The sequence below is a fragment of the Acidiphilium sp. PA genome, from assembly GCF_026191915.1.
Lineage (GTDB): Bacteria > Pseudomonadota > Alphaproteobacteria > Acetobacterales > Acetobacteraceae > Acidiphilium.
Genome location: NZ_JAIMBY010000018.1, coordinates 1 through 57,671, shown reverse-complemented (window position 1 = coordinate 57,671; position 57,671 = coordinate 1). Strand labels below are relative to the sequence as shown.

Annotated in this window: 53 protein-coding genes (1 of these 53 running past the window's edge); 11 read left to right on the top strand and 42 right to left on the bottom strand. The window is 60.8% G+C overall.

What is annotated here, in order from left to right; translation table 11 throughout:
- From AruPA_RS16965 to AruPA_RS16905, 13 genes are all read right to left on the bottom strand, one after another.
- A protein-coding gene (locus AruPA_RS16965; RefSeq protein WP_265637947.1) for an SCO family protein crosses the window boundary here: on the bottom strand, positions 1–396 show its 5' portion. Its footprint begins 96 nt before the window's first position; the window shows 396 of its 492 coding nt (coding positions 1–396); it begins with the start codon at positions 394–396; the stop codon falls past the left edge of the window.
- A gap of 136 nt (positions 397–532) precedes the next feature.
- A complete protein-coding gene (locus tag AruPA_RS16960; RefSeq protein ID WP_029313962.1) occupies positions 533–2,224 on the bottom strand; it encodes a cbb3-type cytochrome c oxidase subunit I in 1,692 nt (563 codons plus the stop codon).
- A complete protein-coding gene (locus AruPA_RS16955) occupies positions 2,221–2,748 on the bottom strand; it encodes a cytochrome c oxidase subunit II (protein WP_029313961.1) in 528 nt (175 codons plus the stop codon). The genes AruPA_RS16960 and AruPA_RS16955 overlap by 4 nt, the downstream gene beginning before the upstream one ends.
- 9 nt (positions 2,749–2,757) lie before the next feature.
- A complete protein-coding gene (locus AruPA_RS16950; protein ID WP_156038188.1) occupies positions 2,758–2,934 on the bottom strand; it encodes a hypothetical protein in 177 nt (58 codons plus the stop codon).
- A 46-nt stretch (positions 2,935–2,980) separates the two neighbouring features.
- Complete coding sequence (locus tag AruPA_RS16945; RefSeq protein WP_051657638.1) at positions 2,981–3,943, bottom strand: c-type cytochrome; 963 nt, start codon at positions 3,941–3,943, stop codon at positions 2,981–2,983.
- On the bottom strand, positions 3,940–4,647 hold the full coding sequence (locus AruPA_RS16940) for a c-type cytochrome (RefSeq protein WP_035231532.1): 708 nt from the start codon (positions 4,645–4,647) through the stop codon (positions 3,940–3,942). The genes AruPA_RS16945 and AruPA_RS16940 overlap by 4 nt, the downstream gene beginning before the upstream one ends.
- A gap of 34 nt (positions 4,648–4,681) precedes the next feature.
- Positions 4,682–5,284 carry a hypothetical protein gene (locus AruPA_RS16935; RefSeq protein WP_029313956.1) on the bottom strand — a complete coding sequence of 201 codons (603 nt, stop codon included), beginning with the start codon at positions 5,282–5,284 and terminating at the stop codon, positions 4,682–4,684.
- Between the two features lie 148 nt (positions 5,285–5,432).
- A complete protein-coding gene (locus tag AruPA_RS16930) occupies positions 5,433–5,894 on the bottom strand; it encodes a phosphate-starvation-inducible PsiE family protein (protein ID WP_051657636.1) in 462 nt (153 codons plus the stop codon).
- Positions 5,891–7,081 (bottom strand): TDT family transporter, encoded by a 1,191-nt coding sequence (locus AruPA_RS16925; protein WP_051657635.1) that lies wholly within the window; start codon positions 7,079–7,081, stop codon positions 5,891–5,893. Before AruPA_RS16925 ends, AruPA_RS16930 begins: the two co-directional genes overlap by 4 nt.
- A gap of 108 nt (positions 7,082–7,189) precedes the next feature.
- Positions 7,190–8,224: a substrate-binding domain-containing protein gene (locus AruPA_RS16920; RefSeq protein WP_029313950.1), complete on the bottom strand. Its 1,035-nt coding sequence runs from the start codon at positions 8,222–8,224 to the stop codon at positions 7,190–7,192.
- Between the two features lie 73 nt (positions 8,225–8,297).
- Positions 8,298–9,152, bottom strand: coding sequence for a hypothetical protein (locus AruPA_RS16915; protein WP_051657634.1), 855 nt, complete (start codon positions 9,150–9,152; stop codon positions 8,298–8,300).
- A 139-nt stretch (positions 9,153–9,291) separates the two neighbouring features.
- Positions 9,292–9,537, bottom strand: a complete 246-nt coding sequence (locus AruPA_RS16910) for a hypothetical protein (protein ID WP_029313947.1) — start codon at positions 9,535–9,537, stop codon at positions 9,292–9,294.
- Between the two features lie 95 nt (positions 9,538–9,632).
- Positions 9,633–9,971: a hypothetical protein gene (locus AruPA_RS16905; RefSeq protein ID WP_139334170.1), complete on the bottom strand. Its 339-nt coding sequence runs from the start codon at positions 9,969–9,971 to the stop codon at positions 9,633–9,635.
- Positions 9,972–10,179: 208 nt separating this feature from the next.
- Here AruPA_RS16905 and AruPA_RS16900 point away from each other — a divergent pair, with 208 nt between their 5' ends.
- Positions 10,180–11,121 carry a LysR family transcriptional regulator gene (locus AruPA_RS16900; protein WP_051657589.1) on the top strand — a complete coding sequence of 314 codons (942 nt, stop codon included), beginning with the start codon at positions 10,180–10,182 and terminating at the stop codon, positions 11,119–11,121.
- A 203-nt stretch (positions 11,122–11,324) separates the two neighbouring features.
- Here AruPA_RS16900 and AruPA_RS21840 read toward each other — a convergent pair whose 3' ends face one another.
- Positions 11,325–11,879: a transposase gene (locus AruPA_RS21840; protein ID WP_029313426.1), complete on the bottom strand. Its 555-nt coding sequence runs from the start codon at positions 11,877–11,879 to the stop codon at positions 11,325–11,327.
- Between the two features lie 162 nt (positions 11,880–12,041).
- On the opposite strand from AruPA_RS21840, the gene AruPA_RS16890 reads away from it, so the two are divergent.
- Positions 12,042–13,055 carry a LysR family transcriptional regulator gene (locus tag AruPA_RS16890; RefSeq protein ID WP_081849198.1) on the top strand — a complete coding sequence of 338 codons (1,014 nt, stop codon included), beginning with the start codon at positions 12,042–12,044 and terminating at the stop codon, positions 13,053–13,055.
- Here AruPA_RS16890 and AruPA_RS16885 read toward each other — a convergent pair.
- From AruPA_RS16885 to trbL, 5 genes are read right to left on the bottom strand one after another with little or no spacing between them, the layout of a single operon-like run.
- On the bottom strand, positions 12,991–13,266 hold the full coding sequence (locus AruPA_RS16885; RefSeq protein WP_076454733.1) for a DUF2274 domain-containing protein: 276 nt from the start codon (positions 13,264–13,266) through the stop codon (positions 12,991–12,993). The genes AruPA_RS16890 and AruPA_RS16885 overlap by 65 nt on opposite strands.
- Before the next feature lie 22 nt (positions 13,267–13,288).
- Entirely contained in the window at positions 13,289–14,593 is a 1,305-nt protein-coding gene (locus AruPA_RS16880) for a TrbI/VirB10 family protein (protein WP_081849197.1), read from the bottom strand.
- Positions 14,590–15,684, bottom strand: coding sequence for a P-type conjugative transfer protein TrbG (gene trbG / locus AruPA_RS16875; protein ID WP_081849196.1), 1,095 nt, complete (start codon positions 15,682–15,684; stop codon positions 14,590–14,592). The genes AruPA_RS16880 and trbG overlap by 4 nt, the downstream gene beginning before the upstream one ends.
- Complete coding sequence (trbF, locus tag AruPA_RS16870) at positions 15,681–16,364, bottom strand: conjugal transfer protein TrbF (RefSeq protein WP_029313418.1); 684 nt, start codon at positions 16,362–16,364, stop codon at positions 15,681–15,683. The genes trbG and trbF overlap by 4 nt, the downstream gene beginning before the upstream one ends.
- Before the next feature lie 4 nt (positions 16,365–16,368).
- Positions 16,369–17,673 (bottom strand): P-type conjugative transfer protein TrbL, encoded by a 1,305-nt coding sequence (trbL, locus tag AruPA_RS16865; RefSeq protein WP_029313417.1) that lies wholly within the window; start codon positions 17,671–17,673, stop codon positions 16,369–16,371.
- Between the two features lie 423 nt (positions 17,674–18,096).
- On the opposite strand from trbL, the gene AruPA_RS16860 reads away from it, so the two are divergent.
- From AruPA_RS16860 to AruPA_RS21835, 3 genes are read left to right on the top strand one after another with little or no spacing between them, the layout of a single operon-like run.
- The gene (locus AruPA_RS16860; protein ID WP_051657587.1) at positions 18,097–19,752 is read left to right on the top strand and encodes a Mu transposase C-terminal domain-containing protein; all 1,656 of its coding nucleotides are present in this window, start codon (positions 18,097–18,099) and stop codon (positions 19,750–19,752) included.
- The gene (locus AruPA_RS16855; protein WP_211252809.1) at positions 19,749–20,651 is read left to right on the top strand and encodes a TniB family NTP-binding protein; all 903 of its coding nucleotides are present in this window, start codon (positions 19,749–19,751) and stop codon (positions 20,649–20,651) included. The genes AruPA_RS16860 and AruPA_RS16855 overlap by 4 nt, the downstream gene beginning before the upstream one ends.
- Positions 20,648–21,547 (top strand): TniQ family protein, encoded by a 900-nt coding sequence (locus tag AruPA_RS21835; protein ID WP_408858885.1) that lies wholly within the window; start codon positions 20,648–20,650, stop codon positions 21,545–21,547. Before AruPA_RS16855 ends, AruPA_RS21835 begins: the two co-directional genes overlap by 4 nt.
- Here the strand turns inward: AruPA_RS21835 and istB are convergent.
- From istB to AruPA_RS16800, 11 genes are all read right to left on the bottom strand, one after another.
- The gene (gene istB / locus AruPA_RS16850) at positions 21,542–22,303 is read right to left on the bottom strand and encodes an IS21-like element helper ATPase IstB (RefSeq protein ID WP_265637946.1); all 762 of its coding nucleotides are present in this window, start codon (positions 22,301–22,303) and stop codon (positions 21,542–21,544) included. The genes AruPA_RS21835 and istB overlap by 6 nt on opposite strands.
- Positions 22,303–23,844: an IS21 family transposase gene (gene istA / locus AruPA_RS16845; RefSeq protein WP_265637945.1), complete on the bottom strand. Its 1,542-nt coding sequence runs from the start codon at positions 23,842–23,844 to the stop codon at positions 22,303–22,305. The genes istB and istA overlap by 1 nt, the downstream gene beginning before the upstream one ends.
- Positions 23,845–24,347: 503 nt before the next feature.
- On the bottom strand, positions 24,348–25,559 hold the full coding sequence (locus AruPA_RS16840) for a hypothetical protein (protein WP_265637944.1): 1,212 nt from the start codon (positions 25,557–25,559) through the stop codon (positions 24,348–24,350).
- A gap of 4 nt (positions 25,560–25,563) precedes the next feature.
- The gene (gene brxC, locus AruPA_RS16835; RefSeq protein ID WP_265637943.1) at positions 25,564–29,229 is read right to left on the bottom strand and encodes a BREX system P-loop protein BrxC; all 3,666 of its coding nucleotides are present in this window, start codon (positions 29,227–29,229) and stop codon (positions 25,564–25,566) included.
- Between the two features lie 22 nt (positions 29,230–29,251).
- A complete protein-coding gene (locus tag AruPA_RS16830; RefSeq protein ID WP_265637942.1) occupies positions 29,252–29,473 on the bottom strand; it encodes a BREX protein BrxB domain-containing protein in 222 nt (73 codons plus the stop codon).
- A gap of 169 nt (positions 29,474–29,642) precedes the next feature.
- Positions 29,643–30,989 (bottom strand): IS1380 family transposase, encoded by a 1,347-nt coding sequence (locus tag AruPA_RS16825; protein WP_076454865.1) that lies wholly within the window; start codon positions 30,987–30,989, stop codon positions 29,643–29,645.
- A 64-nt stretch (positions 30,990–31,053) separates the two neighbouring features.
- Positions 31,054–31,449, bottom strand: a complete 396-nt coding sequence (locus tag AruPA_RS16820) for a hypothetical protein (protein WP_265637941.1) — start codon at positions 31,447–31,449, stop codon at positions 31,054–31,056.
- Entirely contained in the window at positions 31,430–32,218 is a 789-nt protein-coding gene (locus tag AruPA_RS16815) for a BrxA family protein (protein WP_265637940.1), read from the bottom strand. The genes AruPA_RS16820 and AruPA_RS16815 overlap by 20 nt, the downstream gene beginning before the upstream one ends.
- Positions 32,215–32,706, bottom strand: a complete 492-nt coding sequence (locus AruPA_RS16810; RefSeq protein ID WP_265637939.1) for a BrxE family protein — start codon at positions 32,704–32,706, stop codon at positions 32,215–32,217. Before AruPA_RS16810 ends, AruPA_RS16815 begins: the two co-directional genes overlap by 4 nt.
- Before the next feature lie 73 nt (positions 32,707–32,779).
- Positions 32,780–32,974, bottom strand: coding sequence for a methylation-associated defense system helix-turn-helix domain-containing protein MAD1 (gene mads1 / locus AruPA_RS16805; protein ID WP_265637938.1), 195 nt, complete (start codon positions 32,972–32,974; stop codon positions 32,780–32,782).
- A 534-nt stretch (positions 32,975–33,508) separates the two neighbouring features.
- Complete coding sequence (locus AruPA_RS16800; RefSeq protein ID WP_265637937.1) at positions 33,509–33,712, bottom strand: hypothetical protein; 204 nt, start codon at positions 33,710–33,712, stop codon at positions 33,509–33,511.
- A 264-nt stretch (positions 33,713–33,976) separates the two neighbouring features.
- Here AruPA_RS16800 and AruPA_RS16795 point away from each other — a divergent pair, with 264 nt between their 5' ends.
- Together AruPA_RS16795 and AruPA_RS16790 are read left to right on the top strand one after the other, a co-directional pair.
- Entirely contained in the window at positions 33,977–34,594 is a 618-nt protein-coding gene (locus AruPA_RS16795) for a TetR/AcrR family transcriptional regulator (RefSeq protein WP_265637936.1), read from the top strand.
- A complete protein-coding gene (locus AruPA_RS16790) occupies positions 34,591–35,016 on the top strand; it encodes a PaaI family thioesterase (RefSeq protein WP_265637935.1) in 426 nt (141 codons plus the stop codon). The genes AruPA_RS16795 and AruPA_RS16790 overlap by 4 nt, the downstream gene beginning before the upstream one ends.
- A gap of 208 nt (positions 35,017–35,224) precedes the next feature.
- Here AruPA_RS16790 and AruPA_RS16785 read toward each other — a convergent pair whose 3' ends face one another.
- The 4 genes from AruPA_RS16785 to AruPA_RS16770 all read right to left on the bottom strand — a co-directional run bounded on the left by AruPA_RS16785 (position 35,225) and on the right by AruPA_RS16770 (position 43,522).
- Entirely contained in the window at positions 35,225–36,214 is a 990-nt protein-coding gene (locus AruPA_RS16785; RefSeq protein ID WP_265637934.1) for a hypothetical protein, read from the bottom strand.
- A gap of 162 nt (positions 36,215–36,376) precedes the next feature.
- Positions 36,377–38,473 carry an ATP-binding protein gene (locus AruPA_RS16780; protein WP_265637933.1) on the bottom strand — a complete coding sequence of 699 codons (2,097 nt, stop codon included), beginning with the start codon at positions 38,471–38,473 and terminating at the stop codon, positions 36,377–36,379.
- A gap of 438 nt (positions 38,474–38,911) precedes the next feature.
- Complete coding sequence (locus AruPA_RS16775; RefSeq protein ID WP_265637932.1) at positions 38,912–42,268, bottom strand: DEAD/DEAH box helicase; 3,357 nt, start codon at positions 42,266–42,268, stop codon at positions 38,912–38,914.
- Positions 42,269–43,252: 984 nt separating this feature from the next.
- Positions 43,253–43,522, bottom strand: a complete 270-nt coding sequence (locus AruPA_RS16770; RefSeq protein ID WP_265637931.1) for an HU family DNA-binding protein — start codon at positions 43,520–43,522, stop codon at positions 43,253–43,255.
- Between the two features lie 484 nt (positions 43,523–44,006).
- Here AruPA_RS16770 and AruPA_RS16765 point away from each other — a divergent pair, with 484 nt between their 5' ends.
- From AruPA_RS16765 to AruPA_RS16750, 4 genes are all read left to right on the top strand, one after another.
- Complete coding sequence (locus AruPA_RS16765) at positions 44,007–45,173, top strand: sugar-transfer associated ATP-grasp domain-containing protein (protein ID WP_265637930.1); 1,167 nt, start codon at positions 44,007–44,009, stop codon at positions 45,171–45,173.
- A 9-nt stretch (positions 45,174–45,182) separates the two neighbouring features.
- Positions 45,183–46,553 (top strand): hypothetical protein, encoded by a 1,371-nt coding sequence (locus AruPA_RS16760; protein ID WP_265637929.1) that lies wholly within the window; start codon positions 45,183–45,185, stop codon positions 46,551–46,553.
- Positions 46,554–47,092: 539 nt separating this feature from the next.
- A complete protein-coding gene (locus AruPA_RS16755) occupies positions 47,093–47,944 on the top strand; it encodes a hypothetical protein (RefSeq protein WP_265637928.1) in 852 nt (283 codons plus the stop codon).
- 271 nt (positions 47,945–48,215) lie between these two features.
- On the top strand, positions 48,216–48,776 hold the full coding sequence (locus AruPA_RS16750; protein ID WP_265637927.1) for a hypothetical protein: 561 nt from the start codon (positions 48,216–48,218) through the stop codon (positions 48,774–48,776).
- Between the two features lie 24 nt (positions 48,777–48,800).
- Here AruPA_RS16750 and AruPA_RS16745 read toward each other — a convergent pair whose 3' ends face one another.
- The 8 genes from AruPA_RS16745 to AruPA_RS16710 all read right to left on the bottom strand — a co-directional run bounded on the left by AruPA_RS16745 (position 48,801) and on the right by AruPA_RS16710 (position 57,452).
- Complete coding sequence (locus AruPA_RS16745; RefSeq protein WP_265637926.1) at positions 48,801–49,475, bottom strand: DNA methyltransferase; 675 nt, start codon at positions 49,473–49,475, stop codon at positions 48,801–48,803.
- Positions 49,476–49,504: 29 nt separating this feature from the next.
- Complete coding sequence (locus tag AruPA_RS16740) at positions 49,505–49,819, bottom strand: hypothetical protein (protein ID WP_265637925.1); 315 nt, start codon at positions 49,817–49,819, stop codon at positions 49,505–49,507.
- 71 nt (positions 49,820–49,890) lie between these two features.
- Complete coding sequence (locus tag AruPA_RS16735) at positions 49,891–50,436, bottom strand: hypothetical protein (RefSeq protein WP_265637924.1); 546 nt, start codon at positions 50,434–50,436, stop codon at positions 49,891–49,893.
- A 32-nt stretch (positions 50,437–50,468) separates the two neighbouring features.
- Positions 50,469–52,778, bottom strand: coding sequence for a DotA/TraY family protein (locus AruPA_RS16730; protein WP_265637923.1), 2,310 nt, complete (start codon positions 52,776–52,778; stop codon positions 50,469–50,471).
- A 2-nt stretch (positions 52,779–52,780) separates the two neighbouring features.
- The gene (locus tag AruPA_RS16725; RefSeq protein ID WP_265637922.1) at positions 52,781–55,186 is read right to left on the bottom strand and encodes a DUF3991 domain-containing protein; all 2,406 of its coding nucleotides are present in this window, start codon (positions 55,184–55,186) and stop codon (positions 52,781–52,783) included.
- A 12-nt stretch (positions 55,187–55,198) separates the two neighbouring features.
- Entirely contained in the window at positions 55,199–56,359 is a 1,161-nt protein-coding gene (locus AruPA_RS16720; RefSeq protein WP_265637921.1) for a hypothetical protein, read from the bottom strand.
- 8 nt (positions 56,360–56,367) lie between these two features.
- Positions 56,368–56,955: a hypothetical protein gene (locus AruPA_RS16715; RefSeq protein ID WP_265637920.1), complete on the bottom strand. Its 588-nt coding sequence runs from the start codon at positions 56,953–56,955 to the stop codon at positions 56,368–56,370.
- Positions 56,952–57,452, bottom strand: a complete 501-nt coding sequence (locus AruPA_RS16710; RefSeq protein ID WP_265637919.1) for a hypothetical protein — start codon at positions 57,450–57,452, stop codon at positions 56,952–56,954. Before AruPA_RS16710 ends, AruPA_RS16715 begins: the two co-directional genes overlap by 4 nt.
- Positions 57,453–57,671: the final 219 nt, after the last annotated feature.

Here is a 57,671-nt window from a genome sequence, read left to right as displayed (position 1 = left end):
TCCTACCAGGGCGACGACCGATGTATGATCGATGTAATCCGCATGTCCTGGTGCGCGTTTCCATGAGATGTTCCAGCTTTTTGCCGCTTCCGCGATTGCCGCCGGCGGTGCTGTGAGGCCGATGAAATGCGGATCAAACGCCGTCAGATAGTGCCGCAAAACGGGCGGCGTATCATGCGCGGGATCGAGAGTGACGAACACGACATCCACTTTGGAACGAAGTCCGCCCAGACCGCGTAGTGCCGAGGCGAGATCGGCCAGCGTTGTTGGGCAGACGTCTGGGCAGTTGGTGTAACCGAAATAGACCAGAACCGCATGGCCGCGCAGTTGCCCGAGCGAAAACTGTTGTCCCCGATCGGTTATCAGATCCAGCCGCGGCGCCAGCCGATGCGGCACCGGCGATCCAGCATAATCAAAGACGTTACCGAATTTCGAATAGGACCAGAAGCCGAGGGCAAGGGCGCTACAGACGATGACGGCGCGGAAGGGCGACCGCCATCGCGCGCCCTTCCGCACTGGATACACGCCTATTTCACCACACCATCCAACCGGGCGCGAAGGTTTGGTGCTGGAAGAACGGGATCAGCACCGGCAGATAGGCAGCCAAGGTCACCAGGAAGGTCAGCCCGGTGATCGGCCATAGATACTCGAGGATGCCGGCGAGACGCGAACCTTCAGGCCCGGCAAGGAATTCGGTAAAGGGAATATGCACCGGCGTCTCGTTTCGTTTGCCGCCGAACAGCGAGCCGAAGAACACGACATAGAAAGCCGCTGTCGCACCCCAGAGGATGACGCCGCCAACGCCCACCAGGATCAGCGGAAAATGCGCGACGCCATAGACGTGCATGTATTCGCTATGCGGCAGTTCCGACACCCAGGCGCGCCTCGGCACACCGAACAGCCCAGCCCAGTGCATGCCGAGTGAAAAGACGGACATGCCGATGAACCACAGCCAGATCGAGATCAAGGCAAGCTTCCGGCTGAACAAGGCGCGGCCGGTCAGATGCGGGATCATCCAGAAACTGAGTCCCATGAAGGTCATGGTAACGGCGGTTCCGACGGTGATGTGAAAATGCCCAGGTATCCAGGTGGTGTTATGGACGATGTTGTCGAGCTGGAAGCTGCCGTTGACGATGCCGCCGGCACCGCCGAAAATGAAGGTGATCATCGCCAGAACCTGTGCCGCGACGGAAGGGTTCTTCCAGGGCAGCGCGGTGAACCAGCCGATCCAGCCGCGCCCGCCCCGGCGCCGGCCGGCATATTCGAGCGAAAGGCCGAGCGTGAACGCGGTGATCAGGCTCGGCAGCGCCACCGAAAGCGTCAGCCCGGCAATGATCGCCTTGATGACCGGCGCGATTCCGGGATCCTGCAATTGGTGATGCGTCCCGACCGGCATCGAAAAGATCAACAGCAGGGCGAAGGTCAGCCTTGCCATCGGGTCAGACACCAGCTTGCCACCGGCTTCGCGCGGCAGGAAAGCGTACCAGGACACATAGGCGGGCATCAGCCAGAAATAGACGATGGGATGGCCGGTCCACCAGAACAGGGTGCGCCCGATAATTGGATCGACGTGTTTGGTCAGTCCCAGCGACCAGGGATCGAGCTGGACGATCAACTCGGCGGCGGCACCCAGAGCAGCCAACAGCCACATCAGCAGGGTCGCCGCGCTCATATAGGTGACCAGCGGCGTCAGCTTGCCGGGATTGGCGCGTTTCCAGCGCGTGCGCAAATCCATGACGGCCGCCAACGGCACCATGCTGCCGAGCGTGAGAAGCGTCATGCCGAAATAAAAATACGGGCTGCCCTTCAGGGGCGGGTAGAAGGTCCAGAGCACGCTCGATGAATTGTCGAACATCGCGTAGAGCAGCATGACGGCGCCGATCGTCATCAAGCCGAAACTGGTCCACCAGATCGGCATATTCGGCTCAAGCTCAAGCTCGCGCGCCGGCAGATAGACAAGCAACCCGCTGGTCACGAAGAAGGTGAAGACATAAGCGTTCAGCACGCCATGGATTGTCAGGCCTTCGTAATAGGATTGCAGCACCGGCCGCAGGAAAGGATAGGCATTCACATCCGCATAGTTCAGCGCCTGCAAGGGCCCGATTGCCGCGCCGATCATCAGCGCGGAAAATCCGCCGATCAGGAACAGCGACATCAGTCGCTTCTGCGCTGCCCAGGCTATGGCAGGAGCCGAATCGCGCTCCGCTCCGATAACAACGCTCATGTTGGTCTCCGATCCACGATGATCTCGCCGATCATCGATTGATGGGCGATGCCGCAATACTCGTTGCAGACGATGTGATAGATTCTAGCCTTGTCAAAGGTGTAGCTCACGGTTCCGACCACGCCGGGAATCGCCGTCAGGTTGATGGTGGTGCCCTGGACCTCGAAGCCATGGATAACATCGGCGCTGGTGACGTAGAAGGTGACGGTCGCGCCCTGCGGCACATGGATTGGGCTCGGCGTCCAGTACCAAAGCTTGCCGGTCACGTAGGCCGAATAGGCACTCGGACCGGTCTTCACCAACTTGCCGCTTTTGAACAAGGGCGAATCCGCCGGCGTTAGCGGGGATTTGTAGAAACCAGCACCCTTCGCGACCACGCCGAAATCAACGGCGACGAAGGCCAGCGTGCCGGCGAAAAGCAATGCCAGCAGGGCGATGGTGAAAAAAATCCAGACCCGTTCGTGCCGGTCCGCCGCTTTGTGAAAAGCATGATCGAATCGGGTTTCCGGCGTGATGTCGCTCATGACGCCGCCTCAGCTTCTATAGGCGAAAATATAGGACACCAGGCCCCACATCGTCAGGATCGAGAACAACAGAAACCCGCCGATCACCCAGGCGCCAACGGGGCGGACGACAAGATCATAATCCTCAAGATGTGGCGTCGTTTCCGGCGCATCCTGTTGCAGGCGAGACGGCTCACTCCCGGACATGGCGGGTTTCCTGACATTGTTAGAGACTTACAGCAGAGCGGTATACTTACTTCGGCAACACGCCGGGCGTCGATTTCGCTTGGTCCGGCTGGCCGAGCAGCACGCCGTTCACTGTCTTGCCGTACATCGAGAATTTGGTGTGGTGGAATTTCTTGCGGGTCGCGGCGACGCTGCCGAGATAGCGCGGATCCTCAGGGCGCACCTGGCTGTCGATATAGGTCGCGACATCCCAGGCCTGCTGCTGGGTCAATGATTTCGGCATGCCCAGCGGCATGTTCTGGTAGGTAAAATCGGCGGCATTCTTGACCGAACCCATGCCGGCGCCCCAGTTGAAGGATTGCGGCCCCCATAGCGCGGGGAACACGACTTTGCCGCCGGAGGATTGGCCCTGGCCGGTAGCGCCATGGCAAGCCGCGCAATGCTGCGCATAGACCACTGCGCCACGGCTATAGCTGACAGGCAAAGCCGGTTTCGGCAGCTTGGGATAACCGCGCCCCGCCAGTTTTTCGCCGAGTGGCGCGCCTTTCGCCAAAAAGTAGGAGTAGCTTTCCAAAGCGATCAGCGTTTTGCTGCCGAGCTTCGGCACTTTGCCGTTCATGCTGAATCGGAAGCATCCTTGCAGGCGTTCCTCGAACGAGTTCACTTTGCCGTTCTTGCTGCGATAGGCGGGATAAGCCGAATAGGCCGCCCACATCGGCGCCGCATCGGCAAGCCGTCCCGCCGAGAGATGGCAGTTACTGCACCGCAGATGATTGCCGACATAGGATTTCGCATAGATATCCGGATGGCGGAAAACGTTCTCACCCAGCTTTATCATATCGCCGAATTTGCCCTTCGGAATCTCGCTATCCGGCGGCGGAGTGAAGACAACCGGTTTCTGCGTCGCGGTCGCGGCATGAGCGCGCGGCATGCCTAGCGAGGGCTGGCTGCCATGCCAGCCGACTGCAGTGGCGGCTGCAGCGAGGCCGATCCCGCCGATGATGACGGCGACTTTCGTACGGTTCGTCATTTTGTCGCTCCCTTCGCTGTTGATGCGCCGGGCAGCGATGCGAAATACGCCGCCACGGCCTTGATGTCGGATGGTGAAAGATGCAGCGCTTCGGCACGCATGAATGCCCCTAGCGGATCCCGGCGGTCATTTGCTTTCCACTCATGGAGTTGATCGGCGATATAGGCCGCCGATTGGCCCGCAATATCTGGAGAGAACGTGCCGACACCCAATCCGGCCTCGCCGTGGCAAGCGGCGCATGCGGGCATGGCACTTTGCGAGAGTCCGTTTTCGGCGAGGCTACTGCCCATCGTGATCTGCTTTCGTAACTGTTGATCCACCGGCGGGTTCGCGCCGGAAGGCCGCGGGACAGGAAGCGACGCATAATATTCGGCGACTGCTTGCATCTGCGTGGTGTTCAGTTTTTTCGCAAAGGGCGTCATCAAGGCATTTTCGCGCGTGCCGTGCCGGAAATGCTCCAGCTGCGCGAGAATATAAGGCGCAGTGAGGCCGGCCAATCGTGGAATCCCTGCCGATAACTGTCCCGCTCCGGTCGCGCCATGGCAGGCGGAACAGGATGGAATTCCTGGCTCTGCGCCTATCAGCGCAATCTTCTTGCCGCCCGGTGAGTCCGGATTGGCAAGTGCTGAATGAAGAGACAGTGAAAGACTAAGCAGACCCGCGCCAATCAAAGTCAATAATCGAATCTTAAGCTGATTTTTCATGTTAGCGCCTCGTTGGGAGCCGAAGTTGGACGTATCATGATACGACGCCTGTGTTCGGGGCGCGTCGCTTCATGAATTGTCTGTATAAAATCGCCAGAAGCACGAAGAACACGGTGTGGGCGAAGGCGAAATATTCTATCCCGGCGAGGCTGAGATTGCGGCTCCCTGCAATCCCTTCGCCGATCCAGGGCAGGACGATGAAGGCGTTCATGATCCAGGCAAACACCGCATAAAGCAGGCCCTTCAGCCAGGCAGGGCCGCGCAGCACGGGTTCAAAGACGAACGCGTACGCAACGGCCATCGCAAGACCCACCGCAACATGGAAACCGATCTTGAAAACCATCGTCTGCGGCGCAGGCAGATCGAGCATTCGCCACACGGACGCGACGCTGGATGTTTGCAGCGGACCCGCGACGAACGGCTTGATCAGTTTCAGCAATCCGCCATGCGCGGTTACCAGCGGAATCCAGTCGGCGGCGAACAGGATGAAGCTGTTGATGGCAATGACAATGGCGCCCGCGGCCAGGCTGGTCCATAGCCGGCGCGCGATGCCGGAATGCAGATTATCCGGAGCCAGACGCCGCCTCGCCGCAATGGCGGTTTTCGAACGCGTCGCAAGGCTGATTTGGGTTTTCATATCCTGTTCAATTGCTACAAGCTCCGGATGATCATTGGCGTCAGGCGCATCATGTGCTTGTCCGGCCAACTCATAAAGTCGATCATCAAGATGGAACCAATCGATTCACAGGATCGGTTGCGGCATGCCGGCGATGGTACAACGTCGATCATGTAATATCTGCGCGCTTCAGCATGGAGGTGGCGCCGACCATGGTTGCGATCAGCAGGCTGAGCACCACGAGCTCGACGGTTGATTCCATGAACATGCCCTGACTGGCCGGTGACCAGCCATGGGTCGTGGAGATTTCCGAGGATTGCAGCGTCACCACCAGCACCCGCCGGATAGCGGCGATCAGGCCGATGATCAGGAATGGCTGGCACCGTATCTCCCGCGACTGGATCGAGATGCGCACGGTGTGCAGCAACTCGATGATCATTAGTACGAGAAGAACCCGGTCAAGTACCGCGATCAACCCGATATTCGTCGTGCCATGATCAACATCGGTGAACATCAGATAGAGTGCCTGGCCAAAAGCGACGAGAGCCGCCAGCATCAGCAAGGCGCCAAGCCCAAGAAAGAACCCGGTTTCGGCCCGCTCGAACAACTGGGCAGGCTTGTACGTGATCATTGAACCTGCAGTTCGCGTGATGCGGTAACCGGCGCCGCATCGAACATCGGCAAGCCGGTTTCGCCGGAGAGGCATTCTCCTGTCAGACAAGGCGCGCTGAACAGCTGCCCGCTCCACATCCCTTGCATCGTCCGCGTCGTCACCACCATCCAGAAGAACGCCAGCAGCACGACCAGCGCGGCGCCGAACAATTCGAAGAAGGCGAATTTGGTCTCAGCGAATATTGCAAAGGTCGAGGCGGTATAGACGCCGAGCGGGAAGGTGAAGCCCCACCAGCCCATGTTGAACGGCAGCCCGTCCTTCACGTAGCGGAGCGTAATCAGCGCCGCCATGCCGAACCACCACAGCCCCAGCCCCCAAAGAAACAAGCCGCCGATCAGGCCGATCCCTTGCGCCATGGCCAGCATGTGGAAGAATTTCTCGCCCGCGAAGGCCCGGACGGAGGAATTGCCCAGCAGGATCAGCGCGGTGCTGCCGGTGCCGATCGGCCCGAGGGCAAGCCAGGTCGATACCGCCATGTCGCGATGCGGCAGCTTGTGCAGCGCCAGGCGCAGGAACAGGATGGCGAGGATGCCGAAGGCCAGCGGCACCGAGATCGCCCACAAGGCGTAGCCAATGATGGTCACCATCTGCGCGGTCTGCACCGGCAAATGTGGCGCGATGGTTCCGGCGCTGACCGCGGCGACCTCAGCCGGCACGATCGGCAGCAGCCAGACGCCGGTCATGTTCTCGAAGGCGTGGGACTGCCGGGTGAACATATAGAACGGCACCAGCCAGCCGATAAATAAAGAGAGCGCGGCATCGGTGAACCACAAAATCAGCGCGGCATGAACGGCGAAGGGCGTGCCGCCATAAAAATTCACCGCGCCATTGATGATGGGTGCCAGGCCCATCGGGATCGCACCGAGGAACATCGACTGCACCGGATGGTCGAGCAGCCTGAGCGCACCCCTGGTGAAGAACACCCAGCGCCCGATGAACATGGCGCAGAACAGCAGATAGAACCCGATATCGGCCCAGAACAGGATGCGCGTCAGCGGCGCCAGCCCGTACACGAAGAACGGAAACTGAGCGAGCATCAGGAACAAGATGCCGGTGCCCATGTTCAGGGTGAACCAGTTCGGCGTGAACTGCCGGATCGCTTCGCGCGGGTGAGAAAGCTTTCGGAGCGGGTGGAGGTCGATCATGGATAGGTCCCCAGTGATGAAGCGCGGTGTTGATGGGCAAGACGATCGGCCAAGGCACCAGGGACGCTGTTTCAGCGATCCTCCCTGGTGCGATCAGACAGGCTGGCTTCAGGATTTGTTATAAGGCTTGAAACCATAATGCTCAAAGATTTTTAGGGCGGTCGGTGACTGAACAAAGGCAAGCCAGGCTTTCGCCGCTGCCGGATGGGCGGCATCCTTGACGAGCGCGCCGCCATAGATCGCGGTGGTGTTGTACTTCGCCGGCAGGTCGATATTGCTGATTGGGTGCCCCGCCTGCTCCTGGAAGATCGCCTCGGACTTCCAGGTGATGCCGGCATCAGCCAGACCCTGCATCAGAAAAAGTGGCGTCTGACGATGGTGGATATGGGTGAGAATGGTTGAGCCGTCCTTCACGCCGGTGTCATAGACTTTCTGCTCCAGCGTGGCTCCGCCGGCCTTTTTCAGCGAGGCCTCGATTTGCCGGGCGATGCCCTCGAAGGCCGGGTTCGGCATGACGAGCTTGATTCCCGGCTTCGCCAGATCCTTGATCCCGGTGATATGGCCAGGATTGTCCTTGGGGATCATGATGGTGAGGTCGTTGGTCGCATAGGCAATGGCCGGGCCGGTCAGCATGCCAGAGGCGATCAGCGATTTTACCTTCTTCAGTCCCGCCAGATAGGCGTCAGGCTTGATCGTGAAGGTCATGTTGCCGGAGGTGAAGGTGCCGCCGGCCTTCATCGCTTTGACTTCCAGGCCAGGCGGAATCGTCACCACGAAAACATGCCCTTTATATTTGGAATGTTCCTGCTCGAAAGCTTTCACCAAGGGCGCGACCGCGAAGAAGTAATTGCCGCCGATATAAAGGATAAGCTTCGGATTATCGAGATTGCCATGGAAGTCGGCCATGTCATCGACTTCCGGCACGGTGAACTTGAAGCCCTTGTCGAGAGCATCGTCATTGGCGCCATGCTGCCAGGGCGGGAATATCTCTTCTTGATAATGCGGCGCCTCGGCCTTGCCGTGCCATCCGGTATCAGCCGTACTGGTGCCGGCGGCCTGAGCCAATGGCAGCGTGCCGATCATGGCGAGTCCGGCAAGCGTGGCCAGAACAGAGCCGCGAGGCTTGGTTTTGAGAGACTTCATTGGAACGTTATCCTTGATGGTGGTGAAGACCCCGGCATCGAGGCGCCGGGGTTCAGTTCTGCCAGCGGGCGTCTTACTTGATGTACTGGTATCCGGCGAGCTGAAACTCCGGAATAGTGCCGACCACGCCCGGCGTCAGCACGGCACCGGGAATTAAATGATTGGTGAACTCGGCAGCGATCTTTCCATGAGACAGCTTGTCAGGATTGATGCCCTTCTTGAGAATGCCCATCGTCAGCTCCCAAACCTCATTGTGGCAGGCGCAGAACGCCACGCCCCGGCGCTGCAGCACGGTGATGCTGTTGTCGTGCGGGGAGAACACGCCTTTTGAATCATTATAATTGGTAGCGCTCGCTTTCGATGCCGCCGGCTGCTTGATCCAGGTGTTCGCGCTATGCTTGCCGCCGCTGAACTTGGCGAGATACTTGTCCCAGATATAGTCGTCGTACAGTGCCATATGCGCGGAGCCATGGGTGGCGGAGGCCATCAGGAAGTCCGGATGCTTCCAGCCCCAGATTTGCGCGTTGATCGAATTACGCATCCCGTTGAGCCAAGGGCTGTCGAGCGCCGTGTTGTCCCAGACCTGCTTCGGCCCGCCCTTGTAGGCAAACAGCAGATGCAGCGCCTCGCTGTCCCAGTCATCCGCGCTGGTCAGGATCATCGGCAAGGTCTTGAAATTGCGCCGGCGCGGCGCCTTTGCCAAGGCTGATGTCAAGGCTTTCAGCTTCGTCGCGTTCGGCGGGATCAGCAAAGCTCCTTCCGGCATCGTTGCATCGGCCGCTTGGGCCGAACGAGTGGACGCAAATGCCGCGCCGATTATTGCGGCGCCGATTCCGGCGGCCGGTATGGCAACGGCGCTGCGGCGAGTGATCCCTAGGGCCGGGGTTATGAGATCGTTTGCCGTGGTGACGTCTGGTGTTTCAGTCATCGATTGGGTTCCTTCCTGGATCTTTGTCGCGTTCGGCTGCGTCGCGCGAGCATGTCGAACGCTCCATGCATATCAATCCGCGCAGCTTTGGATTTTATGGAGTATCCACAAGTTTATTGAACCTCGTAGTGACCGGCGATTAAGACTGCGCCCGTGCACTCATTGGATAAGGCTGATATATGGTCAGGCTTGGCTGGTCTGAGCTGACGGCGAACTGTTCCTGTGCGGGAGCTGCCTTTATGGCTTGCTTTGCCCTTTGTGGCGTGTGCACGATGAGCGGGCCTGGCTGGTACATGGTTAATCCTGGCTGCCCGGCCTGCGCCGCGAAGGGCGCAAGCGCGCCAAGAGCCGCGAGGAATGTCATGGTCTGGATCAGTTTACGCATGGGAACTCTCCTAAAGTTTGTGATGGAATCCGGCTGGCTTTTGTTTTGCCTTGCCGGGCTGCTCCGGGTTCCGGAGCAGCAAGCCTATCCGTGGATTAGCCGCCGTTATGGTTGAAGCCGGTGAGTGCCGCGTATTGTGTAGTGGTGCCGCCATTGACTGTGCCGAGCGCCGCATAGTCGGCCCTGGTGCCGCCATTGGTTGGGTTGGCGAAGGTCGGGTAGTTCTGCCCGCCGTTGCTGGCGATTACCCGCTCGGAGACCACCGGCGTGCCGTTATTGGCGAAGCTGGGATACTGCTCGCCGCCGCCGGCCGTCATGGTTTGAGCAACCACCGGGTTGGCCGGCATTACCACAATGCCCTGATCGGCATGGGCGACCGCACCCAGCCCGAACACACCAACCACAACCGCCGCCATCAGAGTTTTCGTAAACATCGTCATTATCCTTCAAAAAGCCTCGGCCTCGTTGGGGGTCGGGGAGGACTTAGCGTCCTTGTGTGAGACCGATATAGGAGGACGATAAGAATCAATAAAGATGATTGGACTTCTCAAACCATTCGTTATAACAGAACATAAGAAGCCGCTGGGTCCGGCTTGATCCTCTCGTTGGGGATGATTTCAACCACATGTGAAAGCCTACCGAATGACGCTTGATCAGTTGCAAATTTTTACGGCTGTCGCCGAGCGTGAGCATGTCACGCGTGCCGCGGAGGCCATGGACATGACGCAATCCGCGGTTTCCGCTGCGGTCGCATCTCTTGAGCGGGAGTTCGGCACCAAGCTGTTTCACCGGGTCGGGCGGGGCATCGTGCTGACGGAAGGCGGCAAGCTGTTCCTCACCGAGGCGCGTGCCGTGCTGAACCGGGCGGAGGCGGCGGCGCTGGCGATGCGGGAGTTTTCCGGCTTGACGCGCGGGCGGCTCGAAATCAAGGCGAGTCAGACCATTGCCAGCCATTTCCTGCCGGAGCCGCTGGTCGAGTTCCACAAATCCTATCCCGGCCTCGCGCTTGCGGTGTCGGTCGGCAATTCGTTGCAGGTCGCACAGGCCATCATCGATGGTGAGGTCGAACTCGGCTTCACCGAAGGACCCGAAGGCGAGGCAAGCCATCCCCAACTGGTTAGCGAACTGATCGCGCAAGACCAACTCGTCATGGTGGTCAGCACTAAGCATCCATGGGCAAGACAGAAGAAGTTCAGCGTTGAAGACCTGGCGGCGGGTACTTGGGTTCTGCGGGAGGACGGTTCCGGAACGCGCGCGGCTTTCATCCAAAGGCTCAAGACACTGGGCGTGCCTTACGACAAGTTGCGGATTGTGATCGAACTGCCGTCCAACGAGGCCGTTCTCGCCGCAGTTATCGCCGATGCGGGGGCAGCCATATTGTCAAAAAGCGTCTGTGCCAGCGCGCTGCGGACGGGGACGCTGAAAGCGATGCCGGTGTCGCTGGCGCCACGGGCCTTCTGTGCCGTTCAGCATGCCGAGCGCTACCGCTCCCGCGCAGTGGCCGCATTTCTCGGTATTCTGCGCAGCGACGCTACTTCAAGAACTGCGACAAGCCGGCGACACGAAGAGATACGTGATCCGTAATTATTATAACGATTTCGCCTCTTTGGGTTCTTTGTTTTCCGCTGCCAGCACAGCCTTTACCGAATGACAAGACCTGCTGTCAGTTTCCCCACCGTACTCGACTCTGTGTCAGACACCCATTAATTTCAATTGATTAGCTGGCAGTTTTGACGACAGAAGCTGTTGAAGGAAGCTGGTGATTTCGGCGGGATTTGCGGATGCCGCTATTTTATGGAGCGCGCCGAGGCCGAGCGCAAAGAGCGACCAAGCTCTGCGGCCATGTTTCTTGATTGGGATGGAGCCGAGCGGCCGCGACGCCGGTTTTGACGCAGATCGTCACGCTCAGGGCGAAGCTGGCCAAGGTTCCGGCAAGCGCAGCTTGCTGGAAAGCCAGCGGAGGGGAGCACAGCCAGCAAGGTGGAGAGCTTGCCGGGATCGGTGATGTGCGTGTCCTCCAGATTGAAGCCCTTGGTTTTCAGATTTGCGAACATGGTCTCGATGGTCCACCTCTGGCGATAGCCGGCCAGCGCGTGGTGAGGCTTGCTGGAACAAGCCAGTGCCAGAAGCTCGTTTGTTGGCAAGCGCATCACGACGATCCGCAGGCGCGGCGAGCCTTCGCCAGCACCTTGCCCCAGACGGCACCAGCCCTTGAGGATCATTTTCTGACCCTTCCCTAGGCGCTGTGCGATGCCGGCGATCGTCCAGGTCTCAAAGCCCTCGCGCACGACATGCTGGTTCTCGCGAAGCCGCAGGATGAAAGGGATCTTCCGGGCACTCATACCAACCCGCGTTGACATCAACACACTGCCCAGTCGCGTTGGCCTATTGACGTGATGCGGGTGGGGTCTGCGATCAACAGTACCGCCCGCAAGCACGGCGGTCGTGCATATGTTTAACCCACGCCAGATATAACTCTCCAAGAGCGCTAAGTTTCTATTAACATGTTCGGTACAAAAGCTGATGCTTGTAAATATTGCATCGGAGCTTTTTTGCCCAAAACTCCGCCCCAGGCTATTCCTCTTGTATTTTCTGGTGCGGTCAAGCTCGTGTCGATTTCCCAGGCGCTTGTGGTTGCCGAGCAACTTAGCTTCACTCGTGCGGCCAAGGTTCTCGGCATCCGGCAATCGACGGTCAGCCGCCGGGTGCGGGCGTTGGAAGATCAGCTTGGCGTCTCGCTGTTTGAACGCGATGTCATAGGCGTCCGGCTGACCGAAGCTGGCCGGCGGTTTCTGGAAACGGCGCGATCAGGCCTTGCCGAGATTGATCATGCGGTGAAGGGCGCGGCCAGCGCGGGGCGCGGTATTGAAGGCGTAATCCGGATCGGGATCATGTCATCGGTATCGACAGGTTTCGTGCGTGAACTGCTGCGGGCGTTTCATGAATCCCATCCGGCCATTTTGATAGACGTCACTGAAGGTTCAGCAAGCGAGCACATCGCGCGGATCACGGAGCGCCAGGTCGATGTCGCGTTCGTCACCGGAAGGTCTGCGCCGCTGCGCTGCGATACTCTCCTATTGTGGGAGGCGCGGGTCCATGCTGTTCTGCCGGAGAGTCACGTTCTGGCTGGCAGCACATCCGTCGGCTGGAACGCCCTGAAGGACGAGCATTTCATCGTCAGCCGTGATGCACCCGGCCCTGAGATCCATGACTACATCGTGCGGCGCTCGGCGAACCTTGGCCATAGCCCTGCGGTCGAACACCATGACGTATCTCGGGAAACCCTGATGCACCTGGTCGCCCTCGGCTTTGGATTGAGCCTCGTCAGCGAAGGTGCCACCGGAACCCGCTATCCGGACGTGGTGTTCCGGCCACTCACTATGCCGGAAGATGTGCTGCCCTATAGCGCCATTTGGTTGCCGGGGAACGACAATCCAGCATTGCGGCGCTTCCTCAGTCTGGCGCGGTTGATGTCGCAGGGGCTGCGGACGCCGAAGGCGCCGAACCTTGCTTCGTAATCCTCCGTGCTTTGGCAAAGCCGCGGTCGCCGGCGATGAACCGCGCCAGCATCGGCGCGATAAGCTTGACCGGATCATGGACAGGCTGCCCGGTTTCCTGGGCCAGTGCTGCCGCGTAAGCGACAAGGTCTCGGTGCACGGCAGCCGGCAACTCCACGGTGAGCTTGACGGGTTTATCATCGGCAAGCGCACCGAGTCTTAGCTTTGCCATCGATCTTGTCCTTTGCTCTCGCTCATCCTTTGTAAGGCGCCAGCACCAGGTCGCGGTTGACCATGACATCCACCGGAAAGCCTCGCCGGATGGTGAGCGTCGGCTGGATGCGGAGATCGCGCTGGACGATCTGCTGGCCGGTTTGGTTGAAACTGTTTGAGGCGCCGCTGCGGATCGCCTGGATCAGATCGTTCGCGTTGTTGCTGGTGCCGGCCTGGGTGCCGACGCTGAGCAGCGTCGATAGCATCGCCGCCCTGAACAGCCCGCCCCAGTGATTATCGACACCATCCTCCAGCCCCGAATAGCCAGCGGTGTCGATGCCTTGCAGACGGTCCAGCACGATGGACTTGCCGTTCGGCATGAGCAGCCGGGTCCAGACCAGCAGCACGCGGGACTGCCCGAAGGCGATCTGGCTGTCGTATCGGCCAATCAAGCGCGCACCTTGCGGGATGAGCAGGAAGTCCCCGGTCGGGCTGTCATAGACATCCTGCGTCACCTGGGCGGTGATCCGGCCAGGCAGGTCAGAGCGGATGCCGGTGATCAACGCGGCGGGAATGATGGCGCCCGCCTGCACCACGTAGGGCGAGGCAGGTGCCACCAGCCGGTTCAGACTGACGATGCGCTGATCGGCCACACCGCTGATAAAGGCCTGCTTCTGGTCCTGCCCGTCCGGCATGAAGGCTGTGTTGGCCGATGTCGGGGCACTCTCATCTTGCAGTGCCGGCCCATCTTGCAGTGCCGGCCCATCTTGCAGTGCCGGCCCATCTTGCGGTGCCGGCTCGGTGGCAGGCGCGGCGGCCTGTATCTGCATTCCAGAATGCTGCTGAACATCGGTATGGACGAAGAGCCGGCTGGTTAGAGCCGCCTCGCGTTCCTGGGCAAGACGCTGGGCTTCCGGATTGGCCTTGCCCGTGCTTGTAGACCTGGCGGTATGCGCATTGAGCATTAGCGGACCGAGATCGCCAGGCAATGGCGGACCAAGTGGCGGCACCTGCCTCGGCAGACCCGTATAATCCTTCGGGAGATTGGCAAGGCCGCCTGCGGTTGTGCGATGATCCGTGTCGTAGAGTTCCTGCGGCGGCGTCTGGCGGCCATGGTTGCCCTGCAATGCCCATACCACGGCACCAGTGATTGCGATGATGGCGACAGCGGAACCGCCCGTGAGCACCTTGCGCGAAAGCCGCATGACGCGCGGGCGCTCGGCGCGCAAGCGGAAGGGCGCGCCCGGCTCATTGCGGGATTGGGGCGGTTCGCCATCTGATCCGGGATATTGCTCTGGTCCCGGATGTCCTGCCGCCTGTGGCTCGGCATCAGAAGCGCCGCTCATCGCGGCCTTCCATCGGTCCGCACGATCCGCACCTGCTGATGCTTGCCGCCGAGCCGCAGCTCAGCGGCGGCAAACAGCCGGTCGACAATGTAGTAGTTGCCGTGAACACGGTAGTTGACCAGCTGGCCATCACCTTGCGGTCCGATGATGAACAGCGGCGGCATGTCGCCTTGGGCAATGCCGGGCGGCATCTCGATATAAACTTTCGCGCCATCATCAAAGGCGGTGAGCGGCCGCCAGGGTGGGTTATCGCCGGTGATGCGGTAGCGGAAGTGAAGCCGTGTGACGTCGACGCCGGCACTAATGGGTGCCGCCGCATTGGCTGCTGCGTTCTCGCCCCGCAACGCGATCAACGCGTCTTCTGGATACTGCCAGGACACCGAGGCCATGTAGGTGTGCCGGTCGGAATGCAGCTCCAGCAGATAGGTCCGGCGGTCAGTGTTAATCACGAGGTTGGTCGTGAGGCCGGGCCGGGTCGGCTTGACCAGGATATGCACACGCTGTGCAGCGCCGCTGCCGCTCTCGGTGTCGCCGATGATCCAGCGTACCGTGTCACCAGCGGCGACCGGGCCGGAACCGGTCAACCGCTCGCCTGGCTCCAGCTCGATGTCGGTCACCTCGCCCGGCGCGGTATAGACCTGATAGAGCGCGCCAGCGGAATACGGATAGACCTGCACGGCGTTGATATAGCCGTCGCGGGTTGGCTGTACGCGGGCCGCGGCATCGGCAATTGCAACGCGTACCTTTGGATTGCGCGGTTCAGGCGGCGGTGAATGTTCCTTCGGTAATTTCCTGAGCTGGCCAGGCAGTGGCAACGGCGTGGGCATCTCGACGATCCGCACCGGCTTGGGCGGATCAGGCTGCAAGGCAGCTGGACGCAACGTGTTGTCGTAGGTAATCGCCGGCGGCTTTTGTGGCGTGGTGCAGCCGGCAAGTCCGCTTGCGGAAAGCAGCAAAGCCAAAACACCAAAGCTCCGGAATCGCGGATGAGCGGGTTTTACTGGAACCGGCGGAATGACTATAGTGCCCTTCAGAAAAGCCGCATTGTTAGAAACCGGCGGCGCAATTTTGTTGGAATGCGGGGCGCTCATTTGCCGAACTCCTTTGACCAGCTGATCGCATCGACATAGATGCCGAGCGGGTTCTTGCGCAGCTGGCCGGCAGTGTGCGGGGTCTCGATCACGACGGTGAGGATGGCGGTCCAGCGCACCGTCGCGGCAAGCTGGTCATTCTCGTAATGCCGCTCAATCCAGGCAACGCGGAAGGAATTGGGCGAGGCGCGGATGACGGAGGAAACCTCGACCGAGACCTGCGCCTTGCCAAGTTTGGCAAACGGGTCATTGACGCGGGCATAATTGTTCAGTGCCGCCGCGCCGTGGTTGGTGGTAAAGTCATAGGCGCGTAGCCAGTCCCGGCGAAGCACTACAGGATCATCCGGCAGGCCGCGCACGTTTTCGATGAACTGTGCCAGATCATACGCGATCTCAGGATCGGTTGGCTGATAATCGGTGGTGGCGGGTCCCACCGCCTGAGGCTGGCCCAGATGATCAACCTGCACGACCCAGGGCGTAATGGTGCCGCGCGCCGACTGCCATACCAGCCCGCCGGCGAGGCCGCTCGCGAGGATCAGCGAGCCGAAGGCCATCAGGCGCCAGTTCTTCGCCTGGACGCGGGCGGAGCCGATCCGCTCGTCCCAGACCTGCGCCGCCTTCTGGTAGGGCGTCGCTGGCTCGGGTGTGCGTCCGTATCGCACGGAAGGGCGCTTGAACATGCTGCTATTCCCCTTCGGAAAGATCAACGGAATGACCGCCGCCATGAGCATCGCCGGATTTAACGGCATGGGTCGCTGCGGACACGCCCCGGCTCATCACCTGGCCGCGTTGCATGCGTTTCGCCCAAGCGGGCGGGTCATTGACCGATCCGCTCGGCTGGGCCGTACCGCTGGCACCGGCCTCACCCCCGGACGCGGAGCCACTTCCCGTCACGGCCTTGCCACCCGCGTCAAAGCTGCTGGCGAGGCTGGCTGCGCCGCGGCGCAGCGGGCTGGTGACCGCCGAAGCTGTCTTGGCGGCGCCGGTGGTGATGACGCCAGAGGCGCCACCGGCGCCATAGGCAGCCGACGCGCCGCCTGCGAGGGCCGCACCGCCACGGGCAACGCCACCGGCGGCACCGGCAGCGGCGCCAATCCCGCCCGCCGCCATGCCCACGCCCGCCGCCCCTGTGGCGATAATGCCGGCACCGGCGGCGGCTGTGGCCACGGCGGCGCCCGCGCCAAGCTGCGGGCCGCCGGAGACCAGGCCATTGGCGATGCCGGGACAGAAGATACCAAGCCCGAGCAGCGAAAGCGCCGCCAGTACCAGCGACATCGCATCCTCGATCGTCGGCTGCGCGTTGCCGAAGCCGGCAGTGAACTGCGAGAACAGCGTCGAGCCGATGCCGACGACAACGGCGAGCACCAGCACCTTGATGCCGGAGGAGACGACATTGCCGAGCACCCGCTCGGCGGCAAAGGCTGTCTTGCCGAACAGGCCGAACGGGATCAGCACGAAGCCGGCGAGCGTCGTCAGCTTGAACTCGATTAGCGTCACGAAGAGCTGGATCGCCAGGATGAAGAAGGCGAGGATCACCACGATCCAGGCAAACAGCAGCACGATGATCTGAATGAAGTTCTCGAAGAAGCTGACATAGCCCATCAAGCCGGAAATCGAGGCGAGGATCGGCTTGCCGGCATCAAAGCCAACCGCGGCGATGCGGCCAGGCTCCAGGAACGAGGCTTCGGAGAGGCCGGTGCCGGAGGCCAGCAGGCCAAGACCGGCGAAGCTCTGGAAGACGATGCGGGCAAGTGTCGTCCAGTTGCCGATCAGATAGGCGAAGACGCCGACGAACAGAGTTTTCCTGACCAGGCGGCCAATGATGTCCTCGTCACTCCCCCAGGACCAGAACAAAGCCGCGAGCGTCACGTCAATCACGATCAGCGTGGTGGCGAGATAGGCCATCTGGGGCTTGAGCAGCCCAAAGCCGCTATCGATGTACTGGGTAAAGACGTTGAGGAACTGGTCAATGACCCCGGCGCCGCCCATGACGCTATTTTTCTCCTGGCGCGGCGGCGGGATCAGGTCGGCTTATTGCAAATGGTCGTTCTGTTGGCTGAGGCGGGGCCTTCCGCGATGGCGCTGATGACGACCGGACGTTACTTGGCGGGGCCACATCGGCGGCGGCCGCGTGCTGTGCCGAAGATACCGACACTGGGATATGCTGAGGCGGCGGTGAAGCGCGAGGCACAGCAGAACGTCGGGACACAGCGGACGCTGATTCACCGGAGGCAAAGAATTGCCGGCGGTTTTCTGCCCAGACTCGTTCGCAAGTGTCAGTTTCCCTTAAAGAGTAGATTCTGGAAGGGGCATTTCGTTGATTTTGCTGGGTGGCGATACGGCGAAATTTCCCTTGATGTGTAGACTTATCCCGTAGACAGTAGACTCACTTTCGTGGAAGGAGGCGTCTCATTGTCTCGGTTAACGGACCTTCACGACTATGACACCCGCGTTTGGGCGCTTGGGCAGCAGCGTCTCAAGGTCGTGGCGGCTCTAGCCACTGCGGAGCGTACCGACAAGAAGTCGATTGAGGCGGCCGCGTGGGAACTCGGTATCAGCCGAGCCTATTGCTATCGGCTGCTTCGGCGTTACCGTGAGAACCCGACCGTTACGCGGCTAATGCCGCAATCACGTGGCCGCGTGTGTGGGCGCAGGTTCCTTGATCCGGCAGTCGACGCTGTCGTTGAAGCGGCGATAGACGAGTTTTATCTGACACCGGAACGTCCGACGATGGCCGCCCTGGTGCAGGAAGTCGCGCGGCGTTGTGCTCGAAAATCGCTCAAGGCGCCGACATACAAGGCGGTTCTTGCACGGGTGAGGGCTCGCAAAATACGGGACGTGCTTAAAAAGCGAGAGGGCGTGGCGCGCGCTCGTGCCGTGACGGCGAGGGTCGCCGGTCACTTGGTATCCGACGGCCCGTTTGCACTTGTGCAGATTGACCATACCCTGACCGACGTCATTGTGGTGGCCGAGGGGAGCCGGCTGCCCATTGGCCGTCCATGGCTGACGTTGGCGATCGACGTTGCCACGCGGGCGGTTGCCGGGTTTTACCTGAGTCTCGAACGACCCTCGGCGCTCGCGGTTGCGTTGGTATTGAGCCACGTTGTTCTCCCGAAAGACAGATATTTGCGGGGCAGGAGAGTGGACGTTGCGTGGCCAATGTATGGCATTCCGGATCGTATTCATCTCGATAATGCAAAGGAATTTCATTCGCAAGCGCTTTCACGAGGGGTTCAGCAATATGGGATCAAGGTCGATCACCGGCCGCCTGCGCAACCTCACTGGGGCGGGCACATCGAAAGGCTGATCGGAACGATGATGGGGGCTGTGCATCTGCTGCCAGGCTCCACGTCCAGCAACACCATACAGCGCGGGGCTTACGATTCGGAGGCAGCAGCCGTGATGACGATGGGGGAACTCGAAACCTGGCTCGTGCATCAGATCGCTGGTGTCTATCACCACTCAGTGCATCGGGCGCTTGGCAAAGCACCGATTACGGCGTGGACCGAGGCAGTAGCGCAGGCGAGCCGACCGTTGAGAACCGCGCCAAATGCGGACAAGTTTTATCTTGATTTCTTGCCGTTCCGGAAGCGAAGTGTTCAACGCGGCGGCGTCTCGCTGTTCAACGTCACTTACTCTGACGCCGTCATCTCAACTTTCTTGTCCAGGCCACGCCAAAAATTCCTGATTCGATATGACCCGCGCGACATGTCGCAAGTCTATTTGCGTGATAACGATGGTGCGTATTGGCCAATTCCCTATAGCGACCGCCGCTTACCTGCTGTCACGCTATCCGAGATCAACGCAGTGCGCCGACAGCTGCTGGATGCCGGTCACAAACGGCTTACACAAAGCAAGGTTTTCGAGGCGTTGGACCGGCAACGTGAACTGATCGAGCAGGCTACCCTAAAGAGCAAAGGGGCTCGGCGCGATCTCGATCGTGCGCGGCGCGGGCTGCGCGAAGCGGAAGCTTCGGCGGCTGCCCCGGTCGAAAGATCGGCAGACATAGAAGGTGCCGAGGACAACATCAGTCCGATTACCCCGTTTGCCGTGGAGGAGTGGTCGTGACCGACTATCAACATCTTGCAATCGAGCACCGAGCTGTTGCGGACCTGCCTGACGCAGACCGTATCCAGTGGATCCGCGCCGAGCGATGGATCAACCATCCTAACGCCGAGTTGGCCTTGGCATGCATGACCGACCTGCTCACCTATCCGCAGCGCAACCGTATGCCCTGCTTGCTAATTCATGGCCGGACCGGCATGGGAAAGACAATGATCCTGAAGAAATTCCATCGGGACCACCCCAAAATCGCCGACCCAAGGGTCGGTGTCACCCAAACTCCGGTTGTCCTGATGCAGTTGCCGCCTGAACCGACCGAGGTGCCCTTCTATGAGGAACTTCTTGGCGCGATGGGGTTGCCACTAGTGGGAGAAGTCAGCAGGACACGGGCACGTCGCATGGCGCGTGAGGCGCTCAAGATCATCGGCGCCCGAATACTCGTTATCGATGAAATCCACGCTCTCCTGGTCGGCGGTGATCGGCAGCAGCGCATTTTCCTCAATGTGATCCGCTTGTTGGCCAATGATCTGGAAATGCCGCTCGTGTGCGCTGGAACGCCGGAGGCTCGGCGAGCGCTGTTGACGGACAATGGACTGGCAGACCGTTTCGAATCCGTGGAGTTGCCCCGCTGGACCAATGGCCTGGAGTTCCGCCGCCTGCTGGCAAGTTTTGCCGCTATCCTCCCGTTGCGCAATCCATCGGACCTCGATCACGAGAAGATACGTTTGGCCATCCTGAAGCTGTCCGACGGAGTCACCGTCCGGATTGTCCGGCTGCTCGAATGGCTGGCAATTGATGCAATCCAACGGGGAACGGAGTGCATCGAAGTTACCAGCTTCGACGCACTGCCTAAACGTGCGCCACTACTCTCCATGGAACGTCGCCGCCCGGAGTTCGCGTCCTGAGCCAGCGGCGCAAAGTCGCTGTCGAACCGGTAGCGCTTCCGATTGTTCCGCCTTATGAGGAAGATGAACTCATCTCCTCGTGGCTCGCTCGTGTCGCGCGCTTTTATGGACACTCTGTTGCCGGATTGCTCTCCGAGAACGGCCTGGAGCCAAGCAAAATCGATCTCGCAGCGGTTGACATTGGTCTGGCTGGTGCGCCGGTCGCTCAAATGGCGTTCCTACTCAACATCACCGTAAACACACTTACTGCGCGCACGATATTGTCAGCCTATCCTTGGGCTATGAATGGCCTTGCTCGAGAGCGAGGCGTTTTCTCGTTCAGTTTATCGGCCCCCTTGCGACCAGCGGCGTGCTCGTGGTGCTTGGAGGAACAGAAAGCGACACGGGGTTTCTCGTGGATGCGGCGAGAGTGGGTTTTGGCCTGTCGCACCATGTGTTCCCGGCATTCGGTTCGGCTGATCGAGGTCCGCGAGGGAGGCGTTGGTCCTGGATGGGAGGATTTCTTCAAGCGTCACCCTCGCGTGCAGCAAGCCACGTGCGCCGGACCTCACACTTTAGCGGCCTGCCCGTGGCCAGTGTCGCAGCCAGACGCCGGCGCGATCGGTCAGTTGAATGAGCAATTGCTGCAGGTCCAGAACATCCTGGCGGCAGATCCGAATCGCGGTAAGCGAGGCGCATCTGACGACGCAGTCAGGCTGGCGCTTACGATTGAAGACGTTTTATGGGCGTTAACCAGGGCCGATCGAGCCTTTCCGGAACGTCTCGTGGCTGTGACAATCGATTTTGGCCCACTTGTGCTGATGAATTCTGGCCCACCTCCGGGGGTTGGACAGGCAGTGCCGCCCCGCGGGGCGGCACTGCCTGTCAGCGGTTGTTTTTCTCCTTCCTGTTCATGATTTGCTGGCCGTCCGTTGCGCCGTGGTGCGACGGAAGCGGTAGGAGTCCGTGCCGGTTGTGATGATGTGGGCACGGTCGGTCAGGCGGTCGATCAGCGCCTTGCACAGGCGCGGATTGGGAATGACCTGCGACCATTCGGAGAACGGCAGATTGGTGGTGACGATCACCGCCGCCTTCTCCGCCCGGTCGGCGATCACCTGGAACATCAACTCGCACGCGGTCTCCGCCAGCGGCACGTAGCCGAGCTCGTCAATGCAGATCAGGTCGAGCCGTTCCCAGCGGCCGAGTGCGCGGCTGAGCTGGTTGGCGTGCGCCGCCTCAGCCAGTTCGTTGATCATCGCGGTCGCCGTGGTGAACCGCACCCGCCGGCGCTGACGGCAGGCGGCCACGCATAACCCCGTCGCCAGATGCGTCTTCCCTGTGCCCGCTTCGCCGATCAACAGGATCGGCTCCGCCTTGGTCACGTAATCGCCCGCGGCGAGATCACGCAGTTGCGCCGCCGAGACGCCCGAGCGATCGAACTCGAACCCCTCCAACGTCTTCATCCTGGGCAGCCTGGCTTCCTTCAGCAGTCGCGCGATCGCATGACTTTCACGCTCCTCCATCTCGGCCGCGAGCAGGGCTTCGAGATACCCGATGTGCGATTGCTTCTCGCGAACCGCCGCCTCGGCCAGGTGTGCGAACTGGCCGGCGATGGTCGGCATCCGCAGCGCCTTGCACTGCTGGCGGATCGTCTGGTCCTGCAGGTCGCTCATCACGCATGCCCCCGGCAAGGTGCTGTGAGCAGCGTGTCGTAATCGGCGACGCTCGGCATCGGCCGATCGTAACGGGCCAGCTCGCCCACATCGATCGGGGTCGCTCTGGTCTTGTTCAACCGCGCCTCGGTCAGCAGGTAACGCACCGCCCCCACATCGCAGGCCCCGAGCGAGACGGTGGTGGTGATCGCCGTACGCAGCCGATCATGGCCGAATTCCTGGCCGAGCAGCAGCACGGTGATCATCGCGTGCGTGCCCTTCTCCTTGCCGTGGCGTGCCCGCAACCGGGCCCATAATACGTCGTAGCTGTCGGGCCAGCGGCCTGCGGCGCGCCATTGCGCCAAGGGCTTGGAGCCCGCGAACGCGCCTGGCTTGTGGTTCAGCACCTCGAGATAATGCTCGAGGTCGAGCACATGCTGGCACCGCTGATGGCAACGCTCATGGCGGGCAATCTGCTTGCCGGCGTACCAGATCTCGACATGCAGCGGCCGGATCCGCGCCTCCACCCGTGTACCGACCTTCACTGGCACCGAGTAGAAATTTGTCTTCACCAGGACACAGCCGTGCTTGTCGACCAGCGGGAAGGCGATCTCGGCGATGTCGAACCCCTCGGTCGCGCATGGCAGCAGATGGTCGCGCTCCACATTCATCGTGGTGCCCACCGTGTCGATCCGCCCGGCCAGGACGCGCGCTTCATCGGCCCGGCAATCGGCGAGCAGGCTGGCGTTCAGCGCGTCGAGATCGGCCATAGCGGGGACTGGCACCAGATGATTGCGCCGGAAATATCCGCCTTCACCCTCGATGCCGCCCTTCTCATGACCCTGGGCCGGATTGCAGAATTCAGCGCTGAACCGCCAATGCGAGCGGAACGCCACGAACCGCACCGTCTCCTCGCGCCGATGGCCGCGCAGGATCTTGCGCACCGCACTCGCCAGATTGTCATACCGCAGCAGGCGGAAGACCCCACCGAAATACGCGAACGCCATCTCGTGCGCCTCGAGAAACGCCTGCTGGGTCGCGCTGAGATACGCCCGGTGGAACGCCGCCCCGCTCGCCATCGAACGCATCGCGAAGACCTGAACCTTGGTGCGCTCACCCTCGAAATCGACCCAGGCTTCATACCAATCGACCTGCGCCTCATGGCCCAGCTCGTAGCTCTGCGGCACGAAGGTCTCGCGCCGGATCAGCCCGATCTGGTGCTTGCGCTCGCGCACATGGTTGCGCACCGTCGATTCCGCGACCGATACGCCAGGAAACTCGGTCAGGATCCGCCGGTAAATCCGCCGCGCCGTATGCCGCTGCTTGCGCGGCGCCCGCTGGTCCGCCTCCAAAACACTGTCGATGAACGCCACCACAGCATCCAACTTCGGCTTCACCCGCGCCGGATACTGATGCACAGGCGGCACCGCGCCCGCCAGCGCCTGGCGGACCATCCGCCGATGAACACCGAATTTTGCCGCAACACCGGCTACCGTGCCGATCCCAAACTCATGCTCTCGACGTAGCTGCTCGAATAATTCCACTTTGGCTTTCCAGTCCATATTTGGCTCCTCGATCGTGCCGAGGAGACCCTACGTTCGACGATGGAGGTGGGCCAAAATTCGCCATCACTGCTGGGCCAAAATTCAGTAGCAAAGCCAGTCTCGCCTATGAGGCATTCGCTTTTCATGTCTTTGATAGCGAATGGCATTTAGCGCGGCGTCGTTCAGTGGTACCAGCGGATTACACACGTTTCGGCGTTCATGTCCGTCACTCGATGATGGCATCAGCCACGGCCATCGCTAGCGGCGACACCTTGCCGTTCGGATTGTGCTTGCCGCGTGTCTCGTCGGATAACGAACTCGCTTTCCTACTCTTTATTCTCAGCGAATCTGATGCGCAGGAACTGGTTCAGCGCAGCTGTCAGTGGCCGGAACGGTCACGAATTGCATTGCTTGACGGTAAACGCCAACCCAGCAGTTAATAAAGTTCGCACTGATGGTTTCTGCGAAATCAACCATAGAGTCTACAGTTTAAGGGAAATCGGCGCCGCCTTCCGCAGAATCTACTCTTTAAGGGAAACTGACACGTGCCAAGCCCGCTGCGCGCGCAGCCATAGGGCCATTGATGCGATCTGCGCCGCGCGTGGGTCGATGTCGACACCGTAGATATTTTGCTCGACGATCAACCGCGGTACGTCGCGCAGGAATTCCATCTCGTCGGCGTACGTCCGGCAGAGTGGCTTTAGGCCGGGCGTGCCGCCGGTTTCGGTGTCTAGGCAGCCTGGTCCATAGCTCTGCTCCCACGCCCAGGCCTCGCGATAAATCTCCAGAAAGAGATCGAAGGCGTAAAGCCCGAAATGCATCGATCCGCAGGCGGGGTCGAGCAGCCTGATGGTGCGGGGGTCGCGCAGCCGCTGCGTTGCTTGGGGCTGTTCGTCCGGCTTGACCAGCAGATACTGGCAGCGGTCTTGCAATCCGGTCCGCCCGCCTGTCCAATTGAACCACAGTCGACCCAAGGTGTTGTCGACTAGGAACTCAACCACATAACGCGGCGTAAAGAATTGGTTGCGCACCGCCAGTTCACGGCTGTTGCGTGGGCCCTTAGAGCCACCCTGTTTGGGGTCTCGCATACGCTTTCGTTCATCGGCATCGTTGAAATACTGGTAGATCCAGCCAATGGTTTCGTCCTCGCCCCAGAGCGGTGCGATGTCGGTGGCATTGACCAGATCGAGCAGCGGCAGCAGAGCGGCCTCGCGAGGGAATAGCCGGCCGTTAGGATAATGGCGGTCGAACAGAGTGGGCAGGTCTGCGCTGTAGAGATCGCACAGGCTGAGCAGGAACACGCGGTAGGTGTCGCCCGTCTCACCCAAGGCCGACCCGGCCACCCGTTGGTAAAGCTGAAACGCTTTGGACTGATAGCCCTTGGCCACGCACTCCATGACCAGCCCACGAGCCTCCATCATCCTTAGTGCCGCAAGGCGGTTCAGCGTAGTGAAGGCCTGCTCACGCACCATGCGGCCCAAGACGGCTTTCCGTACCTCTCCTGACTGGCCGATGGCGGATGCCAGGTAGTGGTCAAAAATCTGGCGAAGGATACGAGCCGTCTCGAGACGTTGGTCATCAAGCTTCAGGGCATCTAGCGATGCGACATCGCCGGACTCTGGATCGAGGCCATAGTCTTGCTGGAACTGGTTGGTAAACTCAGTCGTTAGAACGGTACGGGCGTCACCAACGAATTTCTGCAGCCGCCCACGGGTGGCGTCATCGAACGCCATCTTCTCATTCCCCCTTCAGGACGAGATCGATATCGGTGTCGGCAAGCACCCTGCGCAGGGCGTGCAGGGTCGCAATCAAATTGTCCAGGTCGGACACGCTGGCGATGGTTGCAGGCAGCGAAATTTGCCGTCGTCCACGCACTTCGGGTCTGTTCGTCAGCGGTGGGCTTTGACCCTCCGCCCACCCGCTTTGCGATGTTTGCTCGGGGGTCACTGGATACACAATGGGAGGCGGAGATCGACGCGCTCGTCCCTCCGTGACGATTTTTGCTTTCGTCTCAGCGATCGTGGACTCGATATCGAATTGCCGTGAGATTAGGCGCTTGAGCCCAGCCATGTCGGCGGGGACGGCAATCGCCAGGCCCTGAATTTTCGACAGCGTGCCAGCTTGCTCCTCGGCGGTGAACTCATCCCATTCCGGAAGCAGCGATAGCTCAGTCTCGGCTGCCAGCAGCCGATCGGCCTGAGCCTTCGCCATATCAGTGGACGCAGACGCGACGCGTCCTTCTATGGACGTCAGACGCGTGTTCAGATCAGGCCGGTGTTTGAAAAAGTCTTCACGTGCCAGAAGATCGGTCACTGCTTCCAGGTCATCTCGCACGTTGTCGCGAAGGTCACGGGGTATGCCGGTGCCTGGGAGATCTGAGATGTCGCGTTCCAATGTACGAAGCGAACTGACGACCTCGCCGATCCCCTGATCGAACGCAATTTTCGCGGCGATCGCCCATCTCAATGCGTCGTAGAGGGGTGACTGTTCGGCGCCAAAGCGTTGCGGAGCGTCGGACGCATCGGACAGCAATAGGTCTGCGATTTGCTGGTTCACAGACTGAACGGCATCCACGCCCGGCAGTTGGATCGAACGCAGTCGCTCTGCCAGCGGGGCAAGCCGGTGTTGGAGCTGGGGGAGCAGCTTCTGCGCGGCCTTGCCGATATCCTCCTCCAGGGGAACGATCTGCTCACCCGAGAGATCGGTCAGCCGCTCGGCAGCCCTGGCGAGCACTTCCATAGAGGGGCGGTCATCGCGCAGCGCCACGCCCACCGACTTGAACGAGTTGTTGGTTTTCAGCGCATCGATGGCCTGCTGGCCGGCGACAGTCACCTCGCGGCCGGAAACCTTGAGCTTGATCTCCCCGGCGATCAGCTGCGCGGCCAGAATGTAACGGACCGTGTCTGGCGACCAACCAAATGGGGGACCGGAGAAGTGGTCAAGAATACGCTTACCCTCGACGGTCCCGTTGCGCTCCAGAAAGTCCTTGATGCTCACCAGTGCTTTATGATCCGTGCGGATTGAAGGCGTCCCGCCGGACACTTGAACGAGGCCGAGTGGGTCGATTTGGGAGGTGACAGCACGCAAGCTGGGGATACGGAGAAGCTTTTCGGCCAGCGCCGTCTCCACGCGCTCCGCAGCTTCCTGATAGCGTTCGAACACCCGTTCGGCTGCTTCTTTGAGGTGCTTGCGGCTGGCATCGGCGAGATTCTGGTCGAGGCTGTCGACTGCAGTGACCCGTCCTCTGAATACGAATGAGCCCTGAGCCAATCCTCGCGTGATCTTTTGTGATAGATCTGCGGCGTAGCGCGCCGAGCGTTCGATCTGGCTTTGGCAATATTCTTTGACCTCTTGGTCGGGGTCATTCCGATGGAGTTCGACGATTCGTTGGCTGCGGCAGATTTCTGCGACCATCTCGTCGCTTTCCGCGGACCGCCTGGCGAGCAAAAAGATCGTGTTTTCGGATGAGCGGTGCCGGGATTCGTCGGTGAGACGGGAACGCATGGCCTCGTAGTCAGCCGCATCCGCAAATGCCACCACCGTCTGGATCGTGTCGCGTTCGCCAGCGAGTGACACTTGTTGGCCAGCGACGAGATGCTTCAGGCCGGAGCTTACCGATAGAGAGCCATGCAGACGAACCGTTGGGAGCGGATCGAACACCTCCTTGAGCGCCTCGTTGAAAACGCGGCGCATGTCCGGCGTGCGCGGGGCGAGCTGCGATCGCTCCAGTTCGACATCGTTCAGCTTCTCGCTGAAAAATCGGAGTGATCCGTCGTTTTCGCCAAGCGGAACGATTGAGTCCTTCAGGAGGCGATCGACCGCTTGCTTGACTGCATTGGCCATGGACGCTGATGCGATCCCGGGGTGCATCAATGCCGAGACATTGGGCTCGCTCACCGGAAGGTTTCCCAGGATTTGGAGAACCGCCGCAGTCTTCGCGACGCCCTGGCACAATTCGTCATCCGGAAACCGGATGAGTGCCTTCTCGACCGCGTGGTATATCGAAGGGAAGGCGCGCCGGATGTCTTTGTCGAGCGCATCATAGAGTGTGACGGTCGTCGCGAGCCATCCCACATCGCGGTCTGCGACTGGCTTCAGGGAACCGACCCCTTCCACCAGGATGTCCTGAATGACCTTGATCGCCGATCGGAGACCGATTCCACCGGTCGACTTGGCCAACGCGCCTAGAAGGTGGAGCAGGATATCGAAGTGGGCCGGCAGGAAGGGATACAGGTTGGTGAAGGTGTCACGGTCGAAGCCGGCATCGTAGAATTTGGCGTCAGTCAGCTTGGTGTGCTGGCGGAGAGCCTGGCCGTTCTGGTCGAACAGCGTGCCCAGGGCGGATGCACCGGCGGAGGATTTCCCCAGCAAACGGCGATAACAGATCTCCCGAATATCGCTGGATTCGAGCGCGACGCTGATCGGAAATCGATCTTTGAGTTTGTACAGCTCGGGGGAGTTCAGGGTCGCCCGCGGGTCATCTTCGGTCAGTGTCTGCTGGGCCGTGCCCATGACCCAGACTTTCCCGCCACCGAGGTCCTTCAGATTTTGCGCCAAGCCCTGGAGATCGAGGATTTTGGGCTGCTGGCTGCCGACATACTGCCCGATCTCGTCGATGACGAAAATAATATGCTCCTTACCCGATACATCTCGAACAACGTCGATCATCTCCTGAACGCGATCATTCATGAGATAAATGACGTCGCTGCTCACCGTGGTGAACGCTTGATCGGTTCGGAACAGGGTCGGATAGAGTTTGTGTGCGATCTGTGGAATCAGGCTATCAACGACCAAATCGTCGTTTTGGAAATCCTTCCAAATTTGGCCGGTTTCGGCGTGAAAAGCCGACTCGAATTCTCCATAGCGGCCCTCCTTGCGGAGGCGACGCTCAAGAGCTGCGACCTTCAAGTTTCGTGAGTAGCCGGCGTATTGAAGGACCTTATAGTAGAGGACAGTTGAGACCTCCGCCATTGTCGCGCCAGCGATTTGCTCGCTGGCGAGGTCGAGCATCACCACGGCGGCCGGAAACCTGGCAGCAAGCTTTGAAAGGAGTGCTCTGGTTTGCGGACGATGCAGCCGGTCTTGAAGGTGACGGAGAAATGGCTTGCCATCGATCATGACCCGCTCGTCAAAGGCCAGACCGAGATATTTCGTGAACGAGCTCTTTCCTGAACCATAAAATCCCGAGACCCAAACGCCAATTTCATGGCCCTCGCCGGTTTCCATGGCCGCCTGCATCTTCTCTAGGAGCTGCTCAAGCTGCTGCTCGATGCCCTCGGTGACGATGTACTCGGATATCTCCGCCTTGAGCCTCTGTTCCTGCGACGCTTGGTAGGTGATGACCTTCTCGATTGACCGATGAATATCGCGGCTGGCATCAAAGAGTGTTCGGATCTGAGTCATGGGATTCTCACGATGTTGGTGCTCAGCCGCCGACATGGACGGAGCGATAATTGCCGTCTTCTGGGTAGAAGCCGAGGAACCGAAGGCGTGTCTTCCCTGTCCGCGTTCCTGGGTACAGGAACACGGTTGGGACGTGGAACTTGCCTTGGAGCTGAGCTTCGATCGCGCCGATCCGAAGATAGGGGTGCAGCGCCTCGAGGTCGGTGACGAGCATGATCGTCGATTTCTGACCCTCTAGCCGCATTTATTCATGAGGGCGTTTCATTCAATTCTTCTACAATTAGCTATGCAACCTGACGTCGTGGGCGCGTGACGACTCACCGGCCGCTCTGGGCTGGTTTTGATGAGCTTGGCGATGTGTCGGCGCTGGAGTTGGATGAGATCGGGACCGGTCGGGGCAACCGCCCCTGGGCTCAGACCAGTAACCTGGGCAGTCTGGCCAGAGCGTAGCGGAGAATGACCTGATCCGGCATCGATCGCGGCAGATGCAGGCGAATTGATTTCTTCAATGTCTCGACCTGGACGGCGAGTTTGATCAGGCGTAGCCGCAAGGTATCGAACTGGATACCACGCCAGCGTGAGCGACGCGGCATCAGGGAGCGAAAACTCCACATCAGACAATATGCACCGATATGCAGGAACAGGCGCATCTGGTTGGCGCTGGCCCGCGAGCACGAGGTGCGGTCGGCCGCGAGATGGGTCTTCCACGCCTTGATGTGATTTTCAGCCTGGCCGCGCGCGCAGTAGATGTTTTGATACAGGGTGCGTGGCGATCCAGCCTTCAGGTTGGTGACGATAAAGCGGGTATCGACCCCCATCGGTCCGGCCTCGACGCGCGCGATGATCCGCTCGACGCGGTCCCAGCTTGCCGCACCATCATGGAACTCCTTGAACCTCCGAACTTTCTCGCCCGGTGTCTGTTCCGCCCGGGCCGCGGTGCTGGCCTCCAGAGCGATGACGTGTTTGCGCAGCGTCGATGTCGGCGCAACACCGAAGATGTAACTCAGGTCGCGCGCGCGACAGAAACGCAGCACTTCCGGCGTGCAGTAGTGGGAATCGCCGCGCAGCATGATCGCGGTGCGCGGCCAGTGGCCACGGATGGCATCGATCAGGCGGCGCAGCCATTTGACGATCTGGCTCCCTTTCGGTCGGCATGCGGGGCGCAGCACGGCGGCGATCATACGGCCGTCACCATCGAACACCACGATCGGCTGGAAACCGTATTCATCGTGGTGCGCGTTGAACAAACAGAGTTGCTGTGCGCCGTGGACGGCATCGAAGGTATCGTCGATGTCGAGCACGATGCTGTTGGGCACTCTACGGAAACTCGAGCAATAATGCTCGACCATCGCCATGCCCATGCGCAGCAGCGCGCGGGGTCCGGGCAGGTTCTCAGTGCGCGAGATCGTTGCCTGTGAGCACAAATCCCCCGCCTCGGGCAGGCGCTCCATCGCGAGCTTGAAGATCGGATCGCGGCGCAACCTGTCCGCGTCGTTGCCATCCTCGTAGCCGGCCGCGATCATCAGCATGCGAAACCGGATGATTTCGTCGAGCCCATGGATCACACGCCCAGGCGCACGAGGATCATCGATGCATGCGGCCAAACGACTTGCGATGCCGAGCCGTTGCTCGATGGCGCGTAACCCCAGCAACCCCCCGTCGGAGGAGAGCAGATCGCCGTCGAACCGGGCCTCGATCGACTTGCCGGCGACAGGTGACAGACCAGGGAGAATTGGAGTATTTGCAACCGAGGCGAGCATGGTGTTCCGTCGTGGTGAAGTTTTGTCTCAACAACAAATACTTACAACGAATCAACGGTTTACGCTATGCTCGCCGACCTTCATGCATAATGCGGGCTAGCGCCGCAAGTTTTTCCTCTAGGCGTCCTTGCAGGCGTCGCTGTACAGTCAGTGCATTTCCGAGCGCTTTGTTCGTCCGCTGCCAAGCGAGAGGTTCCTTCTTGTCTGCTTCCAACCAGATTTTGCGAAGCGGGGCCTTTGCAAGTATGTCGGCAACGTGCTCGGCGATGGAGAACGTTTCCATCCGCCACCCGTTATTTCTGAGCTTGGAGGTCCATGCTGGCATTAGGAGCTTTGCCTCGAGCAGGTCCCGCGGGTGGAAGACCAGATAGAAAATTGGCTCGAAGCTGGCATGGGCGAAGTCCCGGCCGGCTTCAACACGGCGGATCAATTCGTCGAAGTCAGACCTGAGCGATGCCATTGGCGAGGTCCTCCATCGATTTATATTTCCATGTCACGTGGGTCACAGATCCAGCCGACTGAACAATCAGCTCGCCACGAAGGGATAAACGTTTTAGCTCGCCTATCACATCATCGGCCTCAAGGCCGAAGAGAGCCCAGTCCTCGCTTCTCACGACGGCGTTGTCTCCAAGACCTAGGAAATGCAATTCGTGAGCCAAAATCGATGCGACCGGAGGTGTGATCCTAAATGTGCTGATTGGCCGAGCCTCGGCCTTCATTGCACCGAGCAACCCAAAGTCCGCGCACGCTCCCAGCAGGTAGCGGCTCATGCGGATGATGGTTGACTCTGACCAGCGGCTGGTTGTTCGGCCGTTCGAAATCGCCGAAGTGATGAACCCTCGAGCATCCTCTTTCGAGACGGTGCCTGCTCCTGCTTCATAGCGAGCCCAATACACTTGCCGGACAAAATCGCCCAAAATTCGGTTTGCCCGGCATGTGAAGAGGAAGAAGAGCGATCGCAATTCGTCTTTCGGAAGGAGACCGACTAACGACTTCAGCAGATCCGCCGGTTCGGAACCGTTCACGAGGTAGCGCGGACAAAATGCTTCGATGATGATGTTGCGCAGGCGGCGAGCCGACATCGTTGAGAAGGCGCCCGAGGCCAAAGCTACTTTCAGGAGATCCTGCCCTACCATTCCTGGCCGCCAAAGCTCAAGCAGCATGATAGTCTCGCGCACAAGCCCGAGGCCGGCCTGGAGTTGGGTGGTATATTTGGCCGCAGGGCTCATGGTTTCTCGGAGAAATATGGGAAACATTGGACGCCCGCGGCAAAAGCGGCCGCATATAGGCTAGCAGCAATGCTGATCCAATCCGGTTTACCGAGATCGTCTGCTGAACCGATGGAAATAGGACCCTGCTTGGCCTCGATTGATGCAGCGGCTAAAACTGAAAGCTGCTTATTCGCCACTTCCGGCGATAGGGTCCCCGTTGCCACACCGTTTTCGGCGGATGATAGGCCATCGAATAGACGTTGCTCGGTTGCTTCGGGGAGCCTGAACAGATGAAAAACTCGACCGACGCCTATCCTCTCGTCATGCACACGTTTGCCGGCCTCAACGATACCTTGATATCGCGCGTGCATTGTGTTCGCGCCAAAGACCGGCAGTAGGAATGCGCTACTGGTTGGCGACATAAAACTGGACGGCCACCAACCTGCCTGTTCCTTCTCTCCGAGAAGCCCTATCGCAAAACGCATTGTAAGGATTGCCTGAATCAATGGCTTTCCTCCCCGCTGCCGAGTGACCGGAGTAGTGGCCATGGTTGCGACTTAGAGCCTGAAAGCTGCATGATCACCGCGCTGGGTCGTCGAGGCGCGTGGGCTTCTGTTGTTCGATCCAAGCGTCGATGTCCTCCCGCTTGAACCGCCATTGGCCGCGGACCTTGAACGCCGGGATCTCGGCGTTTCGTGCCATTGTGTAGACGGTCTTTCCCCCGACCTTTAGCAAAGTGGCCACGTCCGGTAACGTCAGTATCTCGTCCTGCATGGCTTGCCCCTTTAGGACAATGATGCCAAACAATGCCAGACGTTGCCGAAGTTTACCAGAGTCATTTCGTGTGGAGCGACTAAATCCATGCCTGGCGGCATCCTGGAGTGTTTGGACATAATGAACGGCACAATCTTCGAGTGCCTAGGAGAACACCCAACGTAGATAAATAGCAGCGGATCGCCGGAAGGTGGCCAGATCCAGCGAATCTATAAGAACCCTCCTTAATCAACTTGCCATGCCTATCCGGCTAAGGGGGGGCAACCTCCCGCCTGCCTTGCAAGATATGGAGATTGCGCGTTTGCATCGGCCTTCTCCAACGAGCGAGCGGACCGGTAACCTAGCGCCACAGACCGTTCCGTTTAGTTATACCCCAGTAGCACGATCGGGTGAGACAGATTTTCCGCATCAATAGGGTCGGTTTTGGTATTGCGATACGCTAACGAGCCAGTGTCTAGAACCAAATAGCACATTTTACAGGCATTCATTACTCAATCATATCCGCCAGTGCTAATTAGGATTCTCGTCGTCGAACTAGTCCAAGGCGCAATCATGGGATCCCAGACCAACTCGCGCCTCCTTGAGCGCCCGGTACTCCGCTTCAAGGTCCGCGATGACGGAGCGGTCGTCGGAGGGGCCACCCATGGTCGGCCCCTCGCTGAGTCGCTCGAGCTGGTGACGTATCGCCGCCATCGCATCGTCGATCTGCTGGCGCAGCGGCTTATCTGACTCAGACATGCTACCAACCTAGCGTGTTGTCGCGATCGGGAACAGGGGCGCCGCAAGCTGGGTCTGAATGCCATCAGACGGGCAGCAATGCGCTCATGGCGAACATTCTCGGCGGGTTTGCTGTTACCTGATTGCGGACCCTTGAAGAGGCGTACAAGAGCGGTGGGGTGCAAAGGAGCACCCCGCCCTTGCTAAAACCCGCCATTCATTTTTTGCTTCCCTTTCGGTCGAGGACCAGATAGTAGAACGGTCTGTATAATTTTACCGAAGACGATGAAAGTCACACGGGCTATATCCGACCGATCCTCTCCGCAGCGCGACCGTTTTATTCGCGCTGCTGCCGAACTGTTTCGTGTTCGCGGCTATAACGCGACCGGGATCGCCGATATCGTCAGCCTCGCTGGTGGACCAAAGGGATCGCTCTACCATTTCTTTCCCGGCGGCAAGGAGGAAATTGCTCGAGCGGTGATCTCCTATGCCACGCACGTCGCGTCGCAGTCATTGAGCGCCATTGACGCGCCGACAGCGGCGAACCGGCTCATTGAATACGGCACTTTGCTCGCAGGCTGGATGGAAGCCTCAGGGTGCCGGGAGGGATGCCCAATCGCTACGACAGTGCTGGAGCTTGCGCCGGATTCCGGTGAGATCGCGTCGCTCGGCGCCGCTGCGTTCAATGACTGGGCCGCGATTTTCGCGCGCGACCTTGAAAATGACGGCGTTGATCCCCGCTCTGCCCGGTCTTTGGGGCGCCTCGCTATCGCGTCGCTGGAGGGCGCCTTACTGATGACGCGCGCTGAAGGAAACGCCGATGTCATTCGCGAGATCAGCCGGCAGATCGCGGCGCTGTTTACCAGCGCCGCCCAAACAGCAGCAAGGAAGGAAGCGCCATGAGTGGAACAGAGTTTGAGGCTTTGCGCCAGCAAATCCAACATGCTGTCGCGGCCCAGGGTTTCACGCGTCTAGTGGGCGCGCGGCTCCAATCGCTGGAGCCGGGTCAGTGTTTAGTCGAGGTCGACGCAAGGCCGGAGCTATTGCAGCATTACGGTTATTTCCACGGAGGCGTGTCTGCCTATTTGATCGATAATGCCAGCGCGATCGCCGCAGCGACAATCGCGCCAGGAGTTTCGCGTCCTGTTACCAGCGAATTCAAGGTCAATTTTCTTGCCCCGACGAAGGGCGCGAAGCTCAGCTGCCACGCGCGCGTCGTCAAATCGGGCCGCACGCTGGTTATCGTCGCCGCCGATATCCACGCGCAAACCGATGACCACAACACGCATGTGGCTACGGCGCTCGCCACCGTTTTTATGACATAGACCACTGATCGCTACAGTCTCGCGATTGATCCCGCAAGGCGAACCGCCTTCGTCCCAACTACCGCTGTCGATCGATCGGCGGCTTTGCGCTCATCTCTGTCGTTGACGGTCCAGAACATATGGCCGCAAAGCGGTCGTTCGCTCGTGCGGCGTCGAGCTCGTTCGCAATAACTCCCTATAGCCAAAACGGTGCCGACCGCAGTAATGATCAAACGTTCGGTCGACCCCTCCCGACCGCCCAGTCGCGATGGTCGCGGTCGTCATAGAATTGCGGTAGCCCAGGATAGAGCTCCAGTGCGGCTGTTTCCTCCAGAGAATAGCGCGGCACGAATTCGACCCAGCGCAGTTCCATGTCTGGACCGCGCTGCACGATCACGTTTCCTTCCGCCAAACGAAAATTGTGCGCAATATGCAAGCGGACTTCGTCGCAAACGAGGTTCGCCGCGCGTGTTAGCTCAAGCATGAGGTCGCTGACGATATCAACATGGAAATTGTACTGTGCCGCGAGAGATGCGTAGAGCGGCGGGTCCCACTGTTTGATCTGGTAAAATTTGCAGGTGAAGAGTTGCTCGCCCTTGCCGCGCGGTTCGAGGTGCTCGTGCAGAGTTTCCTGAAAATCCTGCAGCACTCGGCCGAAGTTGCCGAAAGCAAGTTCTAGCGAAGGATACCGGCCGGGCCAAGTACGGCCGAGCAGCCACCGGCGCAGCGCGCTGAGATCTTCATCGACCTTCACCCAAATGCGCGGCTGCCCTGACCCGAGCACCCAACTGCTCCATGCGGTCCATTCGTCGAGATGTGCGAGCCGAACCCATTCGTCAACATAATCAGCATAGACGGTGTCATCGCGCATCTTGGCCCCATCGAGCCGGAGTGACTGCTCCACCCACGCCTCATGCTCCGCCTTCAAAACCTTCAGCCGGTCGACCGTCCAGACTGCTTCATTGTCATCGATGATCTTGTGATCGACGTTGCAGAGAAGGACGAGGTTTGCGTAGCGGTTGCGGTCTTCGACCGACATCGTCGGATCGCTCCGCGGGCCGCCGTCTCTCTCAGCGACGATGTGGCAATTCTCACCGACGAGCGTAGGGTCGTCGGTCTCGCTGATGTCCTCGACCAGTTGACGGCGGCACTCGGGCATGGCGCAGCGCGCGGCGGCTTTGCCCCATAAGATCTTTTGGCTTTTCAGGCTAACGGTCACGAAACGAATTCTCCTATCTATTCGGCGAGCGAACATATAACCTTGGGCATCCCCAGCAACGGACGCTTTGCGGCCAAACTACGCAGTTCAAGCGCAAATATGGCGATCTCAGAAGCCAACGTCGTTTTGCTCCAAAGTGCAGTCCGTTCGCCCGGTTGAGGCTCAGCCTTCACTCTTTGGCTCACCGACTGCTTCGATATCCAGCTCGGCGATGCGAGCCTTCACCGCGTCACTGAGATAGGCTGCGTTGATCGTGCGCAGATAGCCCAGCGCTTCCTCGTCGCTGGCCTGATATTCGAGGCGCCGCTTGTAGAAAGTCAGACGGCCTTCTGCTTCCTGGATGATCTGGCCCCAGGTCTTGGCCCAGACCCGGATCCTGATCGGATCGTCCAACTCCATAATGAGGCCTCGCGGCTTGCCGGCTATCCGCGCTTCGAGCTCAGCGTCGGGCGTGAACTTGTTCGAGATGGCGACGAAATCCCATTCGACATTGCTGTGCTCGAAGCGCGAGTCCAGCGCGACGGCCTTAGCATATTTCCTGATTTGGCCGAGCACGTCCTCGTTAATGGGCTGGCGCGGCCGCTTGAGCTCGACGACGAGATGCCTGCGCTCGTCGTCGGTCGGGGTCGGGATGCGGGCCGACAGCATCAGGTCGACGATGGCCGCCTTGCCCTCTGCATCAAGCACCGGTTCGGTGGCACCTGGCGCCTCGCGTTCTTTGCCCAGCAGCTCGATATGGCTGCGGAGGACCGAGTTCAGGTCCTGATCGTCGTTTACTAGGTTGAACTGCTCGCCGAAGATCCAGGTCTCTTGAGCGATAATCCGGTGGAGCTGCGACCGTTCCAGGAGCTGGCGTTTAGACTTGGGTTCGAAGACAAGCAGCTGCAGCGCCTTAAGAAAATCTAGCCGATCGGTGACGGATTTCGCCGCGTTGATCACGGCGGTTAGGGAGGTCTTGCGCAGCAGGTCCGCCAACTCGTCCTGCCGCTCCTTCGGTAGGTCGATCACTTTCTCCAGGATCGAGAGCAGATTGGACGCACCGGTCTCGATCGCCGCCTTGATGAGCTGGAGAACGAGTTTCTTCTGCTTGATCGGAGACTTGTCGAAGTCCGCGCTATAATCGGAGAGGTTCAGGGCGACCACGTCGAACACCTGCCGCTCGTTGATTTCGATCGGATCTGCCGCTGCGCCTTCATAGGGGTAGATTGCCGCGTCGACCCATTCTTGGATCTTGTCGCGGGACCGCGCGGCTTCCTTGGTCCGAAAATGCTCGCGTAGCCGAGCTTTGGCCGCCTCGATCAGCGTGTTTGAGGCGGCGTCCAGCTCGACCAGGCCCTCGGTATGATTGTCGGCGAGCTGCTGGAAAAGCTCCGCAGTCAGATAGGCGGTGAACTCGAACCCACGCGCCTGAATGCCGGGCGGCATCTCGTAGAAGCTGAACCTCCCTGGCAGGCACAGCATAAGCTTGCGATCGACGGATTTCTTCCACTCGACGATATCGAGCGTCGCCTCGAGCGTGCGGCCGCCGTGGTCGACGGCGATCGGATAGGGCGTCACCGAGGCAATGGCCTCACGGGCGTCAATGGCGACGCCGTCATAGATGATCCGGAAGCTCGGATCGTCATAGAGTTGGAGCGCGAATACGTCCCGAACCCTATCGGCGAAGCCGTCTTCAGCCCTGATCTCAAAGTCCTTGATGACATCGCGGATCGCGACCGTGCACCCCTCGCTGGTAGTGGTGACGGGTTCGCTCAGCTCGAAGTTTTTCAGGTTGGATTTCTGCCCGAAGATGGTGAAACGCCGGCCGCCATGGTTCGAGGTCCAGGCTACGGACTCGCCGAGCGAAAAGGCTTTGAAGCGTCCTTGGCCTTTCTCGCCATGTACGGCGCGGCCGCCGCTCGTCTTCGCGCCCGGCCGCTTCCAAGACCCACCGAGCTTCTGGAAACTGTCCTCTATCGTGTCGAACGGGATGCCGGTGCCATTGTCGTTGACGAGAATGCTGCCCAGTTCGGTTAGCTGCCCCTTTTCCAGCTCGACGCGAACTTCGGTGGCATCGGCGTCATAGGCGTTCCAGATCAGCTCGGCGATCGCCGCCAGCGGCCGCGCCGTGGTAATCCTCTGGATATGGTCGTTCTCAACCCTGACTTCGATCTGTTGCAAACCTGCCCCCGCCCCGATGCGCGGGCCGACTTTTTCACAGAGCGTCCGGCTTTTCAATCGCAAAGCCTCGGTGGGGGAGCGGAGTGCCGGAAACGACATGGTGTCGCGATCCGATACCAAACGGCCATCACGCAAGAACCGGCTCTAGGAGCCTGTCGGACTTAACTGAAATCTACGATTGTTTGGAATTATAAGTCTTATGGTCTGCGGCTTGCACAACTAAACGGCTATATTTGCGCGACATCAATGCAGTAATTGCGCAAAATCCTTAAGTCCGACAGGCTGCTAGGTGCGGGCGATCAGTTGCCGCGCTTCGATCGCCAGCGGCTGCCTTTACGAATGGCAGCTCACCGCGGCTGCCTCTCCGAGACCCGCCTGTCCGCTCACGGCCAATTCCCGCCATAAGCCGAAGGTCGGTATTCGTACGGATCGCTGCTGTGGGGATCCGGTTATCTGGACAAGTGAATAAGATTGGGCTGGCGGGTCGAGAGATGAGCCCGAGATGGGCTTGAAGAGGAATCAGGACGGATTGAGACCTCATTCAGGTTTCCTCGTCGCTTTGAGGAGCGATAATACGTCTGGTCCGCGACGAGCGAGAGCATCATTCAACCATTGCTGTCCGCTTCTCACCTCAAGCAAATGTGACGCCTCTCCGAATACTCCAGCGCCCTGCCATTCCTGGTAATTTCCGACCACGTAGAGCGCCCGTTTGGCGCGGGTTGCTGCGACATTAAGCAGGTTCGGCGTGCCGCCCGCCCAGCTACGTGATCCGGGTTTCGCGCCTCGCCCGGCTCCCAACATCAAGATGACGGCCTCCGCTTCTTTGCCTTGAAAAGTGTGAACGGTGCCGACCCGCTTGTCCACCCAAGCCGTACGTTCCTTGACTGGACGGCCTGGTAGAACGTCGCGGGTCTGCAAGAGCAGTGATCGCAATCGGGCAGCCGGCATCCGGAACGGCGAAATCACGTAGAGGTCTGGCGGTTCCGGATGACTACCACAGAGCTCTGCGATGGCCTGCGCGATGAGTATGCCTTCCTCATGAACCCATTTGTCGCTCGAGGGAGCGTCGATATCAATCCAGGCTGAGCCGCCGAGCAGGTCACGAATTGGCGATGGCCCCGGCTCTGTCGCGAAAACCATCCGGCCAGCATAGGCAATGCGATTTGCGAGATCAAACATAGGCTGGTCGCACCGTCGATGGACCAGGAGTGGAATTCCGGTCACGCGGGTATCGTTTTCCGTGACGCTATCCTCGAGCGGGAACCAGCCCTGAATGTGGCTTGCCCGATCTGCAAGCGTCTGCACTGAGTCTAGTGGCGCGCTCCAGGGTACGGCGTCGAGGCCATGGCTTTTGAAGATCAACCGCATCGTACGGGGAGGTATGCTCGTGATCGGTTCGATCTGAAGCGGGTCGCCGATCACGACCGTGCGTCGGGCCCGCCAGATGGCGCCGACCGCTTGCTGAGGTGCAGCCTGACCTGCTTCGTCGATCATCAACCAGCCGATTGATTCCCCTCCGAAATCCTTGAACATCCGTCCTATTGAGGCGAAGGTCGATGACACAACAGGGACAAGAAGAAAGAACACACCCCAGTCTCGTGAATTTGGCCTTGGGGCGTCCGGACCGCCGGAGGCAGCTTTCGCGATGACGTTGAGTGATGGTTTCAGCTTTGATGCGCCAACGATGATGAAGGCGCGCTGGAAGCGAATTGCGGCCATAAACAGGGCGTCGCGCGCCGCCCTGAAGCGCCCCCCATTCCAAGGGCTCGACTGATAGAAGCTGTCATCGGTCTGAGACCAGAACTCCGGCGCTGGGCACGAAACCCCCAGCTCATCGCCCGCATCAACCAGTTTCTGGCTCAGGAGCATCACTTCATCCTCTATACCTTTCAAACTCGCCTCGATGGTGGCACAGGAAACACCCAGACGCTCTTCCTCGTCGGTGGCAGCCTTCACATTGATCCGGGCCGCCTTAATCGCATCCGCTACCTCACCCAGATCGTCCACCAGACGACGTATCGCTGTCTCATGCGTTCGCCATGCGGGGCTTTTCAATCGTCGGCTAACCCAGGATGGTTTGATTGCCGTCAGGGCTGTCAACCTGATATTTAATGTCGCTTCTTCCGCGAGGAGTTGGCTGAGGTGCTCGCGCGCGGCCAGCACAGCCTTACGCGCCGATTGCAGATCGCGTTGTGCTCGTACCGTTTCGTCTCTGATGCCGGGGAGACGCGTTTCACAACAACGCAAAGTCTCAGCGGTTTGGGCAAGATTGACGAGTTCGGCACGTAACCGGCGGCATGTCGCCAGTGCACGTAAAAATTCTGCGCGCGTCTTCCGCCAGAGCTGTTTCGCTTCGGGTGGTCGTAATGGCGGATCAAGCCGGACCAGTTTCCCCGGGGGATCAGGTCGATGCAGGTCTGGTGAGACGAGGCGTTTGAACCAATCATTGAGCCCCCAATCTTTGTCCCACCAAAATTTCTCAAAAAACTGCCGCCTGTTGTCGGCATTGCCCAACCTGGCGGCGATCAGACCCCATGCCCGCTGAGTATCGGATACGTCCTTAGGCAGATTGAGAAGGGCGGTCGCCGTGTGGCCGAAGTAATCCAGACCGCCCTCATTCCAGATCGAGGCATCAAGGGCCTTTTCGCGCACGGGCAATTCGAGGCTGATATTTTCAACCGCCGCATTGTTGCAGCTGGCCACGACGATCGCGTAGTCCATGAGGTCGATATCACCCAGACCGTTCCAGGGACTTTCGATGGCCGCTAGGCGCTCGGCTCGTGTGATAATCACATGGGCCACCACATCCCGCAGCAAGGTCGTTTTCCCGGTGCCCGGCGGCCCGTTTACAGCGGCGAGACCGTGCGTATCCAGGTCTCGCGCGATTGCATTGACCGCGGCCTGTTGCAGTAACGTCAGGGGATGAAGACCATTTCCTGGCCATCGGCCGAGTGGGAACAAACCGGGGTCCAACAGTTGTGACAACTTGAGCCTGTCATTCAGGCAATCCCATGGATCGATCGGTGGATTAAGGCCAAGATATGACGCTACAGCGCCTGTCACGGTCTCGTTTTCGACAGCGTCGAGAACTCTGGATAAATCGGACAGGTAGAAACTTGCGAGAATGTCGGCTGCCGGTGGGTCAGGTCGGACCATCTCGATCACGCAAGGGGTCAGGATCTGGAGATCGTCGGGAATACCGAGTTCCTCAACCAACGCGCGGGACACACCGCGCAGATCATCCCATGACAACGAACGAGGCTGTCCGTCAGGGCCGCGTGGTGTCAGGAGATCGGCGAATCGCAATTTGAGACCGCGTTCTTCGGTGGACCAGTCAGACAGGTCATCAGGGGTACCGCCGGTTGAAAGGTGGCCGAAACCCCAACAGAAGCTATTGATTGCGAGGCTGTCGGGTACGATGATTCCCCACTCGTCGAGCACCACTGAAGCCGCAACAACAAATCCGGATAACGGACGGATTGTTGCGTCCTCATCCGCCTGATCGTCGAAAAATTCATCCAGCCTTTCGAATGATTCCCCTGCCGGCATCGCCGCCAGAATGACGGAGTACCAAGTCCGGAGCTTCCGGTCTCGCGGGCTTCCGACCTCGCTCGCCGCCGGCAGAGGTTCAGATGGATCGACGGAACCTTCGGCTTCATGTTGACCGTCGTCCTGGCTTTCGGTCAGGATCGGCCACGGCGTCGGGTCGCCATCCTGTGGTGGCTGCCAGAGGGTAGGTCCATCGTCGGCACCTGTTTTCCGATTGCGTATCCGGCCGCCCCGATCACCGGCGACGTCACTCCATCCGTTTCCTTTGGTGATTTGCGGCGACAGCACCTCACAGGCAATCCACGATCGCAATACGCCTCGGACAGTCTCGGCTGCTATCGACATGCGCTACAATCGCCCAAGTCGAGGAATGGTCAAATTCTGTTTTTGGCGGACTCCCCAATTTCCTCTGCCGTTGGTCATATTCAATTCTTAAGCAAAGCCAAAGGGTCCGCCTTGATGTGGAAAATCAGGATCATGCCCCGCTTATCCCAGCGCTGTCCCAGCGATGATCCTGCGCGGGCGGAGGCGTGCCCGGTGTTATTCAAAAGGTTCGTTAAGACGTTCTTTCCCTGGCGGCGAGGCCGTTTCTACTCGGTTCGTTTCCCGATACGGACGTCACACCGATACTCGCGAGGCCTTCGAATGTTAGAATACGCCCTGCCCGAACATTGCATCAGGGACGCCGTGACACCGATTAATGCCCAAGCGGCAGCGTGAACCCGAATGACAGGCCAGCCGGAACCGCGGGTGCGTAATAAACCGGAGGAGGTGGCGGCCCAGGCGGTGGGGGCGGTGCATAATAGACCGGCGGTGGGGGTGGCGCGTAATACACCGGCGGAGGCGGGGGAGGTGGCGCATAATAAACCGGTGGGGGCGGAGGAGGCGGTGCATAATAACTCGGCGGGGGCGATGGTGCGTAATATACCGGTGGACCAGCAAAGCCGAACGAGAAACTTGGGCCGTTATCCCAATCGGCATGCGCAGTGCCGGTCATACCCAGAGCGATGGCCGTTGTGACAACACTAGCAACTACAATTTTGGATCGAAGCATGTTCCCCTCACTCCTTCGATCAATGACATGTACCCGGATTATGGCGGGATTTTGCCCAACAATCGTGAGCGCGCAGTGTTTGGATCCAGCTGGCGGATCCGCATCTCAATGTCGACTCTTCCGGAGTCATGATTCGTAATCGCTCGCCCCGGTTTTAACCAATTTCCACCACCAGCGGAAATTCGGTATTCCGAAGGAGCACCGCCTGGTTGACGATTATTCTGCCTCGTCAGCCCGGCAAATTGACCGGCGAGGCACTCGGTTTTTCACCCCGATCACATTTCTTTCTTCAACGTCGGCGACGCCTTGAACCGGACCGTCTTGCCGGCCTTGATTTTGATCGGTGTGCCCAGACGCGGGTTGACGCCTTTACGTGCCTTGGTCTTCCGCACCGTGAAGGTCCCGAAACCCGGCAGCGTGAATTTACCGCTCTTTTTCATCTCCGCCACGATCGCGTCGATCAGAGTGCCTGCGACCTTGTTCGCGGTCACGCCGTTGAGCTCGGCTGACTTCTGGAGGGTCTCTGCGATAAATGCCTTCGTCACCCTGAAATGTCTCCTTTTGCTTTGCCATGGTCCATTGACGCGCTTCCTCCTACCAGAAATCAACAATATGCCAATTCGGTCAGGACCCCGAAGCGACACCATGCTCCATAGCGATGTCAGATCGGGGCTGATCGAAGCAGGCCGCTGAGATCGCCTATCTGAAATCCACGATCCTGGGCGCGGGCAGGGACCCACCGGTGCAGCGGATCACCGCATATGACCGGTTCTCGAAACGTGGCTGAGCCACGAGGCCGATCTGTCTGGTGGCAGTCCCGTTGGGCCGTCGTTCCCTGGTTTCGCGGCTCATCATCTCGCGATCGCGGCTTTCTCCCGGACTTATGCCTGCGAACGGAATCGGGCCATCGCAACAGTACTTTGGACGACGTCATCCGTAAGGAATCAGGTGGTGGTTCGGTCCGAGGTAATGATTCCGATTTTCATCGATCGGCGATAACGGTCCTGCCCTGATAATCAGGAGGGCGTGATGCAGATGAACGATCGAGAAGTTCGACTGGCGGCTCTGTCTACCGAAGTCGGAGCGCCGGCTCTCGGGCGACTGCCTAAGGTGGATTTTCAGACTGCGATGCGGGCAGCAGCCCCCAGCGTTACGTCGCTGGTCAGGCTGATGTTCGTCGCGGCTCGGCTCAATCGTGGGCCGGGCGGCCTGTCGCCTGCGGAATTTTTCAGCCATCGACTCTGGGATCCGCTCTTCGGACGGGGTGACCTTCAGCGTTTCGTCGGGCTGTCGGGGCAGGGACGGTTTCATGCGGCCTGCTGCGATATCGCCTGGAAGGCGATCGCCGACGACAAGATCCTCTCGACCGCGCTGCTCGAGGCGGCCGGGGTGGAGGCGCTGCCGCAGACGTTGGCTGTGGTCCATCCGCATCGCAGGCTCGATGGCAAGCTCGCGATCCGTTCTCCCGAAGATCTCCTCCACCTGCTCCGCTCGCCCCTCTCCTATCCGCTGGTGGCGAAGCCCATCGATGGCGTTTTTAGCGTGGGCGTGATCAACGCGGTGGTAGTCGATCCTGCGACGGACATGATCCAGTCGGTGACGGGCGCAACGTCGCCGGTTTCCGATGCCGCCGAGCGGATCATGGCGCATCCGGGCGGGTATTTGATCCAGCGGGCGCTCCAACCACCGACGTTGATCGCCTCGATGTCCGGCGGTCGGCTATGCAGTGTCCGTGTCCTCGTCCTGCTGACCCGGGCGGGTCCGGTCCTCCACCGCGCCGCGCTCAAGGTCCCGCTCTCCGGCAACGTCGCTGACAATTACTGGCGGCCAGGCAACCGTCTGGGTGCGATCGAACTGACGTCAGGGCAGGTGTTCCGGGTCGTCACGGGGACCGCGCAGGATCTCCGGCGGGATCCATTTCATCCCGAAACCGGCGCGCCGATCGAGGGCATGGCAATCCCGGAGTGGTCCGCGCTGCGTGAACTCGTCATGACGGTCGCCCCACTCTTTCCGGGTATTCGCACTCAGTCCTGGGACGTTGCCCTGACTGACCGGGGGCCGGTGCTGCTCGAGATCAACTGGGGCGGTGATCTGCACCTGCATCAGTTCGCCCACGGCGAGGGCATCCTTGACCCGATTTTCTGTGACCATCTTCGTGAATGCGGTTATCGTGGGACGCTGCCGGCGCGGGAGTAAAATCGTCAGATGCTGTTCGTGGCACCGAAAGGGCAAGTAGAGCCGGCGATACCGCTGACGGCGGAGGAGGAACGTCTCCTGCGCCGTGCATTCGGCCGCTATGCTGACCCCACGGCGCGACCTGCGGCTTCGAGCGTGGTCCGCCGCTGGCAGCTGGATGGTTCCGGCCACTGGATCCTCTGCGACTGCGTCGCCTCCCTCATCGACGGCGCCAATCCCCCGGCGCTGGTGCCGGTGGCGGAGACGCATCTACGGCGTCACGTCCATGGCACCTGGCCGGCGCACGCGGCGGATTGCGATTTTTTCCGCGATCCGGAGGAACAGCGGGATGTCACCAGGAGCTACCGTCGCTCCGATCATGAGCGACCGATGATCCGCGGATTTGGCGACGACGATCGACCCGTTCGCGCGGTGACCTCGGGTTTCAGCCATGCGGAGGAGCGCCCGCCGCTGGCCCGCCTGCTGATGCGTCTGATGGACGATGCCGGTTTGACCAAAATCCAACCCTCGCGGCTTCCGATCGGTGTCCCGGAGCAGTATCGGCTGCTGCGCGGTGCCGCGCGGACGACGATCCTCGCCGGCAAGGTGCGGGTCGGATCCTGGCTCGAGACCTTCACGCCGCATTACGAGGAGTTCCGCCGGCGCATCGAGGCGGCTCCGGTGGAGAGTTTTCCGGGCTCCCGACCCCACGGTCTGCTGATCGGCATCGCGCACGCGGTGAGCGAGGGCACCGTCACCCTCGCCGGCGATCGGTGCATCGAGGTGATCGGGCGGATTGCCGTGTTCGGGGAGCGGGAAGGGCATGGGCGGTTCCAGACCACAGACGAACGCCGCCCGCCCTATCTCGTGGCGGGGTTGGTGGCACGGCCCGCGCCGGACGCGCCGGCGGCACTCCTGCGGGTCTACGCGCATCCGGTTCTGTCGGCGGGCCATCTGCTGCTCGTGGACAGCGATTATGAGCGCCGGACCGCCCGCCGCCTGATGTCGGTCCAGACCTGGTTGCTCAAGGTGCGCAACATCCTGATGTCGATCAGCAAGCCGCAGTTCGATATCGGGGCATCATCCGCCGCCGATGGCACAAGCGCACCATCCGGGGCGGGGGAGGGTGACACGCCAGCGGGTCCGCCGCTGATCCCTGATTTCGTGACCAAGGCGCGGAAGGCGAACGGGGCGACGGCAACGGTGATCGTCGAGACGATGGGGTATGACGATTACCGCTATATGGAACGCAAGGAACGCCTTCATCCCCTGATGCGGGCGGCGCTGGGCGACGCGCCGCTCGTCCTGCACCGCTGCCACCGCGGCTCGGGTGATCCGGTTGAAGTCGATCGGGAGATGGGCAGGCAAGTCCTGCGCGCGATCTTCGATCAGCTCGATTGACCCCCGATCAACCCGGATAACCTGAGCACCGAATATCACGGCATCGTGATACGCGAACCATTCTCCGCCGCTGCTCGTTTGCATCGCGCGCGGGGAGAGTGCCGCATCCGCAGGAGGACGCGAGGATGCAGATGCGACGGGCGATGGGACTGATTCTGACGACGGCACTGACGGGAGCGCCATGGGCGGCGATGGCGTCGGCAGGACCGCACTGCGCGGTCCTGCCGACGCAGATCGTCAAAACGCGAACGGGGAAGGGGCGGGGGGCTGGTGTTTTTGGTGAGATGACCTTGCCCCGACCGATACTGCCGCCCGGCAACACGCCACATGCGGCGCTGTCTGCCGCGACTCTCGCGGCGGCCGCGGGAGAGGGAAGACCTGCACCTGCCGACGTCGCCGCTCCTGCGTCATCGACCCCATCACTCCCCGCTTCTGCGTCACCGACCGCCATACCGCCCGCCCCGGTACAACATCCGCCGGCGACGATACCAGCCCATGCGGCGTCCACTGCCCATCCTTCCTTCGAGGGGCCGGCGACCTTGCCGTTGAAGCCGATCGATGCGACCGCGATCGCGGCGTCGCCCGTGCTGACCCGTCTCGCATCCCATGGCGCCAAACTCTATGCTCTGGGCACGCAGCATGGGATGCGCGGGGTGTTCGCGCGGAACGGCCGATATTTCCAGGTTTTCTATGTCACCCCGGACGGCAAGGCAGCGGTCGCCGGTGTAATGTGGAATGCAGCGGGTGGGAATGTCACGTTACGGCAGGTTCGTCGGGTTCCCGATCTCGTACCGCAGGTGAAAATCGGCAATGTAGGTAACCGCCCGGTGACACGCCATGTCGCGTATCGCGTCGGGGCTGCGTCGACCGGGAAAGCGGCACCGACCGGGCAGACGGCGCCGGTGCCACTGCCGGGCGGTCTGCCGAAGGGCACACTGTTCCAAGCGCTGGCGATGTCGGATCATGGGACGATCGGGAAAGCCGGAGCGCCGCGGGTCTGGATGCTGATGGATCCGCTCTGTTCCTATTCGATTGCGGCGATGCGTCGGCTGATGCCCGAGGTGGCGGCCGGCAAGCTGCGGGTCTCGGTGGTTCCGCTGTCAATCCTCGATTACGAGGACAATGGCATGAGTACGCCCAAGGCGAAGATCATGCTGAGCCAGCCGGCCCGGCAGATGGCGGCGGACTGGATCGACCGGGGACTGGCCGGGGAGCAGGCATCGCCTGGCGCGTCGGCGAAGCTCGCATACAATATGTCGCTGGCGCGGGCGATCGACCTCAAAGGGACGCCGACCCTGCTGTGGCACGAAACGAACGGAGGCGTGGGACGCAGCAACGGCTTGCCATCTGATCTGGGCAGCTTCGTTGCCTCGATCCGGAAGCCCTCCTGATGAAGCCACGCCGGACTGGCAAGGCTCTTGCGCCGGGCAAGCGTGCGGCGACCGGCAGCGGGCAGATGGAACTGCCGGGGATCAGTGATCCGCCGCGTGCGCGTCGACTGAAGCCCCCTGCGGAAATCAGCGGGTTTGGGCTGGCGGCTGTGCCTGTCGAAACTGCGACAACGGAGTCGGCTACCGATCATCGAGACACCATGCGCGGTCCTGGGAATGAGTGACCTTGGCACGGGGACATTTATGATCCGGTGGAATCGTGGAGAGCGCGATGGCGTATAACGGGAGCGGTCGTAACGAGCGCGATGATGATCCGGACGGGGAGCCAAATGAAGCGCGGGGCTTGTTTCGGCGGGGCGCGCGGTTCCTGATCGGCCCTGGAGGCGTGTTTCCGAACCGCGAGATCCGCAAGGGCTGGAAGACGATCGGCGCGTTGCGCGAGGAGATCCGTGTCAGGCGGGCGCAGCGCCGGAAGATCAGGCTGCGGGAAGACGGGACATTCGACCTCGAAGCGATGGCGTTCGATGCGGGTGTGAAAACCTATGAGATCGAGCGGCGGATGGCGAACCGTCAGATCCTGACCGCGCGCAACACGAAGATCTATCTCGGTCTGGGTTCGGGGCTGCTGGCGTTCTGGGCTTACGAGGTGATCTGCGGCGGCGCGATGATGGCCTCGACGATCCGGATGGTCGCGTTTCTGGCGGTGATCCTGTGCATCTATGTGGCGGCCTTCGCCAATGCCTTCAACAACTGGCAGATCCGGGTCCGCCGACTTGGATCGGTCGATGAGTTCGTCCGTCTCGAGGGGAGCTGGTGGCCGCACGAGAGATAGGCGGCCACTGCCGATCGTAGAATTTCAATCGTCACCAGTCACCTGGTCCAGGGTGAGTGTACCCTGGCTGTGGGCCTGTTCGATCCGCTGGCACGCGATATCGAAATAGCGCGGATCGATTTCGATACCGATGAAGCGGCGGCCGATCGCGGCGCAGGCGACGCCGGTGGTTCCTGAGCCGAGGAACGGATCGCATACGGTTTCGCCGGGGTCGGAGGTCCAGTCGACGAGCCAGTCGAAATGCCGCTGGGCGCGGCTGCACGGATGCCCGTTGGGCGGCCGGTGGACCGGCTGGACGAGGGGGCCACGGCCGGGCACGAGGTTGCGGCCCTTGCCGCGCGCGACGGGCGCGCCGAACCAGTGGGCGAGCTCGTCACCGCCGAGGCCGCGACCGATATAGAGCGGCATGACGAAGGGCAGTTGAATGGAGCGGAAGAAGGGGAGCCTGTCCGGCACGGTGGCGAGAAATCGCGGATCGCAATCGCAACGGAGGACCGTGATCAGGCGACGGATCCGGGGCAGGACGTTCATCGTGTCGCGCCAGAGTCCGTAGGGGTCTTCGCTGCCCGGGATGAGGCCGGTGGGGCAGTTCGGCCAGACCGGATCGGTGAGGATGACGTCGACCGGTCCGATGTGATCGAGCACATCGCGGCAATCGGCGCGGAGCAGGGTCGCGTTGGCGATGGTAACCCGCTCCACGGGCAGGGGTTTCCGTGCCTCTCCTCCGCTCAAAAGGTTCCTGCCGGGCCGCCGTAGGGGGAGGGCTGGGCGCCGATCGCCCAGGGCGCGGCTTCGTAATCTGGTCGGGTGAGGGTTACGGCGGGTTCGGTCGGCTTGACAATGGTTCCCATCCGGTTGGCGACCGGCGGTTCCCAGGTGGCGTGGGCGCTGCCGTAGGGCATCCAGGGGTTGAAGTAGGGGTGGTAGACGTGGGGTGCCGGCGGTGAGGAGTAATCGTCGGCGGATTTGACGTTACCGCCTGAGGCGCAGCCTGCGAGGGCGATAGCGGCGGTGAGGGCGATGGCGCTGGTTGATAAACGCATGATGGCTCTCCGGTAAGGGAGAGCCATCATTCGGTTCAGGGGATGCAAACGGGAAGGTCGTTCTCGTTTTTCTACTCGCTACGTTGATCGGGCGGAACGTGGTCGGGGCTCCATGTATTATCCCACGCGAAATCATAGGCATCGCCGCCTTTCTCATTGATCTTGAGGAGGCGCCGATAATGCTTGAATGCGTAGTAAAGGTTTGACCGCATTTTATCGATGGCGTTCCAGCTCCGCTCTATGCCCGCCAGATTCCTTTCGGTTTCGTGGAGTTTCTCGGTCAGGAGGGCGATGTCGTGGTCCCGCTTGGCGATCTCATGGTCACGCAGAGCGATCTCATGGTCCCGCTTGGCGATCTCGTGGTCACGTTTGGCGAGTTCGGCGTCCTGCCTCGCGATCATGCTGTCGAGTTCGTAGATTTTGATCTGGAGATCGATCCCGTGGTTCCGTTCGGCGACAAGACTGTTGTAGAGGTTGATGTATTCGGCATCATCTTCCTCCTGCTGGAGGCGACGCGCGCGCCCCTGCCGCCAGGCGCGGGCGACCTGATTGGCGCCCTCTCCGATGATGCTTCCTTCGATGAAGCCGAGCGCAGCATTGCTACCGTAGTCGCCCATGATCGGTCTCCTTATGACCTCGATTGGCTCTCTCATTCCGCAGGTGGTGTCACATCCGTTCCTGCGTCAAGTGTCTTGTCGGGTCCTTGTATCCCTTTTGGACCGGAATTTCCACCATTAGATGGCCGGTTCCCGAGACGGCGGCTTACAGCGCCGGAGAGACCCTCTCCGGCTGCCAGTGAGGCAACGGTGCCGACATAGTTGCGATTGATTTCGCCGACGACGGCGCGTGATCCCTGGGTGGTGGTTTCGAGGGCGAAGTCTTCCATATTCACCCGGCTGCCTGCCTCGAGACCGGCCCATTTCATGACCTGGTAGGGGAATTGGGAGATCAGTTTGAAGGACATGACCGCGAGCGTCATCTCGATTGTGACCACCATGGCGAGCAGGACGACGACGCCGAGCGTGTTGGTCACGACATAGCCTTGTTGCAGGACAAAATCGCTCGCGAGGTTGAAGGTTTCGAAGACCAGCCAGGACATGACCGAGAACAACCAGTACCCGAGCATCAGGCCGAACAGCATCAGCACCGGCCTGAACAGCACGTTGAACATCATCGAATAGCCATAACCCGCGCGCCCGTGGAATCCGTCGCCCTGATAGGTCATGTGGGCGAGCATCCAGAGCGGCATGGCGATGATTGCCTCGACGACGAGGATGAACCAGCCGCCCACGCCGGCGATCCACATGGTCAGCGGGATCATCGGCATGACGAAGGCGAGGATCAGTCCGGGCACGAGGAGCGCCATGCAGAGCACGAAGATGAAGCTCCCGAGCACACCGCCGTCGACTACCTTTGCGGCAGCCGCGAGAACCCCACCTTCGGGGGTGATGCGGAACAACCGCGCCCACAATCCTTTGGCCGAGGCGGCACGGAGGGCACCGACGGTAACCAGGGCGGTCTCTGATGCGCCGACCATTTTCGAGCCGAGTTTTGCCATGGTGGCGAAGGGATCCTGCCACACACCACCGCTGACCGGGGAAAGATCGGAGGACAGGCTGTTCAAGAGGTCTTGATTGAACGCCAGCCGGCTGAAGACGAACTTCATTGTTCCGTTTTTGGTCGATCCGGCTTTGCTGCCAATGCCGCTGGGCGGATGGGCGCTATCATTGGTTGCGGCGTTTTCCTTGACCTCCTGCATGAATTCTGTGGTGGCGATCATCGCCGGGGCGATATCCGATCGGATCGAAGGGCCGAGTCCGGAGAAGCTGGGCTTTGACGGGGTCGCGAGATTGATCCCTGTGAGCGAGGTCGTATCACCGTTGATCTGGGCGATCTTCCAGAAATAGGCCCCCGCTCCTGCCCAGCCGAGGTCTTCCATCTGCTGTTCTACGGTGTCGAGGTTGCCATGAGTTCCCTGCGCTGCGCCGAGCGTCTGGATCTCGCTGGTCGCGGACTGGGTGAGCATTGAGGTGAGCTGGTTCGATGCGTTGACATAGGTGAACCAGAGTGGGGTGAAGGCGCTGTCTTCCCGGCTCGACCACCAGGTGTCCGCGGCCGTCTGTGCGGCGGGGTCGATCGTGGAATTGAGAACATACTGGATATCCGCAAGGTCAGCTTGATCCATGTTGACCGCTTGCCCGTCGATGGGCTTGGCGCCCACACCGGTGTTGATCCGATAGGCACCGCAGGTGGGATTGCTGCCGACGGTGTTGCTGGCGGCGTTGAAGTTGAGGACGATGTAATTGCTCGATCCACTGCCTCCGGAGATCGCGGCCGGCGGGGGGATTTCCTGGGGATTGTCCGCGGCGTCATTGATCAGGTCGCGGCAGACATCGGAGTCGATCAGGTCGGCCACGAGCGGCTCGACATTGGGGATGTGCGGGGTGGTGATCGGCAAACCCTGAGGGCCGATCGCATCTACCGCCTGATTATAGAGGTAGTCTGCCCCGCCGATACCCCAACCCGCGGCCGTCATGACGGACTCCTGCCCGACGGAGAATCCGCTGGCGAGCGGGATCATCATGATCGCCGCGAAGCCCATGCGGACCGGCGACCAAGACGATGTCTTTTCGGACAGCACCCGACCGGTCTCCGCGCCGCGATGGATTTCGACGATGGTCGAATAGGCGACGAAGGCCGTTGCGATCAGCATCACCAGCCCGTTGAGATCACCGAGCATGATGCCGATGACCGATTGTTCGCCGCCGAGACCCGGCGTGGCGGTACTGCCCGACGACGGGAAGAGCTGATGAAGTATACTGTTCGACCAATCTGTGCCGGGCGTCAGATCGCCCCATCCGATCTGGCCTTGCGGCGCGGCTCCCGCAGCATGGGCCGTCGCGATCAGCACGATCGAGAGGAGGAGCAGGGGCAGAGCGATGCGTCCGACGGTCTTCACGGTCACATCCCCATGCCGGGGCTGCTGTCCCTGTCCTGTTGCGGCTGCGGCATCGCGCCGGGGTCCATGCCGAAGGCCTGACGAACCAATGCGATCATATTGCGGACGGCATCCCGTGCGACCTCGCTGAGGCTTTCGATCAGGGATTTCCCTGGCTTGTCTCCCGGAAAGGCGCGGGCGGCTTCGGCCAGGGTCTGATCCTGATCTTTGAACTTTGCTTCGGCTTCTTTCGGATCGAGGTCGAATTTCCGGTAGGCGGTATCGACCCTGGCACGGTCTTCGCCATAGGCGTTCAGCTTGGTAACGGCGGTATCGATCGCCGCGCTGAGGGCGGGGTTTTCCTGTACGGCTTTGTCGAACTCCTGCCGGAGGCCCGCGTATTTACCATCCGGCTTCATCTCGGCGATGACGGTGGCGACATCATTGCCCTCCGCGCGGGCCGCTGCGGTGATCTTACCCATGATCTCCCGTGCTGGTCCCGTCAGCAGGTCACTCATGGCGGCGGCCGCCTCCTTTCCTGAGACCGATGCCCGGTCGATGGCCGGTCCGATCCGGCTCCGGGATGAATCGGCACTTAACGTGCCGATCGTACCGGTGAGTCCGGTGTCGGGGGTTTTCGGCCAGGCTGCCGGGGCGTCGGCTCGGGCCAAGCCCGCTTCTTCAGGCTTATTGCTACCGAAGATGATATCGTGGGTATATTGCTGGAAGGCTGATCGTTTTGGGGTTGCGGTCCCTTCCGCCGGGCTCGAGGGCGGTGCCGATGGCGTGGCCGCTGCGGGCTGGGCGCTGTCCCCGGCTGGTTTCGGAGACGGAGCAGATGTTGTCGCTGGCTCGCGCGGCGCGGTGAAGTTCGGTGCCGGCGGGATTGGGGGCATGGGCGGTGGCGTTTCCCCGCGCGCGCGCATTTCCTCGGCTTGCTGGGCGAGGAGCTTGCGGTGGATCGATCCCTCGCCCTGAAACCGCTCGTGCCAGGCGAGGGCAATGCCGTTTAGGCGTTCGAGGAAATTGCTCGGCTGGCGGAGCGGTACATTTAAGCCGCCACCCGATTGGACCACCGGAGCTTCCTTGACGTTCTGTGCTTCGGATGCAGCTGAGGCGTTCTTTTCGATCTTCGTCTCGGCTCTTTGGGTCCGCTGACCTTCGGCTGCGTCTGCGTGCTGCTTCGACTGCGCGGCGATGGCGGCAGCCGACCGGTCGGTTTGACGCTGCGCCTCGATCTCGCCGATCTGGGCGATGGATGCGGTGATACTTTTGTTGAACTCAGCTGTCTTTGCGTTGATGTCCGGTGTCATCTGTGGATAGGGCTGCGCCGTGACAAAACTCGCAAAATCGCGAATTCTGTCCACTAATTGCTGATCCCGGACGCTTTTGGTAGCGACCAGCGCGGCGCGGACGTCGTGGTTATCGAGGCCTGGCATGGTTTCCCCGGCGGCTTTGATTGCGGCCCGCTGATCCTCTGGCAGAGCGAGGTGCTGACCGGTGTGTTTTTCCACATCCATTAGCGCCCAGCCGATCTTCATCTGGAAACTTGGCTCGCGCATTTGAGACGGATTGGCCTGTCCCGCATCCAGCAGAGCCTGGATTTGAGGCAGGGTATCCTTCATCTCGGGGGCGTTTGATGTTTCGGCGATCTGCTTGAGCTTCTGGAGAATCTCCAAGGACGGATCCGGGATTTTTGCCGGGGCTGGCTGTGTCGTCTCTCCGGCCACCTTGTTCGCCATACTGGCGTTCGATGCGGCGGATGTGGCTTCCGGCAGGCTCGCGGCTTCAGGATTGGCTTTCAGATAGGCGGTCCATGTGAAGCTCTTGTCCGTGGGTGCGTAACGCACCGTCTGGACGCCCGCCGTCTCGGCGACCTTCGCGACATATTGCGCCGTGGTTTCGCCCTGGTTGCCACGATTGGTGGCGATCCCGAGTTCGGCACCGGGAAGCTCCGCGATTTTCTTGAGTTCCTCGGCGAGGGCCTCACTCGATCCGGCGGAGAGCGATCCGGCGCTGGCGACGTAGAGCGTATCGGGTCGCAGCTTTTCGATCTGGGCGATGGCGAGGGCTTCGGCGGGTTGTTCGGTGAACACGATCCGGGTCGGAGAGTCGCCGCCCGCGAGGCGGAAGAGTGCCTTCTGGCTGCCACGCAGCATGGCGTGCGGGAGATCCTTGCTATCGGTCGAGACGCCGGTGATCCCGCCATTGGCGTCCCGATGCGGATACCAGGCGTTGCCGCCCGGTCCCTCGCGCAAGGCGTCGCCTTTGGTGGCGGCCTCGACGATCGCGGGGGAGAGACCAAGATCTTCGGTCAGATGTTTGAACGCGGGGGAATTCGGCTGGACGATCGGGGCGCGGGTCCATCGGGTGGACATGGCGGGTTGATCGCGCTGTCGAGGGTCTTGCGGTGCGGGTGTTTCGCTCATGCTCATGGAACCTCAGTTGGAATTGCTCACGACGGGGATCGGCGTGGAGGCGGGGAGGGGGAGGTGATACTGGGCGGTATCGGCCAGCCGTGCCGCTTCGAGCAGGGCGCGCTGCTGATCCAGCCGAAACCGGGCGAGGTCGATGTAGTTGTTTTCCGCCATCTCGACGGCGATCTCGCGTTGGACGGTAGCCGGCGGCTCGTTGACCAGATTTTCGCGCCACTGGAGATTGGATTCCCTGCGGTTGACATCGAGCTGGAGGGCTTCGAGCCAGCTGGCGGTCGTGACTACGGACTTACCTTCGGCGGCCAGTTCTGCCTGCTGCGCGGTGGTGAGGGTCACGGTCGGGGTTCGATCGGCGATGACCTGGGTGGCGACCTGGCGGGCGAGGCTCTCCTGCGCATTGTACTGGCGCCGGTAGAGGACGTCGGTCTGACCTGCGTTTCCGGCAAGCTGGCTGCCGCGCAGCGGGGCGGGGGCGACCGGCTGGAGCAGAACCGTCGCATAATTGTTGGCGGCGTTCAGTCCCGCCTGCCCATCGAGGGTCGATTGACCCAGGAGCGAGGTGGCGACCTCGTCGCCATCGGGATCGGTGCTGACGGAGCAGAGACCGGCCGCCTGATCGTTGGGCGAGCAATATTGGGAGTAGTGGAGCTTGTTCATCGCACCGACGCCCTGGGCAAGGCCGTTGTAGCTCGGCGTTCCCGGTTGCCCCTCGCCGCGGGCGTTCTGGATGTTGGCGATGACTTTGGCGACCGCGTTGGTCTGGTCGCCGGCGGCCACGACGGACTGGCCATTGGTCAGGCTGTCGCAGGTCTGCGGATTGACCACGTGCTGTTCGACGATTTTGGCGCTGGCGGCTTCCTGGTTGACGATAGCGTTGGCCTGGTCGGCCGCATTCATGATCTTGGCCTGAGCGGCGGTTTGTCCTTTGATGTAATTGGAGATCTGGGTGAAGCCGTCGCCCAGTTGGTTGTTGATATAAGTCTGGACCGTCTGAAGTTTGCCATCGATCGCGGACTGCATAGCGGCGACTTTCGAACCAACCGCATTGACCGCCTGGATCAGCGCGAGAATGTCGCCGAACCCGAATGCCTCCGCCCGAGGCGGGGTCAGGACCGTGACGCCGAGAAGCAGGCCGGTGGCGCCCGCAGCGAGTAGTGCAACGCGCATTTTGGTCCTCATGGTGAGGACGCCGGGTTAGGATAGCCCGATGGCGTGATCGGCGTTCCGTTCATGTACAGGCTGGATTGGCCGCTGCTGAGGCTGCCGCCGATGCTCGCCCAGTCGGGGCCACCGCCGCCCAGGCTCAGCTGCGGGCAGAAATTCCCGAAGCCTGAGATCCCGAAGCCCCCGAGGTTGAACCCCGTGAGCGTGATGCCGCACTGGGCGCTACCGATGGCGTTGCTATAGGCGCTTTGTGCCGCCTGGCAGATCTGGCCCTCAATGGAGTTCAGCAAGTCGGCGGGGTTGAGCAAATTGGTGATGACATCGAGCCCCTTGCCCTGAAGAAAGGACGACAGACACGATAGTTGGGTCACCGACTGGGGTGCCTTCACGATCTGCGCGTTGGCCGCGATTGCGGAAGCGACGCCGTCAGATGCGGCCTGTGCAAGATCGGCGCACCCCGTCGTACTGCCGGAGTTGGCCTGCGATGTTGCGGTGCTGCCCGTTGCGGCGATCACCGGGCCACTCACGGTAAATAGGGCAACTGTCGTTAGCAGGGCGATCCGGAGCGGTCGTGCGATCTGGGATATGTTGGTGATCATTGAAGCTCCTCCTGGGAAATGCGGCAGGCATCGAGCAGGGTGGCGAGCCTGCCTTTCGAGAAAATCCGGGCCAGCAACCGTTGGCGGTAGAGTTCGGCCATGCCTGCGCGAATCACATCGCCGGTGCCGTCGTCGCCGGGGCGGGTGAGGGACCTGACCAGTCCCGTTCCATTGGGCAGGCCCGACTGGACGATCCAGTCGATGACGCGCGCCTGGCGTGCCAGGCTGAGGCGCGCGATCACCCCGGCGAGGAGCGGCCTCGTCTCTTCGGCGCGCAGTGTGGTTGACAGGCGTTGCGGGTCGTAATCGAGCGCGCGATCCAGTCCTGCTCCGAACGCCTGCACGGCGCTTTCACAGGCGTCATCGGCTTCGAGGGCGAGAAGGTCGGGATCATCCGGTGGATCCAGTGCCCGAAGGTCGCCCGCGTCAAGTGACGCGCCCGGCGGACCAAATCCTGCGATCCATTCTGAGACGGCGGCAATATCGAGATCTGGCACGGGCACCTCCGGGGCATGCGGAGGGAGGTTCCGATCTGTCGATGCAAACGGGAACGGCTTTTTTTAGCGGCTGCTTATCTTAAGTGTCCATCCGGGAACACCTTGAATCTTTGGAGTCACTTGTGATTCCATAGCGGCGGCCCGATTCGCAGGAGCGGCCTGATGTGGACGAACGAGAACCGCGCCCGGTATGATCGCAGCAAGCTGCGCTATCCGAGC

Bases quoted from the DNA above. Each gene is read 5' to 3' on its own strand.
- istA (WP_265637945.1), bottom strand. From the start codon at position 23,844: ATGGACTGGAAAGCCAAAGTGGAATTATTCGAGCAGCTACGTCGAGAG.
- AruPA_RS16935 (WP_029313956.1), bottom strand. From the start codon at position 5,284: ATGAAAACCCAAATCAGCCTTGCGACGCGTTCGAAAACCGCCATTGCG.
- AruPA_RS16840 (WP_265637944.1), bottom strand. From the start codon at position 25,559: ATGGCGTTCGATGACGCCACCCGTGGGCGGCTGCAGAAATTCGTTGGT.
- AruPA_RS16925 (WP_051657635.1), bottom strand. From the start codon at position 7,081: ATGATCGACCTCCACCCGCTCCGAAAGCTTTCTCACCCGCGCGAAGCG.
- trbF (WP_029313418.1), bottom strand. From the start codon at position 16,364: ATGTTCAAGCGCCCTTCCGTGCGATACGGACGCACACCCGAGCCAGCG.
- AruPA_RS16720 (WP_265637921.1), bottom strand. From the start codon at position 56,359: ATGCGCGTTGCACTACTCGCTGCGGGCGCCACCGGCCTGCTTCTCGGC.
- AruPA_RS16790 (WP_265637935.1), top strand. From the start codon at position 34,591: ATGAGTGGAACAGAGTTTGAGGCTTTGCGCCAGCAAATCCAACATGCT.
- trbG (WP_081849196.1), bottom strand. From the start codon at position 15,684: ATGAGCGCCCCGCATTCCAACAAAATTGCGCCGCCGGTTTCTAACAAT.
- AruPA_RS16825 (WP_076454865.1), bottom strand. From the start codon at position 30,989: ATGCTCGCCTCGGTTGCAAATACTCCAATTCTCCCTGGTCTGTCACCT.
- AruPA_RS16800 (WP_265637937.1), bottom strand. From the start codon at position 33,712: ATGTCTGAGTCAGATAAGCCGCTGCGCCAGCAGATCGACGATGCGATG.
- AruPA_RS16930 (WP_051657636.1), bottom strand. From the start codon at position 5,894: ATGATCACGTACAAGCCTGCCCAGTTGTTCGAGCGGGCCGAAACCGGG.
- AruPA_RS16735 (WP_265637924.1), bottom strand. From the start codon at position 50,436: ATGGGCGACTACGGTAGCAATGCTGCGCTCGGCTTCATCGAAGGAAGC.
- AruPA_RS16740 (WP_265637925.1), bottom strand. From the start codon at position 49,819: ATGCGTTTATCAACCAGCGCCATCGCCCTCACCGCCGCTATCGCCCTC.
- AruPA_RS16905 (WP_139334170.1), bottom strand. From the start codon at position 9,971: ATGTTTACGAAAACTCTGATGGCGGCGGTTGTGGTTGGTGTGTTCGGG.
- AruPA_RS16890 (WP_081849198.1), top strand. From the start codon at position 12,042: ATGTTCGGTACAAAAGCTGATGCTTGTAAATATTGCATCGGAGCTTTT.
- trbL (WP_029313417.1), bottom strand. From the start codon at position 17,673: ATGGGCGGCGCCGGGGTCATTGACCAGTTCCTCAACGTCTTTACCCAG.
- brxC (WP_265637943.1), bottom strand. From the start codon at position 29,229: ATGACTCAGATCCGAACACTCTTTGATGCCAGCCGCGATATTCATCGG.
- AruPA_RS16900 (WP_051657589.1), top strand. From the start codon at position 10,180: ATGACGCTTGATCAGTTGCAAATTTTTACGGCTGTCGCCGAGCGTGAG.
- AruPA_RS16780 (WP_265637933.1), bottom strand. From the start codon at position 38,473: ATGTCGTTTCCGGCACTCCGCTCCCCCACCGAGGCTTTGCGATTGAAA.
- AruPA_RS21840 (WP_029313426.1), bottom strand. From the start codon at position 11,879: ATGAGTGCCCGGAAGATCCCTTTCATCCTGCGGCTTCGCGAGAACCAG.
- AruPA_RS16945 (WP_051657638.1), bottom strand. From the start codon at position 3,943: ATGACGAACCGTACGAAAGTCGCCGTCATCATCGGCGGGATCGGCCTC.
- AruPA_RS16910 (WP_029313947.1), bottom strand. From the start codon at position 9,537: ATGCGTAAACTGATCCAGACCATGACATTCCTCGCGGCTCTTGGCGCG.
- istB (WP_265637946.1), bottom strand. From the start codon at position 22,303: ATGAGCGACCTGCAGGACCAGACGATCCGCCAGCAGTGCAAGGCGCTG.
- AruPA_RS16815 (WP_265637940.1), bottom strand. From the start codon at position 32,218: ATGAGCCCTGCGGCCAAATATACCACCCAACTCCAGGCCGGCCTCGGG.
- AruPA_RS16960 (WP_029313962.1), bottom strand. From the start codon at position 2,224: ATGAGCGTTGTTATCGGAGCGGAGCGCGATTCGGCTCCTGCCATAGCC.
- AruPA_RS16775 (WP_265637932.1), bottom strand. From the start codon at position 42,268: ATGTCGATAGCAGCCGAGACTGTCCGAGGCGTATTGCGATCGTGGATT.
- AruPA_RS16820 (WP_265637941.1), bottom strand. From the start codon at position 31,449: ATGGCATCGCTCAGGTCTGACTTCGACGAATTGATCCGCCGTGTTGAA.
- AruPA_RS16725 (WP_265637922.1), bottom strand. From the start codon at position 55,186: ATGAGCGAAACACCCGCACCGCAAGACCCTCGACAGCGCGATCAACCC.
- AruPA_RS16920 (WP_029313950.1), bottom strand. From the start codon at position 8,224: ATGAAGTCTCTCAAAACCAAGCCTCGCGGCTCTGTTCTGGCCACGCTT.
- AruPA_RS16885 (WP_076454733.1), bottom strand. From the start codon at position 13,266: ATGGCAAAGCTAAGACTCGGTGCGCTTGCCGATGATAAACCCGTCAAG.
- AruPA_RS16760 (WP_265637929.1), top strand. From the start codon at position 45,183: ATGCTGTTCGTGGCACCGAAAGGGCAAGTAGAGCCGGCGATACCGCTG.
- AruPA_RS16955 (WP_029313961.1), bottom strand. From the start codon at position 2,748: ATGAGCGACATCACGCCGGAAACCCGATTCGATCATGCTTTTCACAAA.
- AruPA_RS16880 (WP_081849197.1), bottom strand. From the start codon at position 14,593: ATGAGCGGCGCTTCTGATGCCGAGCCACAGGCGGCAGGACATCCGGGA.
- AruPA_RS16915 (WP_051657634.1), bottom strand. From the start codon at position 9,152: ATGACTGAAACACCAGACGTCACCACGGCAAACGATCTCATAACCCCG.
- AruPA_RS16830 (WP_265637942.1), bottom strand. From the start codon at position 29,473: ATGCGGCTAGAGGGTCAGAAATCGACGATCATGCTCGTCACCGACCTC.
- AruPA_RS16795 (WP_265637936.1), top strand. From the start codon at position 33,977: ATGAAAGTCACACGGGCTATATCCGACCGATCCTCTCCGCAGCGCGAC.
- AruPA_RS16765 (WP_265637930.1), top strand. From the start codon at position 44,007: ATGCAGATGAACGATCGAGAAGTTCGACTGGCGGCTCTGTCTACCGAA.
- AruPA_RS16750 (WP_265637927.1), top strand. From the start codon at position 48,216: ATGGCGTATAACGGGAGCGGTCGTAACGAGCGCGATGATGATCCGGAC.
- AruPA_RS16950 (WP_156038188.1), bottom strand. From the start codon at position 2,934: ATGTCCGGGAGTGAGCCGTCTCGCCTGCAACAGGATGCGCCGGAAACG.
- mads1 (WP_265637938.1), bottom strand. From the start codon at position 32,974: ATGCAGGACGAGATACTGACGTTACCGGACGTGGCCACTTTGCTAAAG.
- AruPA_RS16940 (WP_035231532.1), bottom strand. From the start codon at position 4,647: ATGAAAAATCAGCTTAAGATTCGATTATTGACTTTGATTGGCGCGGGT.
- AruPA_RS16715 (WP_265637920.1), bottom strand. From the start codon at position 56,955: ATGATCACCAACATATCCCAGATCGCACGACCGCTCCGGATCGCCCTG.